The sequence below is a fragment of the Streptomyces sp. NBC_01803 genome (assembly GCF_035917415.1).
Classification (GTDB): domain Bacteria; phylum Actinomycetota; class Actinomycetes; order Streptomycetales; family Streptomycetaceae; genus Streptomyces.
This window is the reverse complement of record NZ_CP109073.1, coordinates 2,866,883-2,922,607: the sequence shown is the minus strand read 5'-3', so window position 1 is coordinate 2,922,607 and position 55,725 is coordinate 2,866,883. Positions and strand designations below refer to the sequence as shown.

57 protein-coding genes, 5 tRNA genes and 3 pseudogenes (2 of these 65 only partly in view) are annotated in these 55,725 nt (G+C 72.0%); 39 read left to right on the top strand and 26 right to left on the bottom strand.

Going from position 1 to position 55,725, the window contains the following annotated elements:
* Together OIE51_RS12950 and hrpA are read right to left on the bottom strand one after the other, a co-directional pair.
* Positions 1-20, bottom strand: a tRNA-Asp gene (locus OIE51_RS12950) (it extends 55 nt beyond the left edge of the window).
* A gap of 61 nt (positions 21-81) precedes the next feature.
* Positions 82-4,041 (bottom strand): ATP-dependent RNA helicase HrpA, encoded by a 3,960-nt coding sequence (hrpA, locus tag OIE51_RS12945; RefSeq protein ID WP_326597802.1) that lies wholly within the window; start codon positions 4,039-4,041, stop codon positions 82-84.
* Between the two features lie 92 nt (positions 4,042-4,133).
* On the opposite strand from hrpA, the gene OIE51_RS12940 reads away from it, so the two are divergent.
* The gene (locus OIE51_RS12940) at positions 4,134-5,135 is read left to right on the top strand and encodes an ABC transporter permease (RefSeq protein ID WP_326597801.1); all 1,002 of its coding nucleotides are present in this window, start codon (positions 4,134-4,136) and stop codon (positions 5,133-5,135) included.
* 16 nt (positions 5,136-5,151) lie between these two features.
* Here OIE51_RS12940 and OIE51_RS12935 read toward each other — a convergent pair.
* Positions 5,152-5,225 (bottom strand) — tRNA-Phe (locus OIE51_RS12935).
* Positions 5,226-5,229: 4 nt separating this feature from the next.
* Positions 5,230-5,304, bottom strand: a tRNA-Asp gene (locus OIE51_RS12930).
* Between the two features lie 314 nt (positions 5,305-5,618).
* Between OIE51_RS12930 and OIE51_RS12925 the strand changes: the two genes are divergently transcribed.
* Entirely contained in the window at positions 5,619-6,308 is a 690-nt protein-coding gene (locus OIE51_RS12925) for a TetR/AcrR family transcriptional regulator (protein ID WP_326597800.1), read from the top strand.
* On the opposite strand, the gene OIE51_RS12920 is transcribed toward OIE51_RS12925, so the two are convergent.
* Genes OIE51_RS12920 through OIE51_RS12905 form a run of 4 tightly spaced genes read right to left on the bottom strand, consistent with a single transcriptional unit; the run spans position 6,296 to position 9,684 of the window.
* A complete protein-coding gene (locus tag OIE51_RS12920; protein WP_326597799.1) occupies positions 6,296-7,048 on the bottom strand; it encodes a class II aldolase/adducin family protein in 753 nt (250 codons plus the stop codon). The genes OIE51_RS12925 and OIE51_RS12920 overlap by 13 nt on opposite strands.
* 11 nt (positions 7,049-7,059) lie before the next feature.
* Positions 7,060-7,401, bottom strand: coding sequence for an indolepyruvate ferredoxin oxidoreductase subunit alpha (locus OIE51_RS12915; RefSeq protein ID WP_326597798.1), 342 nt, complete (start codon positions 7,399-7,401; stop codon positions 7,060-7,062).
* Entirely contained in the window at positions 7,398-8,453 is a 1,056-nt protein-coding gene (locus OIE51_RS12910; protein ID WP_326597797.1) for an NAD(P)/FAD-dependent oxidoreductase, read from the bottom strand. The genes OIE51_RS12915 and OIE51_RS12910 overlap by 4 nt, the downstream gene beginning before the upstream one ends.
* The gene (locus tag OIE51_RS12905; RefSeq protein ID WP_326597796.1) at positions 8,446-9,684 is read right to left on the bottom strand and encodes an aromatic ring-hydroxylating oxygenase subunit alpha; all 1,239 of its coding nucleotides are present in this window, start codon (positions 9,682-9,684) and stop codon (positions 8,446-8,448) included. Before OIE51_RS12905 ends, OIE51_RS12910 begins: the two co-directional genes overlap by 8 nt.
* A gap of 86 nt (positions 9,685-9,770) precedes the next feature.
* On the opposite strand from OIE51_RS12905, the gene OIE51_RS12900 reads away from it, so the two are divergent.
* Positions 9,771-10,628: a hypothetical protein gene (locus OIE51_RS12900; protein WP_326597795.1), complete on the top strand. Its 858-nt coding sequence runs from the start codon at positions 9,771-9,773 to the stop codon at positions 10,626-10,628.
* 164 nt (positions 10,629-10,792) lie between these two features.
* On the opposite strand, the pseudogene OIE51_RS12895 reads toward OIE51_RS12900, so the two are convergent.
* The 7 genes and pseudogenes from OIE51_RS12895 to OIE51_RS12870 form a co-directional block, all read right to left on the bottom strand.
* Positions 10,793-11,422 (bottom strand): annotated as a pseudogene (locus tag OIE51_RS12895) (NAD(P)-dependent oxidoreductase); the annotation flags it as partial.
* A gap of 60 nt (positions 11,423-11,482) precedes the next feature.
* Complete coding sequence (locus OIE51_RS26945) at positions 11,483-11,737, bottom strand: hypothetical protein (protein ID WP_442811912.1); 255 nt, start codon at positions 11,735-11,737, stop codon at positions 11,483-11,485.
* The gene (speB, locus tag OIE51_RS12890; RefSeq protein WP_442811911.1) at positions 11,734-12,657 is read right to left on the bottom strand and encodes an agmatinase; all 924 of its coding nucleotides are present in this window, start codon (positions 12,655-12,657) and stop codon (positions 11,734-11,736) included. The genes OIE51_RS26945 and speB overlap by 4 nt, the downstream gene beginning before the upstream one ends.
* Positions 12,658-12,817: 160 nt before the next feature.
* A complete protein-coding gene (locus OIE51_RS12885) occupies positions 12,818-13,858 on the bottom strand; it encodes an ABC transporter ATP-binding protein (RefSeq protein ID WP_326597793.1) in 1,041 nt (346 codons plus the stop codon).
* Positions 13,855-14,727, bottom strand: coding sequence for an ABC transporter permease (locus OIE51_RS12880; RefSeq protein ID WP_326597792.1), 873 nt, complete (start codon positions 14,725-14,727; stop codon positions 13,855-13,857). The genes OIE51_RS12885 and OIE51_RS12880 overlap by 4 nt, the downstream gene beginning before the upstream one ends.
* Entirely contained in the window at positions 14,724-15,575 is an 852-nt protein-coding gene (locus tag OIE51_RS12875) for an ABC transporter permease (RefSeq protein ID WP_326597791.1), read from the bottom strand. The genes OIE51_RS12880 and OIE51_RS12875 overlap by 4 nt, the downstream gene beginning before the upstream one ends.
* Complete coding sequence (locus OIE51_RS12870) at positions 15,572-16,699, bottom strand: extracellular solute-binding protein (protein WP_326597790.1); 1,128 nt, start codon at positions 16,697-16,699, stop codon at positions 15,572-15,574. The genes OIE51_RS12875 and OIE51_RS12870 overlap by 4 nt, the downstream gene beginning before the upstream one ends.
* A gap of 192 nt (positions 16,700-16,891) precedes the next feature.
* Here OIE51_RS12870 and OIE51_RS12865 point away from each other — a divergent pair, with 192 nt between their 5' ends.
* Positions 16,892-17,842: an Lrp/AsnC family transcriptional regulator gene (locus tag OIE51_RS12865; RefSeq protein WP_326597789.1), complete on the top strand. Its 951-nt coding sequence runs from the start codon at positions 16,892-16,894 to the stop codon at positions 17,840-17,842.
* A 43-nt stretch (positions 17,843-17,885) separates the two neighbouring features.
* Here the strand turns inward: OIE51_RS12865 and OIE51_RS12860 are convergent, their stop codons facing one another.
* Complete coding sequence (locus OIE51_RS12860) at positions 17,886-18,338, bottom strand: helix-turn-helix domain-containing protein (RefSeq protein WP_326600612.1); 453 nt, start codon at positions 18,336-18,338, stop codon at positions 17,886-17,888.
* Between the two features lie 173 nt (positions 18,339-18,511).
* On the opposite strand from OIE51_RS12860, the pseudogene OIE51_RS12855 reads away from it, so the two are divergent.
* A pseudogene (locus OIE51_RS12855) lies at positions 18,512-18,835 on the top strand (STAS domain-containing protein); the annotation flags it as partial.
* A 91-nt stretch (positions 18,836-18,926) separates the two neighbouring features.
* Here OIE51_RS12855 and OIE51_RS12850 read toward each other — a convergent pair.
* Together OIE51_RS12850 and OIE51_RS12845 are read right to left on the bottom strand one after the other, a co-directional pair.
* Positions 18,927-20,609 carry an MFS transporter gene (locus OIE51_RS12850; RefSeq protein WP_326597788.1) on the bottom strand — a complete coding sequence of 561 codons (1,683 nt, stop codon included), beginning with the start codon at positions 20,607-20,609 and terminating at the stop codon, positions 18,927-18,929.
* A gap of 102 nt (positions 20,610-20,711) precedes the next feature.
* Positions 20,712-21,281: a PadR family transcriptional regulator gene (locus OIE51_RS12845; RefSeq protein WP_326597787.1), complete on the bottom strand. Its 570-nt coding sequence runs from the start codon at positions 21,279-21,281 to the stop codon at positions 20,712-20,714.
* Positions 21,282-21,444: 163 nt separating this feature from the next.
* Between OIE51_RS12845 and OIE51_RS12840 the strand changes: the two genes are divergently transcribed.
* Entirely contained in the window at positions 21,445-22,179 is a 735-nt protein-coding gene (locus tag OIE51_RS12840; RefSeq protein ID WP_326597786.1) for a hypothetical protein, read from the top strand.
* 33 nt (positions 22,180-22,212) lie between these two features.
* On the opposite strand, the gene OIE51_RS12835 is transcribed toward OIE51_RS12840, so the two are convergent.
* From OIE51_RS12835 to OIE51_RS12815, 5 genes and pseudogenes are all read right to left on the bottom strand, one after another.
* A complete protein-coding gene (locus OIE51_RS12835) occupies positions 22,213-23,454 on the bottom strand; it encodes a sugar ABC transporter permease (RefSeq protein WP_326597785.1) in 1,242 nt (413 codons plus the stop codon).
* The gene (locus OIE51_RS12830) at positions 23,451-24,233 is read right to left on the bottom strand and encodes an ATP-binding cassette domain-containing protein (RefSeq protein WP_326597784.1); all 783 of its coding nucleotides are present in this window, start codon (positions 24,231-24,233) and stop codon (positions 23,451-23,453) included. Before OIE51_RS12830 ends, OIE51_RS12835 begins: the two co-directional genes overlap by 4 nt.
* Before the next feature lie 26 nt (positions 24,234-24,259).
* Positions 24,260-24,736: a substrate-binding domain-containing protein gene (locus OIE51_RS12825; RefSeq protein ID WP_326597783.1), complete on the bottom strand. Its 477-nt coding sequence runs from the start codon at positions 24,734-24,736 to the stop codon at positions 24,260-24,262.
* Position 24,737: 1 nt separating this feature from the next.
* Positions 24,738-25,364 (bottom strand): annotated as a pseudogene (locus OIE51_RS12820) (substrate-binding domain-containing protein); the annotation flags it as partial.
* Positions 25,365-25,436: 72 nt separating this feature from the next.
* Positions 25,437-27,893: a SpoIIE family protein phosphatase gene (locus OIE51_RS12815; RefSeq protein WP_326597782.1), complete on the bottom strand. Its 2,457-nt coding sequence runs from the start codon at positions 27,891-27,893 to the stop codon at positions 25,437-25,439.
* 219 nt (positions 27,894-28,112) lie between these two features.
* Between OIE51_RS12815 and OIE51_RS12810 the strand changes: the two genes are divergently transcribed.
* Positions 28,113-28,958 carry a siderophore-interacting protein gene (locus OIE51_RS12810; RefSeq protein ID WP_326597781.1) on the top strand — a complete coding sequence of 282 codons (846 nt, stop codon included), beginning with the start codon at positions 28,113-28,115 and terminating at the stop codon, positions 28,956-28,958.
* 67 nt (positions 28,959-29,025) lie between these two features.
* A complete protein-coding gene (locus OIE51_RS12805) occupies positions 29,026-29,169 on the top strand; it encodes a hypothetical protein (RefSeq protein ID WP_326597780.1) in 144 nt (47 codons plus the stop codon).
* Between the two features lie 117 nt (positions 29,170-29,286).
* Here OIE51_RS12805 and OIE51_RS12800 read toward each other — a convergent pair.
* Positions 29,287-29,359 (bottom strand) — tRNA-Glu (locus tag OIE51_RS12800).
* Between the two features lie 126 nt (positions 29,360-29,485).
* Here OIE51_RS12800 and OIE51_RS12795 point away from each other — a divergent pair.
* The 4 genes from OIE51_RS12795 (at position 29,486) to OIE51_RS12780 (ending at position 32,741) form a co-directional block, all read left to right on the top strand.
* The gene (locus OIE51_RS12795; protein WP_326600611.1) at positions 29,486-29,866 is read left to right on the top strand and encodes a metallopeptidase family protein; all 381 of its coding nucleotides are present in this window, start codon (positions 29,486-29,488) and stop codon (positions 29,864-29,866) included.
* 88 nt (positions 29,867-29,954) lie between these two features.
* Positions 29,955-30,527, top strand: a complete 573-nt coding sequence (locus OIE51_RS12790) for a hypothetical protein (RefSeq protein WP_326597779.1) — start codon at positions 29,955-29,957, stop codon at positions 30,525-30,527.
* 193 nt (positions 30,528-30,720) lie between these two features.
* On the top strand, positions 30,721-32,592 hold the full coding sequence (locus OIE51_RS12785; protein ID WP_326597778.1) for a DEAD/DEAH box helicase: 1,872 nt from the start codon (positions 30,721-30,723) through the stop codon (positions 32,590-32,592).
* 76 nt (positions 32,593-32,668) lie between these two features.
* A tRNA-Lys gene (locus OIE51_RS12780) sits at positions 32,669-32,741 on the top strand.
* 76 nt (positions 32,742-32,817) lie between these two features.
* Here the strand turns inward: OIE51_RS12780 and OIE51_RS12775 are convergent.
* Positions 32,818-34,401: a site-specific integrase gene (locus OIE51_RS12775; RefSeq protein ID WP_326597777.1), complete on the bottom strand. Its 1,584-nt coding sequence runs from the start codon at positions 34,399-34,401 to the stop codon at positions 32,818-32,820.
* A 17-nt stretch (positions 34,402-34,418) separates the two neighbouring features.
* Positions 34,419-35,219 carry a hypothetical protein gene (locus tag OIE51_RS12770; RefSeq protein ID WP_326597776.1) on the bottom strand — a complete coding sequence of 267 codons (801 nt, stop codon included), beginning with the start codon at positions 35,217-35,219 and terminating at the stop codon, positions 34,419-34,421.
* 113 nt (positions 35,220-35,332) lie between these two features.
* Here OIE51_RS12770 and OIE51_RS12765 point away from each other — a divergent pair, with 113 nt between their 5' ends.
* The 27 genes from OIE51_RS12765 to OIE51_RS12635 form a co-directional block, all read left to right on the top strand.
* The gene (locus OIE51_RS12765) at positions 35,333-35,587 is read left to right on the top strand and encodes a helix-turn-helix domain-containing protein (RefSeq protein WP_326597775.1); all 255 of its coding nucleotides are present in this window, start codon (positions 35,333-35,335) and stop codon (positions 35,585-35,587) included.
* Positions 35,584-35,940, top strand: a complete 357-nt coding sequence (locus OIE51_RS12760; protein WP_326597774.1) for a DNA-binding protein — start codon at positions 35,584-35,586, stop codon at positions 35,938-35,940. The genes OIE51_RS12765 and OIE51_RS12760 overlap by 4 nt, the downstream gene beginning before the upstream one ends.
* A 14-nt stretch (positions 35,941-35,954) precedes the next feature.
* On the top strand, positions 35,955-36,770 hold the full coding sequence (locus OIE51_RS12755) for a BRO family protein (protein WP_326597773.1): 816 nt from the start codon (positions 35,955-35,957) through the stop codon (positions 36,768-36,770).
* The gene (locus OIE51_RS12750) at positions 36,767-37,030 is read left to right on the top strand and encodes a hypothetical protein (protein WP_326597772.1); all 264 of its coding nucleotides are present in this window, start codon (positions 36,767-36,769) and stop codon (positions 37,028-37,030) included. Before OIE51_RS12755 ends, OIE51_RS12750 begins: the two co-directional genes overlap by 4 nt.
* Complete coding sequence (locus OIE51_RS12745) at positions 37,027-37,773, top strand: DUF6907 domain-containing protein (RefSeq protein ID WP_326597771.1); 747 nt, start codon at positions 37,027-37,029, stop codon at positions 37,771-37,773. The genes OIE51_RS12750 and OIE51_RS12745 overlap by 4 nt, the downstream gene beginning before the upstream one ends.
* Entirely contained in the window at positions 37,770-38,480 is a 711-nt protein-coding gene (locus OIE51_RS12740; protein WP_326597770.1) for a hypothetical protein, read from the top strand. Before OIE51_RS12745 ends, OIE51_RS12740 begins: the two co-directional genes overlap by 4 nt.
* 86 nt (positions 38,481-38,566) lie before the next feature.
* Entirely contained in the window at positions 38,567-41,590 is a 3,024-nt protein-coding gene (locus tag OIE51_RS12735; RefSeq protein WP_326597769.1) for a DUF927 domain-containing protein, read from the top strand.
* A 339-nt stretch (positions 41,591-41,929) separates the two neighbouring features.
* Positions 41,930-43,528 (top strand): DEAD/DEAH box helicase, encoded by a 1,599-nt coding sequence (locus tag OIE51_RS12730; protein ID WP_326597768.1) that lies wholly within the window; start codon positions 41,930-41,932, stop codon positions 43,526-43,528.
* Positions 43,529-43,539: 11 nt separating this feature from the next.
* Positions 43,540-43,758, top strand: a complete 219-nt coding sequence (locus OIE51_RS12725) for a hypothetical protein (protein ID WP_326597767.1) — start codon at positions 43,540-43,542, stop codon at positions 43,756-43,758.
* Positions 43,755-44,369: a hypothetical protein gene (locus OIE51_RS12720; RefSeq protein ID WP_326597766.1), complete on the top strand. Its 615-nt coding sequence runs from the start codon at positions 43,755-43,757 to the stop codon at positions 44,367-44,369. The genes OIE51_RS12725 and OIE51_RS12720 overlap by 4 nt, the downstream gene beginning before the upstream one ends.
* On the top strand, positions 44,366-45,049 hold the full coding sequence (locus tag OIE51_RS12715; RefSeq protein ID WP_326597765.1) for a hypothetical protein: 684 nt from the start codon (positions 44,366-44,368) through the stop codon (positions 45,047-45,049). Before OIE51_RS12720 ends, OIE51_RS12715 begins: the two co-directional genes overlap by 4 nt.
* A gap of 181 nt (positions 45,050-45,230) precedes the next feature.
* Positions 45,231-45,965: a DNA-methyltransferase gene (locus OIE51_RS12710; protein ID WP_326597764.1), complete on the top strand. Its 735-nt coding sequence runs from the start codon at positions 45,231-45,233 to the stop codon at positions 45,963-45,965.
* A gap of 69 nt (positions 45,966-46,034) precedes the next feature.
* Positions 46,035-46,433, top strand: a complete 399-nt coding sequence (locus tag OIE51_RS12705) for a hypothetical protein (RefSeq protein ID WP_326597763.1) — start codon at positions 46,035-46,037, stop codon at positions 46,431-46,433.
* Positions 46,434-46,532: 99 nt separating this feature from the next.
* Entirely contained in the window at positions 46,533-46,820 is a 288-nt protein-coding gene (locus OIE51_RS12700) for a hypothetical protein (RefSeq protein WP_326597762.1), read from the top strand.
* A gap of 38 nt (positions 46,821-46,858) precedes the next feature.
* Positions 46,859-47,146: an HNH endonuclease gene (locus tag OIE51_RS12695; RefSeq protein WP_326597761.1), complete on the top strand. Its 288-nt coding sequence runs from the start codon at positions 46,859-46,861 to the stop codon at positions 47,144-47,146.
* A gap of 117 nt (positions 47,147-47,263) precedes the next feature.
* The gene (locus OIE51_RS12690; protein WP_326597760.1) at positions 47,264-47,509 is read left to right on the top strand and encodes a hypothetical protein; all 246 of its coding nucleotides are present in this window, start codon (positions 47,264-47,266) and stop codon (positions 47,507-47,509) included.
* Positions 47,472-49,013, top strand: coding sequence for a terminase large subunit domain-containing protein (locus OIE51_RS12685; RefSeq protein ID WP_326597759.1), 1,542 nt, complete (start codon positions 47,472-47,474; stop codon positions 49,011-49,013). Before OIE51_RS12690 ends, OIE51_RS12685 begins: the two co-directional genes overlap by 38 nt.
* A gap of 16 nt (positions 49,014-49,029) precedes the next feature.
* The gene (locus OIE51_RS12680; RefSeq protein ID WP_326597758.1) at positions 49,030-49,206 is read left to right on the top strand and encodes a hypothetical protein; all 177 of its coding nucleotides are present in this window, start codon (positions 49,030-49,032) and stop codon (positions 49,204-49,206) included.
* Positions 49,203-50,387: a phage portal protein gene (locus OIE51_RS12675; protein ID WP_326597757.1), complete on the top strand. Its 1,185-nt coding sequence runs from the start codon at positions 49,203-49,205 to the stop codon at positions 50,385-50,387. The genes OIE51_RS12680 and OIE51_RS12675 overlap by 4 nt, the downstream gene beginning before the upstream one ends.
* The gene (locus OIE51_RS12670; RefSeq protein WP_326597756.1) at positions 50,384-51,172 is read left to right on the top strand and encodes an HK97 family phage prohead protease; all 789 of its coding nucleotides are present in this window, start codon (positions 50,384-50,386) and stop codon (positions 51,170-51,172) included. The genes OIE51_RS12675 and OIE51_RS12670 overlap by 4 nt, the downstream gene beginning before the upstream one ends.
* Positions 51,173-51,313: 141 nt before the next feature.
* Positions 51,314-52,735 (top strand): phage major capsid family protein, encoded by a 1,422-nt coding sequence (locus OIE51_RS12665; RefSeq protein ID WP_326597755.1) that lies wholly within the window; start codon positions 51,314-51,316, stop codon positions 52,733-52,735.
* A 79-nt stretch (positions 52,736-52,814) separates the two neighbouring features.
* Positions 52,815-53,165, top strand: a complete 351-nt coding sequence (locus OIE51_RS12660) for a hypothetical protein (RefSeq protein ID WP_326597754.1) — start codon at positions 52,815-52,817, stop codon at positions 53,163-53,165.
* A gap of 80 nt (positions 53,166-53,245) precedes the next feature.
* Positions 53,246-53,560 carry a hypothetical protein gene (locus OIE51_RS12655; protein WP_326597753.1) on the top strand — a complete coding sequence of 105 codons (315 nt, stop codon included), beginning with the start codon at positions 53,246-53,248 and terminating at the stop codon, positions 53,558-53,560.
* A 3-nt stretch (positions 53,561-53,563) separates the two neighbouring features.
* Positions 53,564-54,166: a phage head-tail connector protein gene (locus OIE51_RS12650; protein WP_326597752.1), complete on the top strand. Its 603-nt coding sequence runs from the start codon at positions 53,564-53,566 to the stop codon at positions 54,164-54,166.
* Positions 54,167-54,174: 8 nt separating this feature from the next.
* On the top strand, positions 54,175-54,618 hold the full coding sequence (locus OIE51_RS12645) for a hypothetical protein (RefSeq protein WP_326597751.1): 444 nt from the start codon (positions 54,175-54,177) through the stop codon (positions 54,616-54,618).
* Between the two features lie 3 nt (positions 54,619-54,621).
* Positions 54,622-55,362: a hypothetical protein gene (locus OIE51_RS12640; RefSeq protein WP_326597750.1), complete on the top strand. Its 741-nt coding sequence runs from the start codon at positions 54,622-54,624 to the stop codon at positions 55,360-55,362.
* Between the two features lie 68 nt (positions 55,363-55,430).
* Positions 55,431-55,725, top strand: partial view of a phage tail tube protein gene (locus tag OIE51_RS12635; RefSeq protein WP_326597749.1) — the 5' portion only. It continues 116 nt past the right edge of the window; only the first 295 of its 411 coding nucleotides appear in the window; its start codon is at positions 55,431-55,433; the stop codon falls past the right edge of the window.

Below are 55,725 nucleotides of genomic sequence, written 5' to 3'. Positions count from 1 at the left end.
CCAAACTGCTCCACAGGACCTCGCTGCGGACGCGACTCTACCGCAGCGTAGGGGCGCGTAGCCAATCGCCCCGGCGCGGGCTCAGCGCGGAGGCGCCAGGGCGTCCACGGCCTTGATGATCCGCTTGTCGGAGATCGGATACGCGGTGCCCAGGGCGTGCGCGAAGTAGCTCACGCGCAGCTCCTCGATCATCCAACGAATCTCACCGGCCCGCGCCGGCACCGGCCGGCCCGGCGGGAACTGCTCCAGGAGCCACAGGTATTCGTCCCGCATCTCGTGGACCTTCGCCATTCTGGCGCGGTCCCGTTCGGCCTGGTGCGGAAGCTGCTGGAGCCGCCGGTCGGCCGCCATCAGATAGCGCAGCAGGTCCGGCAGCCGCCGCGCCCCGTGCTCGGTCACGAACCCGGGCCGCACCAGCGCGTTCAGCTGCTCCCGGACGTCCGCCAGCGGCGGCGCCAGCACCGGGCTGGTCAGCGAGGCCAGCCGCCGCTCGCACGCCTGCCACGCGGTCAGCACCTCCCGCACCTGCCGCACGATCTTCAGCGTCAGGTCCACGATGTCCGCGCGGACCGCGTCGAAGAGCTTGCGGAAGCCCTCCTCGTCCCACACGGGCCCGCCGTGCGTCGCGACGAGCTGATCGGCCGCGGCCGTCACACAGTCCTCGAACAGGGCGTGCACGCCGCCGTGCGGGGTGCTGGACAAGGCCAGCTTGCTCGCGTTGTCGAGCTGCCGCAGCGCGAACTTCGCGGGATCGGAGGGGAGGTTGAGCAGGAGCAGCCGGCGCGTGCCGCGCCGCATCGCCCGGTCCTGCTCGGCCTCCGTGTCGAACAGCCGCACCGCCACCGTCGCGCCCTCGTCCACCAGCGCCGGATACGCCTTCACCGGCTGCCCGCCGCGCCGCGTCTCGAACGTGCGCGGCAGCGTGCCGACCGTCCAGGAGGTGAGCCCGGTGCGCTGCTCCAGGGCCGGCTGGTCCCGGCTCGCGGCGGCCGTGAAGGCGCGGTCGAGGGCGGCCCGCGCGTTGGGCCGCAGCCGCACCTTCAGGGCGTCCAGGTCCTTGCTCTCGGCGTTCTCGCCCAGCTTTCCCCGGCGTTCGTCCACCACCCGGAACGTGATCCGCAGATGGCCGGGGATCCGCTCCTCGTCGAAGTCCTCGGGCGCGATCCGCACTCCGGTCATCCGGGTCAGCCCGCGTGCCAGGGCGCCGCGCAGTGACTCGGCGGTCGGCTCCGGCGTCTCGCGCAGGAAGCGCTGCGCGAAGTTCGGCGCGGGAACGCAGTGCCGGCGCAGTGGTTTGGGCAGCGAGCGGATCAGCTCCGTGACCAACTGCTCGCGCAGGCCCGGGATCTGCCAGTCGAAGCCGTCGGGGGTCGCCTGGTTGAGCACTTGGAGCGGCACGTGCACGGTCACGCCGTCGGCGTCCGCGCCCGGCTCGAACTGGTACGTGACGGGGAAGGTGAGCCGGCCCTGGCGCCACGTGTCGGGGTAGTCGGCCTTGGTGATGTCCTGCGCCCGCTCGTTGATCAGCATCGACTTCTCGAAGCTGAGCAGGTCGGGCTCCTCCTGGCGCTTCCGCTTCCACCAGGCGTCGAAGTGCGCGCCCGACACGACATCGGCCGGGACGCGCTGGTCGTAGAAGTCGTAAAGCGTCTCGTCGTCCACCAGGATGTCGCGGCGCCGGGCGCGGTGCTCCAGCTCCTCGACCTCCTCCAGCAGCTTCCGGTTGTCGTGAAAGAACTGATGGCGCGTCCGCCAGTCGCCCTCGACCAGCGCGTTGCGGAGGAAGAGGTCCCGGGACGCCTCCGGGTCGATCCGCCCGTAGCTGACCTTGCGCTGCGCCACGATCGGCACGCCGTACAGCGTCACCCGCTCGTACGCCATGACCGCCGCCTGCTTCTGCTCCCAGTGCGGCTCGCTGTAGGTCCGCTTCACCAGGTGCCCGGCGAGCGGCTCGATCCACTCCGGCTCGATCCTGGCGTTGATCCGCGCCCACAGCCGGGAGGTCTCCACCAGCTCGGCCGACATCACCCAGCGCGGGGGCTTCTTGAACAGCGCGGAGCCCGGGAACACCGCGAACTTCGCGCCCCGGGCGCCCAGATACTCGTGCTTCTCGGTGTCCTTCAGGCCGATGTGCGACAACAGCCCGGCCAGCAGCGACTGGTGGAGGAGCCGCGGATCGGCGTCCTCGCGCTCGTCGTTCAGCTCGATGTCCAACGACCGGCCCACCGTACGGAGCTGCGCGAAGATGTCCTGCCACTCGCGTATCCGCAGGTAGTTGAGGAACTCGGTCTTGCACATCCGGCGGAACGCCGAGGACGACAGCTCCCGTTGACGCTCGCGCACATAGCGCCACAGGGCCAGGAACGCCAGGAAGTCCGACTCCTCGGCCGGCCCCTCGCGGAACCGCGCGTGCTTGGCGTCCGCCTGCTGCTGCTTGTCCGCCGGGCGTTCGCGCGGGTCCTGGATCGACAGCGCGGCGGCGATCACCATGACCTCGCGGGCGCATCCGTTGCGGTCCGCCTCCAGCACCATCCGCGCCAGCCGCGGGTCCACCGGCAGCTGCGCCAGCTTGCGGCCCATCGGCGTCAGCTTCGCGCCGTCCAGCGCGCCCAGCTCCTCCAGGAGCTGCACGCCCGCCTTGATGGAGCGGTGGTCGGGGGGGTCGATGAAGGGAAAGCGCTCGATCTCGCCGAGCCCCGCCGCGTTCATCTGGAGGATGACGGAGGCCAGGTTGGTGCGCAGGATCTCGGCTTCGGTGAACTCGGGGCGGGAGAGGAAGTCCTCCTCCGTGTACAGCCGGACGCAGATGCCGTCGCTGGTCCGGCCGCAGCGGCCCTTGCGCTGGTTGGCACTGGCCTGCGAGACCGGCTCGATGGGCAGCCGCTGCACCTTCGTGCGGTGGCTGTAGCGCGAGACGCGGGCGGCGCCGGGGTCCACGACGTACTTGATGCCGGGGACGGTCAGCGACGTCTCGGCGACGTTGGTGGCCAGCACGACCCGGCGTCCCGGGTGCGGCTGGAACACGCGCTGCTGCTCGCCGTGCGACAGGCGGGCGAAGAGCGGCAGCACCTCGGTGTGCCGCGGGTTCCGTTTCTCCAGCGCGTCGGCCGTGTCCCGGATCTCGCGCTCGCCGGAGAGGAAGACGAGGATGTCGCCGGGGCCCTCGGCCTGGAGCTCGTCCACCGCGTCGCAGATCGCGGTGATCTGGTCGCGATCGGGTGCCTCGCTGTCCTCCTCCAGCAGCGGCCGGTACCGGACTTCGACGGGATACGTCCGCCCGGACACCTCGACGATCGGGGCGGGGCGCCCCTCGGCGTCCCGGAAGTGGCGGGCGAAGCGCTCGGGGTCGATGGTGGCCGAGGTGATGACGACCTTGAGGTCGGGGCGGCGGGGGAGGAGCTGGGCGAGATAGCCCAGCAGGAAATCGATGTTGAGGCTGCGCTCGTGGGCCTCGTCGATGATGATCGTGTCGTAGTGGCGCAGCTCGCGGTCGTGCTGGACCTCCGCCAGCAGGATGCCGTCCGTCATCAGCTTGACCAGAGTGTTGTCGCTCGCCTGGTCGGTGAACCGGATCTTGAAGCCGACCGCCTCGCCCAGCGGCGTCCTCAGCTCATCGGCGACCCGCTGCGCGACGGTGCGGGCGGCGATCCGGCGCGGCTGGGTGTGGCCGATCAGCCCGCGCACACCGCGGCCGAGCTCCAGGCAGATCTTGGGGATCTGCGTCGTCTTGCCCGAGCCGGTCTCCCCGGCCACGATCACCACTTGGTGGTCGCGTATCGCCGCCAGGATCTCGTCCTTCTTCTGGCTGACCGGGAGCTGCTCGGGATAGGTGATCGCGGGCACGGCGGCGCGACGGCGCTCGATGTGCAGCTCGGCTGCGTCGATCGCCTCGGCGATCTGGGAGAGCGCCGCCTGCTGGGCGGCCGGCTTGCGGATGCGGCGCGCTCCGTCGAGGCGGCGGCCGAGCCGCCGCTGGTCGCGCGCCATCAGTCCGGGCAGCCGCTCGGCCAGGGCTGATACGGGGGAGGGATCGGTAGACATACGCACTCAAGCGTCTCACCTCGACGTGGCCGGCGGCGAGCCGTTATCGCACTGGGCGTGTTGGGGGTGATTTAACCCCTTATCGTGGTGATGTGACTGGAATCCGGGAGAGGCTGCGGCACTCGCCGTACCTCCCCGCCGCCGTGGTGGCGCTGATCGTCGCCGCCTCGGCCGGGCTCTTCGCCGGCTCGTACACCTATGCGATCACCAATCCGACGCCGAGCGAGGTTCCGGTGGCCGTTGTCGGGGAGGCGGCGGAGCGGCGGCTCAGCGACACGTTCATCAGCGCGCTGGAGCGCCGCCTCGACACCACGCTGGAAACGCACTCCTACGCACGCTATCCACAGGCTGTGGACGCCGTGGAGGCGCAGCGCGTCTTCGCCATCGTCCGCGACAGCGACCCCGGTGGCGACGGCGTGGCGCTCGACACCGCGAGCGCGGCCGGCGCCTCGGTGGCCGAGCTGCTGGCCGCCGAGGCGCGCCCCGCCGCCCGCTCGGCCGGTGTCGATCTCACCATCGAGGACATCAAGCCGCTCTCACCGGGGGATCCGAGGGGCCTCGCCCTCTTCTACGTCTCCATCGCGGCCGTGATCGTCGGCTTCCTGGGCACGGTGCAGCTCAGCGTGCAAGCCGGCGCCCTCAGGCCGGGCGAGCGGATCGCCTTCACGGGGGGCTACGCGGTGCTCGGCGGCCTGGCGATCGCGGCGGCGGTGGACTGGGCCCTGGACGCGGTGCGGCTGCCGTTCGCGCAGTCGTGGGGGATCCTCACGCTGACCATGTTCGCCTCGGGCATGGTCTTCACGATGTTCAACACCCTGGTCGGACGCTGGGCGATCCTGCCGACCTGGGTCCTGATGGTGATGCTCGGCAACCCCTCGTCGGGTGGCGCGGTCTCCTGGCCCCTGCTGCCGTCGGTCCTCGGCGCGATCGGCCGCTGGCTGATCCCGGGCGCCAGCGTGAACGCCCAGCACACGGCGGTCTACTTCAACGATCACCAGCACCCGCAGCCCTACCTGGTCCTGACCGGCTGGGCGGCACTGTCCTGCACGGTCTTCTGGGTGTGGCGACACCGCCACCCGGGGGGCAGGGAATGAGAGGAGAAAGAAGAGGTGGCTGGGGCCGGGGTCGAACCGGCGACCTTCCGCTTTTCAGGCGGACGCTCGTACCAACTGAGCTACCCAGCCGGAGCGGTCCTGACGGGATTTGAACCCGCGGCCTCCACCTTGACAGGGTGGCGAGCACTCCAAACTGCTCCACAGGACCCGGCTTGTCGCGATCGCCCGGATGCCGGGCCGATGTCGCTGAAGCAGCCTATCACGGTCGGACAGGCCCCGTTTCGGGGTCGTGCGGGGCCTGCCCGGGAGGGGGGACGGGGTGTCGGACCGGACGGCCTCGCGGATCAGGTCCATGCCGTCGGCGGGCGTGAAATATCCCGTTCGCCGCTTCTTCGCGGCTGTCGGGCGGCGTGGAACGTAGCATTGCCGACCCATGTTCGGCATTGTCGAATGCGAAGGGGGTGTTCCGTCGAACGGGCGGGCGCCGCTCGGGCCTCGGCGCGCTCGGGCGATGATGGGGGCATGAGTGACCAGGTGCCGATGCGGGAGCGGATCCTCGTGGAGGCCGCGCGGTTGTTCGCGCGGGTGGGGTACCGGGCGGCGTCGACGCGGGACATCGCGGCGGCGGTCGGGGTCCGGCAGCCGTCGCTGTTCCACCACTTCCCGTCCAAGGCGTCGATCCTCAGCGAGCTGCTGGCCTACAGCTATGGGCCGACCGTCCGCACCTGCGAGCATCTGGCCGCGCTGCCGGGGCCGGCCGCGCCCCGGCTGTACGCCTACGTCTCCTGGGACTTGACCTACATCCACCGCTCGCCCTACGACCTGCACGGGCTGCACACCGACGAGGTGCTCGGCGACCCCGCGTTCGCCGCCTCGGAGACGCTCGCCGAGCGGCTGCACGCGGGACTGCGGCGCATCGTCGCGCAGGGGGCGGAGTCCGGCGAGTTCGTCGTGGTGGAGCCGAGGCTCGCGCAGGAGATGATCACCGGCGTGCTCCTCGCCAACATCCGCGTGCGCCAAGAGGGCTGGGCCGGCGGCCCGGAGCGCGCCGGTGAACTGGCCGAGGCGGGCGCCTCGTTCGTGCTGCGCGGGCTGCTGCCCGGCGGCGACCGGGCGTACGCGGCGGTGCGGGACGCCGGCCGCGCGCTGTGGCCGGCGCTGGAGTGGCCGGCCGGCGCGCCGCGGTCCGGGCGGCCCGTTCAGTCCGCGTAGTCGGGTGCGACCCGTTCGACCAGGCGGAGCAGCGCGGCCCAGGCGAGGTCGTAGGCGTCGTCGTCGGTGTAGTCCGAGTCGGCCTCGCCTTCGCCGGTGAGCTGCCGCGCGGCGTACTCGCAGACGTCGGGCGGCGGAACGGTCAGCGCGGCGCCGCCGGCCTGGGCGGCCAGCTGGATCTCGCACGCCTTGTCCAGGTAGTACATGCGGAGGAACGCCTGGGCCGCCGTGGCGCCCACGGTCAACAGGCCGTGGTTGCGGAGGATCAGCGCCGGGTGGTCGGTCAAGTCCGCCACCAGCCTCTCCTGTTCGGCGAGGTTGAGCGCGACGCCCTCGTAGTCGTGGTAGCCGACACGGTCGTAGAACTCCAGGGAGATCTGGTTGAGCGGCAGCAGGCCCCTCTCCTGAGCGGCCACCGCGCAGCCGGCCCGGCTGTGGGTGTGCAGAACGCAGTGGGCGTCGGGGCGGGCGGCGTGGACGGCGCCGTGGATGACGAAGCCGGCCGGGTTGACGCGGTGTCGGGTGGCCTCGACGGGCCGGCCGTCGAGGCCGATCTTGACCAGGTTGGAGGCGGTGATCTCCTCGAAGAGCAGGCCGTAGGGGTTGATCAGGAAGTGGTGGTCGGGCCCGGGCAGCCGCAGGGAGATATGGGTGAAGATCAGGTCCGTGAGCCGGAAGTGGGCCACCAGCCGGTAGACGGCGGCGAGTTCGCGGCGCAGTCGCTCTTCTTCCTTTTCCATGGGGAGTCCCATCAGGCGTTCGGCGGGAGGACGGTGACGAGCGCCGTGTCGACGCCCGCCGGACCGGTGTGCTGAGCGCCCTCCGGGCTGCCGAGGGGCTCGGCGCGGCCGGGCAGCGGCTCGTAGAAGAAGCGGCGGGCGTCGGCGACATGGGGCAGGTCCTGGTCGGGAACGGCGTGGGCGTCGCTGATCGCGCCGACCGGGCAGGCGGACTGGCACAGGCCGCAGTCGATGCACTCGTCGGGCTGGATGTAGAGCTTGCGGTCGCCTCGGTAGATGGCGTCGACCGGGCACTCCTCGACGCAGCTCATGTCGTGGACGTCGACGCAGGCGCCGCCGATGACGTAGCTCATGCCGGGATCTCCTGGAGGTGGGGCCGGGGTGGGGGCTGGGGGCGATCGCTGCTGTGGCCGGGGGCGAGTGGCTGGGCCGGATCGAGGGCGATGGCGGCGTTGTTGACGGCGGTGGCGACCTCGCCGAAGCCGACGCTGATCAGCCGGACTTTCCCCGGGTAGGTGGCGATGTCGCCGGCCGCGTACACGCCGGGTCTGCTGGTGCGCATCCTGCTGTCCGTGACGACTCGGCGTTCCCGCAGCTCCACCCAGGTGCGCAGCGGACCCGGGTCGGCGAGGAAGCCGAGCGCGGCGACGACGGCCTGCGCGGGGAGGCGGGTGACAGTGCCGTCCACAACCGAGCGGACCTCGACGGCACGCAGCGTGCCGCCGTCGTATCCGCCGCGCAGCGCGGTGAGTTCGCTGTTGAGCAGCAGCGGGAGCGCCTCGTCGGCGTGGAGTTGGACGACGGTGGCGGCGTGCGCGCGGAACGTGTCGCGCCGGTGGACCAGCGTGACCGACCGGGCGATGGGCCGCAGCGCGAGGCACCAGTCGAGCGCGCTGTCGCCGCCCCCGACCACGACGACGTCCTGGTCGCGGTGGGCGCCGGGGTCGGGCACGAAGTAGTGCACGCCGTCGCCCGCCCAGTCGGCCGCGGCGGGCAGCGGCCGGGGTTGGAAACGGCCGACGCCGGCCGTGATCACCAGGGCGCGGCAGCGGACGGCGGTGCCGTCGGAGCAGCCGATCCGCAGCCCGCCGTCCGGTTCGTCGTGGAGGGTGACGGCCTGGCGGCCGAGCAGGTAGGCCGGGTCGTACGCGGCGGCTTGCTCCAGGAGCCGGTCGACCAGCACTCGGCCGCGGACGCGGGGCAGACCGGCGATGTCGTAGATCCACTTCTCCGGGAAGAGCGCGGCGATCTGGCCGCCCGGCTGCGGCAGGCTGTCGAGCACGGCGGCCCGCAGGCCGCGGAAGCCCGCGCAGTACGCGCCGTACAGGCCGGTGGGGCCGGCGCCGACGAACAGCAGGTCGTAGAAGGGGACTTCGGGGTGGGAGTCGGGATGGGAGTCAGCCACGGTCGGCTCCTTCCGTCCCAGCCGCCCTGACGTCGGTGAGGGCCTCGGCCACCAGGAGCTGGAAGCGGGCGGTGACCTGGTCCCAGTGCGGCACGAGGTGGCTGCGGTCGGCGGCGGGGGAGTGCCGGCCGCGCTGCATCCGTTCGAGGATGGGCACGTCCTGGTCGTTGACCTCGAACAGCACCTGGCACAGCGCGGCGCGGGCGTCGGCGTACGTGTCGGTCGCGGCGGCGGCGTCCACGAACACCGCCAGGTGCTCAACGGTCTGGCCGGGGGCGACGGGCTCGTAGCCGATGACCTGGAACCAGTCGGCCTCCAGGAAGACCAGGGCGTTGGGGAAGACACAGAAGATGTCCTGCCGGTCGGCCATCTCCTGCGGCAGGTCGTCGGCGAACAGCGGCAGCGGCGTCTCGGTCTTGCGCGCCTTGCCCATGGCGCCGCGCGGGTAACAGCCGCCGAGGATCCGGTCGGACAGGACGACGTCGTCGATGTCGAGCGCGGCGGTGGCCGGGCCGACCTGGGGGTGGACGAACGGCAGGTGGTAGTAGTCCAGGAAGTTCTCCACCACCAGCTTCCAGTTCGCGGCGATGTCGTAGCGGCGCTCGGCGGCCAGGTGCAGGCGGTCCAAGCCGACGGGCTGCCAGCGGCGGCGCAGCGGCGCGAGCAGCTCATCGGCCGACGTGCTGTCGTGCTCGTCCAGGTTGACCAGGATCATGCCCGCCCACTCGGTGTGCCGCACCGGAAGCAGGCCGAGGGCCGCGCGGGTCTCGTCGTCCGGGGCCGAGTTCTTGGTGCGGGCGAAGTAGGGCGTGCCGCACAGGGATCCGTCGAGCTCGAAGGTCCAGGAGTGGTACGGGCAGCGCAGCCGGGAGCGGGTGCTCGGCTCCTCGGACAGGACCAGGCCCCGGTGCCGGCAGACGTTGTGGAAGACGCGCAGCGTGCCGTCCTTGTCGCGGGCCAGCAGCAGGGGGCGGCCGGCGACCGTGATGGGCCGGGAGCTGCCGGGGGTCGCCACCCAGTGCTCGAACCCGGCCCAGACCCAGCGGCGTTCGAAGATGGCGCGGGTCTCGGCGGCGAACACGGCGGGGTCCGTGTAGGCGTCGGCCGGCAGGATGCCGCGGCCCACCGGACGGCCGTCGAGGGGGCCGGGGAACGGGGGCGCGGGCTGGGCGGACGCCCGCGGGGACGGGTCCGTCTGGGCCGTCCGGGTGGGCTGGGTGGGTGCTGCCATGGGCTCCTCCTGAGCTCCCTATCGATTGATAGGCTACGGTGACTTTAATCGGCCGGTCCGGATTTGTCGACAGGAGACTCAGCGTCATGACGCAGTCGCAGCAACAGACCCTCGCCGTCTTCCAGTCGTTGTGGGCCATGGAGGGGCTGCCCTGGCGGACGGCCGAGCCCTGGCCGCTGCGGGAGCGCGTGGCCCGGGTCGCGGGCGCCGGATTCGCCGGCGCGGCCGTCGATCTGGGCGCGCGGGAGGCGCCCGCCGCCGCCGAGATCGGACCGCTGCTGCGTGAAGCCGGGCTGCGCTGCCAGGTGTTCGCGTTCGTGGGAGAGGGGCGTCCGCTGGAGGCCGCGCTCGCGTACGCGGCGGAGGCGGGCGCCGAGCGGGTGGTGGTCTGCGGACAGGTCTTCCCGGCGACGGTGGCGGAGGCGGCGGTCATGGTGCGGGAGTGGCTGGCGCGGGCCGGGGACGCCGGGATCGCGGTCCAACTGGAGACCCACCGCTACACGGTGACCAACGATCTCGGCTTCACGGCGCGGTTGCTCGCGGAGGTGCCCGAGGTGGAGCTGTCCGTGGACCTCTCGCACTACGTGGTGGGCAACGAGCTGCCGGACGGCCCCGATTCGCGCGTCGAGGAGCTGGTCGGCCTGCTGCTGGACCGGGCCGGCTCGCTCCAGGGCCGGGTCGCCACCCGGGGCCAGGTGCAGGTGCCGCTCGGGTTCGCACAGCACCGGGCGGCGGTTGAGCGCTTCCGCGCCTGGTGGGCCCGGGGCTTCGCGTCCTGGCGGGCGCGGGCGGGCGCGGGCGACGAGTGCGTGTTCCACTGCGAACTGGGCGCGGTGCCCTACGCGATCACCGGTGCGGACGGTGCCGAGCTCTCCGACCGCTGGGCGGAGGCGCTGCTGTTGAAGGAGTGGGCGGAGGAACTGTTCGCCGCCGCCGGGTCGTAGCCGCGCGCCGCCCGGGGGCGCGAACGGTCGGCCGTCTCGGTCCGGCGGGTCGGCGGGGGCCTGGTCGGGTGGTCGGCGCGGCGCTGCCGGGCGGGCGGCGTGCGCGGTCGCCCGGCTGGGCTCGCTGTCGCTCGCCGGGCGGTCCGGGGCCGGAGGCTCGGCCGTCATGGTGTCGGGGAGGCGACCGCGGCGGGGGGCTTCCGGCCCCGCAGCGCGGCGGCCACGTTCCGGGCGGCTTCGGTGAACGGGCGGGTGGTCGCCTCGGGGGAGTACCAGGCGGCGTGCGGGGTGATCACGACGCCGTCCAGAGTCGGCAACGGGTCAGTGGGGAGCGGGGGTTCGACGCGGAGGACGTCCAGGGCCGCGCCCGACAGATGGCCGGTGCGGAGGGCGGCGGCCAGGGCCTCGTCGTCCACCAGATCGCCACGGGCCACGTTCACCAGGCAGGCGCCCCGTTTCATCGTGGCGAAGGCCCGTGCGTCGAACAGGCCGCGCGTCTCCGGCGTAAGGGGCAGGTGCAGGCTCACCACATCGGCCTCCGCGAGGACTTGAGGCAGCGTGTCGCGCCGCTCCACGCCGCAGGCGTCGAACGTCCGCGCCGGGCGGCCCGGGTCGTAGGCCGTCACCCGCATGCCGAGCGCCGTCGCCCGCCGGGCGACCGCCTGGCCGATCCGGCCGAGGCCGGCCAGGCCCAGCACCGTGCCCGCGATCCGGCGTGGGGACGCCCGGCGGACGTCCCAACTCCCAACCCGCACCGAGCGGTCGAGCGCAGTGATGCCTCGGACCAGGTCGAGGACGAAGGCGAGGGTGTGGTCGGCGACCTCCTCGGTGCAGTACCCCGCGCTGGCCGTGACCTACGCGCCCGCCGCCGTCACCGCCGCGACCGGGACGTGGTCGTACCCGGTGGAGGTGACCGCGACGATGCGCAGGTCGGGCAGGGCGCGGACCTGGGCGGCGGTCAGCGGGGTCTCGGGGCCGAGCAGCAGGGCCACGATCCCGGGGCCGGACGGAACAGCGTCGGCCGTGAGCACCTCGACCGGGAGACCGGCCAGTTCAGCGGCGACGTCCTCGGCCCTGCCCCAGGCGTCGAGCAGCACGACGCGGTTCATGAGGCGCGCGGCGCCATCGCGCTCAGCAGCTCGTAGCCGACGTGCGCGGCGGCGATGCCGGTGAGCTGGGCGTGGTCGTAGGCGGGCGAGACCTCGACCACGTCCGCCGACACCAGGTTGAGTTCCCCGAAGACCCGCAGCACGGTGAGCAGTTCGCGGCTGGTCAGGCCACCCGCCTCGGGGGTTCCGGTGCCCGGGGCGTGCGCCGGGTCGAGGACGTCGATGTCGACCGAGACATAGACCGGGCGGTCCCCGACGCGGGCGCGGACCCGTTCGATGACACCCGTGATCCCGTCCGCCTCGATCTCCGGGCAGCTCACCGCCGCGAAGCCGAACCCCCGGTCGTCCACGAGGTCCTGCGGGGAGTACAGCGGGCCGCGCAGTCCGACGTGCATGCTGGCTTCGCCGTCGATCAGCCCCTCCTCCCAGGCCCGGCGGAACGGCGTGCCGTGCGTGTACGCGGTGCCGAAGTAGGTGTCCCAGGTGTCCAGATGGGCGTCGAAGTGGACGACCGCGACCGGCCCGTGCCGTCCGGCGACGGCCCGCAGCAGGGGCAGCGCGATGGTGTGGTCGCCGCCGATGGTCAGCAGCCTGGTGCCCGTGCCGATCAGGTCGCGGGCGCCGCGTTCGATCGTGCCGACGGCCTCCTCGATGTCGAACGGATTGCAGGCGATGTCGCCCGCGTCGGCCACCTGCATGGCGGCGAACGGGGAGATGTCGACGGCCGGGTTGTAGGGCCGCAGCAGCCGGGACGCCTCCCGGACGTGCGCCGGGCCGAACCTGGCGCCGGGCCGGTAGCTGACGCCGGTGTCGAACGGGACGCCGACGACGGCGACATCGGCCCGCGTCACCTCGTCCACACGGGGCAGCCGGGCGAACGTCGCCGGGCCGACGAAGCGCGGGACACGGGAGGCGTCCACGGGGCCGATCGGGACGGTGGCGGGGACAAGGGGAACGGGGGGAACCGTGGGCTCAACGGGCAAGGCGGGGCTCTCTCTTCGGCGCGGCTCGGTGCGGCTCGGTGCGGCTCGGCGGGGGGCGGCGGGGGGCGGCGGGGGTTGGCGGGGCGGGCAGGGGGGCTCAGGCGGCGATGGCCGCGCCCGGCTCGGGGCACAGGGTGTGGAGGACCCGGCCGCGGTAGGACACGTGGACGCGGTCGCCGGGGACGGGCGTCGCGGGCAGCTCGCTCGGCACCACCGTGGCGAGGAGGTCGAGAGGGCCGGCGGTGACCGTGAGCCGCAGGCGCGGGCCCTGGTAGACGACTTCGGTGACCGTTCCCGCCAACCCCTCGCCCGGCTCGGGCGATACGCGCAGGTCCTCGGGGCGGATCACCGTGGTGCCGTCGCGGTCCCCCTCCACGGGCGCGCCGAGGGCCTCGACGCGGCCGTCGCGCACGGCCAGCAGGTTGGCCTCGCCGAGGAAGCGCGCCACGAAGGCGGTGGCGGGCCGGTGGTACACCTCATCCGGGGTGCCGACCTGCTCGATCCGGCCACCGTTCATGATCGCGACGCGGTCGGACATGGACAGCGCCTCGGTCTGGTCGTGGGTGACGGCCACGGTCGTGACGCCGGTCTCGCGCTGGATTCGCTTCAGCTCGATCTGCATCGCCTCGCGCAACTGCTTGTCCAGCGCGGCCAGTGGCTCGTCGAGCAGCAGCAGGGCGGGCGAGAAGACGAGGGCGCGGGCGAGCGCGACGCGCTGCTGCTGGCCGCCGCTGAGCGAGCGGATGGGCCGTGGCCCGGCCTGCGGGAGATGGACCAGCTCCAGCGCCCGTGCGACGAGCTCCGCGCGCCGCCGGGCGGGGATCTTGCGGGCCAGCAGCGGGAATTCGACGTTCTTCGCGACGGACAGGTGCGGGAAGAGCGCGTAGTTCTGGAAGACGAAGCCGATGTCGCGCTGGTGGGCGGGCACCGCGTCGATCGGGCGGTCGCCCAGCAGCACATGGCCGGAGACCGCGGCGGCGAAGCCGGCCAGCACGTTGAGGGTGGTCGTCTTGCCGCTGCCGCTCGGGCCGAGCAGGGTGACAAACGCCCCGGCCGGGACATCGAGGCTGACGCCGTCGAGAATCCGGTTGCCTGACAGGTCGACGGTGAGCCGGTCGATGGCGACGGCGACGCTCATGAGGTCTTCCCTTTCTTTTGATGCGACGCGGCCTTTTGATGCGACGCGGCCTTGCGGCTCGGCGCGGACTTCCGGGTCCCCGCGGCGCCGACCGCCAGGGCGCCGCCGAGGAGGGCGAGGGCGAGGCCCATGATCAGCGTGCTCACGGCGGCGATGTCGGGGGACGCGCTCTGCCCGGCCGCCAGCCAGATGTGGGTGGGCAGGGTCTCCTGGCCCGGCGGGCTCAGGTAGTAGGAGAGGACGGACTCGTCGAAGCACAGACCGAAGGCGAGGATCGCCGAGCCGATCACGCTCCGCGCCACCAGCGGCAGTTCGACGCGCAGCAGGACGGAGGGCCAGCGATGCCCGAGGCTGAACGCGGCGCGGGAGAGCGCCGGATCGACGCCCGCCAGGCCCGCGGTCACGGTGAGGTAGACCATCGGCGTGGCGAGCGCCGCCTGGCCGAGCATCAGCGTCCGGATGCCCGCCTGACCGCCCAGGTCCTCGACGGCGAGGTAGAGGCCGAGGGCGAGGACGAGTTGGGGCACGACCATCGGCGCGATCAGGGCGGTGCGCAGCAGCCGCCGGCCGCGCGTCATCCGGCGCAGCGCGAACGCGGCGGCGGTGCCGGCGACGGACGCCAGCAGCGTGGCGACGGCGGCGACGCGCAGCGACAGCGTGAACGAGTCCTGCCAGGCCGGGTCGTTGAACACGTCGGTGAACCAGCGGGTCGACCATGTCTCGGGGGGGAAGGTCAGATAGGCGCTGCCGCTGAACGCGATCGGCACGATGACGAGCAGCGGCGCGAGCAGGAAGCCCCCGGCCAGACAGCCGACCGCCACGAACAACGCCCGGGAGCGCGGCAGGGATTGGCGGAGTTCGTCGCTCACAGCCGCTCCCACTGTTCGCCGATGCGCAGATACCGGTCCGCGATCAGGTAGATGGCGAGGATGGCCAGCAGCAGCACCACGCCCATCGCGGCGGCGCCGCCGAGGTTCTGGAGCCGGCCGAACTCGGTGCCGATGACGATGGACACGACCTGGTCGCCGGGGCCGCCGAGGAACGCGGGGGTGACGTAGAAACCGAGGCTGAGCACGAAGACCAGCACCGCGCCGGCCAGCGAGCCCGAACGCAGCGCGGGCAGCACGACCTTGCGCAGCACCAGCAGGTCGCCGCCGCCCAGGCTGCGGGCGGCCCGCAGCTGGGCCGGGTCGATGGCGCGCAGGCCCGCGTAGATGGGCAGCACCATGTACGGCAGCATCACGTGGACCATGGCGGGCAGGAGGCCGGGCGTCGTCTGGTACAGGCCGAGACTCTCGCCGTCGGCCGACAGGCCCAATCGCTGGACCAGCTCGTCCAGGGCGCCGCCGGGCTGGAGGGTGAGCACCCAGCCGTAGGTGCGCACCAACAGGGAGACCCAGAAGGTCAGGAAGAGCACGGCGGTGAGCAGCCGCCCGAGCCAGGCGGGGGCGAGCGCGAGGGCCAGCGCGTAGCCGGTGCCGACCAGCCAGCAGACCGCGGTGACCACCGCCGACAGCCACAGGGTGCGGGCGGTGGCGCCGATGAACAGGTCGCTCTCGAAGGGCTCGGTGAGGACGCCGGCCGGTCCGTGCGTGGACCAGGCGGCGGCGATCAGCGCGACCAGCGGGCCGGCGAGGCCGACGGCGAGGAGGAGCGTGGGCGGCAGCAGCAGCCACCGCGCGCCCGTTCCCGTGCGAGCCGTCGCCGTCCGGCTCATTCGGCTATCCAGGAGAAGAACCGCTCGACGTACTCGGTGTCCTGGCGCGCGGCGGCGGGCACGTCGACGGTGACCTGGACCTCGACGTTCTCCGGCGCGCTGGGCTGGAGGGCGCGCTCCTCGTCGGTGAGCGAGTCGAACGCGGCGGAGACGGTCGGTCCGAGGTACAGCGTTCTGGCCGTCCACGCCTGGGACTCGGGCGTGGAGAGGTAGTCGATGAGGGCGTTGGCCGCGTCGGCGTGCTGCGGCTGCTGCGGCATCGCGAAGCCGCCCCAGGGGTAGAGGATCGCGTCCTGGTAGGTCCAGTCGACCGGCTGTCCGTCGTTCTTCAGCTGGATCATGCGGCTGTTGGCGGTGGCGATCATCGACGCGCTGCCCTGGGTCATGTACTGCTGGCCCTGGGCGTAGGAGTCGTAGTAGACGAGGTCGTCCTTGATGGTGTCCAGCTTGGCGAACGCCCGGTCCAGGTCCAGGGGATAGAGCTGGTCGGCGGGCACGCCGTCGGCGAGCAGGGCTATCTCGGCGGTGCCCGCGTAGATCGACTTGGGGAACGCCCGCTTGCCGGGGAAGCGGCGGGTGTCGAAGTAATCGGCCCAGGTGCGGGGGGTGGCGTCCAGATCCGTGGACCAGCCGAGGACGACGCTGTAGGCGTAGCTGCCCGCCGCGTAGTCGCGGTACCGCTCGTCCACCAGGTCGCAGCGGCGCACCCAGGGGGCCAACTCGCCGGGCGGCGTGCCCTGTTCGATCAGTGCGGCGATGGAGTACCCGTCGAAGTCGATCATGTCCCACTCGGGGGTGCCCGATTCGACCATCGAGACGAACTTGCCGTAGTCCCACGCGGCCTGGACGACACGCGCGCCCGACACCTCGGTGAACGGGCGGAACTGCTCGCTGTCGCGCAGCTCGTAGGTCTCGCCGCCGAAGCCCGCGACGACCACTTGGCGGGAGGTGAGCCGCGGCCACTCGGCGTCGACGCCCTCGGGCGCGGCCGACGAACCGCCGGACCCGCCGGAGGAGTCGGACGAGCCACAGGCGGTCAGCAGCGCCGGTCCCGCCGCGGCGCCGCCGAGGACCAGCGACATGCGCGACAGGAACTCGCGGCGGGAGGATCTGGAACGGTTCACGGGGCGTCTCCTCGCAGGTGGACGAATCTGCTTCAAATGAGCGCTTGTCACTGCCGATTCAGAAGAAAACTAACCACACGTCTCACATATGGACAGCAAAAAGGGCGTTAGTGATGCAGTTTTTACCGCAGTGAAACAGCGAGGCCACGGGCCGTCGCCGGGCCGGTACGCCGGGCGTGCACAATGCGGTTCATGACTCCGCTCGCGCCTCAACCGGACGTCGATCCGGTCGACATGGCGCTCCTCGAAGAGATGCGGCGCGACGGCCGCGCCACGTACGAGACGCTCGGCCGTCTCCTCGGCCTGTCCCGCGCCGCCGCCCGCACGCGGCTGCGCCGGCTGTTGGACTCCGGTCTGGTGCGGATCGTCGGTGTCGTGCACCCGTCCGTCTTCGGCCTGACCGCGTACGCGCACGCGGCCATCGCGGTGGACGGGCCGGTCGGCCCGGTGGCCGAGCGGGTGGTGGCGCTGGACACCGCGCCGTTCGTCTCCGCGGTGACCGGCCGGTGGGCGCTGGTGGCCGAGCTGCGCTGCCCGGACCGGGCGGCGCTCGCGGAGGACATACGGCGCATCGCCGCGCTGCCGGGCGTGCGCCGCGTCGACACCACGGTCTACACGGAGATCCTCAAGGACGCTTACTTCCCGCCGCAGGACTCCGCGCACACGCCGATGCCCATCGATGACACCGACCGGGTGCTGCTGGCGGAGCTGCAACGGGACGGCCGCGCGCCGTTCGCCACCCTCGGCGAGGCGGTGGGTCTGTCGCCCGGCGCCGCCCGCACGCGGGTGCTGCGCCTGCTGGAGGCGGGCGCGGTGCACGTCGGCGCCCGCGTCTACCCGCAGGCGCTGGGGCTGGCGCACCACACGGGCTTCGAGCTGACCTTCGGCGACGGCGCCGAGACGGCCGTCGAGCGCATCCGCACGCTGGACCGCGTGCAGTACCTCGCGACGGCGATAGGGCGCTGCGACGCGGTCGGCACCCTCACCGGATACTCGGCGGAGGATGTCTTCCGCTCCCTGGAGGAGCTGCGTGCGACGCCCGGAGTCCGCACGGTGGAGTCGTGGACGCACCTGTGGGTGGTGAAGGAGTCCTACGACCGCTCGCCGCTGACCGCGAACGGGCGGGCGGGAGAGGAAAACTGAGACCGCCGCCGGGGCGGGGCGCGACGGCCGGCGGGGGAGGGGCTCAGACGGCGGTGGGACCGGCCACCTGCTCGGCGACGCGGCCGATCTTGGCGAGCCGGGCCAGGGTGGGCCGCGACAGCACCTCTCCTATGTCGTGCAGCGCCACGATCAGCTCCTCGACGCCGTCCAGCGGAGCGTCCTTGGCGTCGTGCAGGAGGATCCCCCGGTACTCCTCCGGGGTGACCCTGCCGCCGGGGAGGTCGATCCCGGCGGACGCGCCGGACTCCGGCTCGGCGAGGAAGAGGGCGGGCACCGAGGTGTCGAGGACCAGGGCGATCGCGGCCAGCTCGGCGGCGGTGAAGGCCCGCCGCCCGCGCTCGGCCTGGTGGACGGCCTGGCGGCTCCACGGCCTCTCCAGATACCGGCCCAGCGCCTCACCCAGCTGCGACAGTGACATCCGCCGTGACTCGCGGAGGCGTGCGATCTGCGATCCGATGGCCTCTTCCACCCGCATCCTGATTCCCTTCGTGTCAGTCGCTGTCATCTTCCATGATGACGGTGATGCTCGGACATTGACAACTGCTGGCGAGTCGCAGTAGTGTAACTCCAAGGCATGCGCTGTCATTGTATGGAATGACAAGGGGGTGGCCCGTGGGACGCAGGGAGACGGACGTGCGGGATTTCCAGGTGGAGCCGATCGCGGCGGGGGACGATCGCGCGGTGCTCCGGATCGTGGGCGAGATCGATGTGTACACCGCGCCGAGGCTGCGCGAGCAGGTCTTCGACCTGGCCGGGCGGGGGACCGTGCACATCATCGCGGACATGCGGGGGGTGGAGTTCATAGATTCGACGGGCCTGGGCGCCCTGGTCGGCGGCCTCAAGCGGCTGCGCACCAGCCAGGGGACGCTCTCGCTCGTCATCGACGCCGACCGGATTCTCCGGGTTTTCCAGGTCACCGGTCTGACGCGGGTCTTCCCCTATCACTCGTCGCTGCCCGAGGCCATCGCGGCGGACGGGTGCTGGCGCGGTGCCGTCGAGGACGGGGGCCGCAGCGTCGAGGAGTGGTGCCGGGAGCACAGCCTGTTCTGAGCCGGCCCCGCTCTCACGGGCGGCCCGGTCCGGCGGGCGTGGTCTCGTGCGGGGCGTCGGGGGCGCCGGGGGCGTCGGGGGCGTCGGGGGCGTCGGGGGCGTCGGGGGCGTCGGGGGCGTCGGGGGCGTCGGGGGCGTCGGGGGCGTCGGGGGCGTCGGGGCCCGGGGCGGTCCGGGTGGCCTGCGGTGTGGAGCGGGTGAGGCCCAGCGCGGCGAGGGTCGCGAGGGCCAGCATGACGACGCCCGCGGTGAGGAAGGCCACGTTGAGCGCGTCGGTGAACGCGCCGCCGACGACGAGGCGTTGGGCGGCGGTGGACAGCCCGGGCACGGATTCCGCGGGCGCGAGTCCGCCACCGGAGGACAGCGCCTCGATGGCGGCGGCCCGCGCCTCCGGCGCCAGTCCCAGGCCGTTGAGCCGGTCCGCGATGCCATCGGCCTGCCGGGCGTGCACGAGGGCGCCCAGCACGGCGACGCCGAGCACGGCTCCGAGCTGGCGGCCGGTGTTGCTGGTGCCGGAAGCCAGACCACTGCGCTCCCGGGGCACGGACGCGACCGCGGCGGCGGTGAGCGGCGACAGCGCCAGCCCGAATCCGAGGCCGACCAGGGCCAGCCGCCACCACACCGCGCCGTACGCGCTGTCGCCGTGCACGGCACCGAGGGCGGTCAGGCCGGCCCCGGCGGACAGCAGGCCGGCGGTCACCGGCAGCCGGTAGCCGTACCGGGCGGCCAGGCGCCCGGCCAGGGGGCCGCACACCAGGATCCCGGCCGTGGTGGGCAGCGTCCGCACCCCGGCGTCGAACGCCGAGCAGCCCTGCACCATTTGGAAGAACTGCGAGAAGAAGAAGGTGGTGCCCAGCAGACCGAACCCGACGCCGAGGATGGCGGTGTGGGACACGGTGAACAGCCGCTCTCCGAACAGCCCGAGCGGCAGCATCGGCTCCGGCGAGCGGGCCTGCGCGATCACGAACGCGGCCAGCAGCACCGCCGCCGCGCCCAGGCAGCCCGTGGTCGTGCCCGAGGACCAGCCCTCGTCGCCCGCGTTGATCAGCCCGAAGGTCAGCGTCCCGACACAGGCCGTCGCCAGGAGCATGCCCGGCGGGTCCAGCCCGCGCCGGCGGGGGGCGCGGGACTCGTCCAACACCCTCAGTCCGAGCACCAGCGTGAGGAGGCCGACCGGCAGGTTCACCAGGAAGACCGCCTGCCAGCCGAAGGAGTCGACCAGCGCCCCGCCGAGCAGCGGTCCGGCCGAGAGACCGAAGCCGCTGATCCCCGCCCACAGCCCGATCGCGCGGGCCCGCTCGCGCGGCTCGGTGTAGGCGGAGGCGAGCAGCGACAGGCTGCCCGGGCTGAGCGCGGCGGCCCCGGCGCCCTGGAGTGCGCGCGCGGCGATAAGCCAGCCCGTGCCGCCGGCCAGCCCGCACAGCACGGAGGCGCAGGTGAAGACTGCCAGTCCGGCGAGGAACAGCCGCTTCCTGCCGTAGCGATCGCCGATCGCTCCGCCGGTCAGCAGCAGGACGGCCAGCGCCAGGACGTAGGAGTCGACGATCCACTGCAGGCCGGTCAGGGGGGTGGAGAGGTCCCGCTGCATGTCCGGGAGCGCGGTCATGACGATGGTGTTGTCCAGCAGCACCATGAACTGGCCGAGACACGTCACGGCCAGCACGGATGCCCTCTTCCGGCGTCCGGCGTCGGACACGGGAACCCTCCTGTCGGCAGGGTGAGGCCACGGTCCGGATCAGACGGTCCGGACTCAACAGTTCAGACTAGACCGTCCGTTGTGGAGCGTTGAAGGGCGCGTTCAATCCAGCAGGCTCCGCCAGAAGGCGAGATGCGCCTCTTCGATGCACACCGCGATGGTCAGCACCCGCCGCCGGGCGGTGTCCTCCGGGGTGTCGGTCAGCTCCTCGGCCCGCCGCCGGTAGTCTGCCAGGCGTGCCCGGTGCGCCTCCCCCTGCCGCTCGGCCAGGCGGCGCACGCCCTCCTCGTCGCCGAGGTCGGCGAAGGAGAGCTTGAGCAGCGCCGGGTCGCGCAGTTGCGCGGGCTCGGTCCCCGGGTCGCCGAGCCACTCGTCGAGCACCCTGCGCCCGGCGGGCCGCAGATGGAATGTGCGGCGGCGTCGGCCGCCCGGTTCCCGCTCCTCGCTCAGCAGCCCGCCGCGCGCCAGCCGGTCCGGCTCGCTGTAGAGCTGGGCGTGCGGGAACGACCAGAAGGGCCCGACCGACTCCCCGGACCTGATCTTCAGGGCGTACGGAGTCATCGGTCCGTGCCGGGCGATGAGGCCGAGGACCAGATAGGAGGAAGGGCTCAGGGACAGCGGCTCCGCGCTTCCCTCCGGGGAGGGACCGCGACCGGCAGCCGGTGAACTCATACGACGCATCCTAGAACGTGTGGCCGGTGCGGGCCGAAGTCCATGTTCGCCGCGGGTCCTTCGTCGCGCGACGGAGACCTTTCCCGAAGGGGGCGCCCACCTTCCCTTGTGCCGCTAAGGTGTTCGCTACCCCACGGGTCCGTCGCACAATGGATCGGGAGTCATGGACGACTGCAGCACCTGCCGCCGAGCGCTCGATGGCGCCGCGATATGCCCCGATTGCGGTGCGGCGCCCTCCCCGGCCGGGGAGGTGGAGGCGCCCGCTCTCCCCGCGTTCCCAGGGTTCCCGGCTCTCCCGCCGGACGGCACGGCGACGCACATCGTTCCCCTCGATCCCGACGAGTCCCCGTGGGCCGCGGGCCCCGCGCTGTTCGACGAGGGCACCGGCCGGAAGGCCGGGGACGCCGACGAGCCCCGCCCCGCCAGAACCCGCCTCCTCTACGTCGGCCTGCTGTGCGGCGTCCTGCTCGGCATCGTGTTGGCCCGGGCTGACGAGATGCCGATCCCGCTCAACGACTCGGCCAGCAGCGCCGAGACGCAGTCGTTGCCCACGTCGGCCCCCACCCCCACCCCCACCCCCACGCCCACCCCCACGCCGACCCCCTCGCCGTCGACCAGCAGCCCCGAGCCGTCACCGTCGCCCTCGCCGGCCGAGACCACGCCCGAGGAGACCGAGGAGCCCTCGGAGAGCCCCGCGCCGCCGCCGCCCCCACCCCCGCCCCCGCCGACCGAGGCGGTGGCCGAGGAGCCCACCGAGCGGCCCGACCCCCCGGAGCCGGAGCGGACCACCCCGCCGCCCGAGCCGGAGCCCTCGCCCACGCCGACCGGGCCGGAGGATTTCCGGTGGCCCAACAACGAGGGTGACTGCCTCGTCCAGGTTTTCTTCGTCTGTTTCTGATCCGGTCCGCCTCCGACGCTGGGCCGCGCCGTCTCAGGCCCGGCCGCGGGCCTTCCGCAGGTGTCGGGACAGCGAGTCGACGACCACGGCGGCGAGCAGTACCCCGCCGGTGATCATGAACTGGACGGCCACCTGGATGCCCAGGAGCGCCATGCCGGAGGCGATCGACTGGATCACCAGCACGCCCAGCAGCGCCGACCAGGTCGAGCCCCGCCCGCCGAACAGGCTGGTGCCGCCGATGACGGCGGCGGCGATGACGTTGATCAGCAGGCTGCCGCTGCCCGAGGTCTGGCTCACCGAGGCGATGCGCGAGGCCAGGAACAGCCCGCCGATCGCGGCCATCACCCCGGCGATCATGAAGACGGACAGGCGCACGCCCGGCACGTTCAGCCCCGCGCGGCGGGCCGCTTCCATACCGCCGCCAAGGGCCAGGATCGCCCGCCCGTAGGACGTGCGGCGCAGCACGAAGTCGAGGCCGACGACCACGGCCAGGAAGATCATCAGCGCCAGCGGCAGCCCCTGGAACGCCGTGAGCACCCAGGCCGCCGCGCAGACCAGCACCGCCAGCACGCCCGTGCGCGCCACGATCTCGCCGAACGGCCGGTTCGGCAGACCGGCGGACGCGCCGCGCCGCGCCTGCCGCCAGGAGACGAGGAAGTACCCGGCCACCGCGACCGCCGCGACCCCGAAGGCGGGGGCGGCACCGCCGAAGTAGTGGTTGGTCAGCATGGCGACCAGCCCCTCGTCGTCGATGTTGATGGTGCCGCTGGGGCCCAGGATCTGGAGCATCAGACCGTTCCAGGCCAGCAGACCCGCCAGGGTGACGACGAACGCGGGCACGCCGACCCGCGCCACGAAGAATCCGTGGACGGCCCCGACCGCCGCCCCGAAGAGCACCGCGAGGACGGCGGCAAGCCACTCCGCCATGCCGTTGTTCACGTTCAGCACGGCGAACACGGCCCCGCACAGGCCGCTGACCGCGCCGACCGACAGGTCGATGTCCCCGACCAGCAGGACGAAGACGATGCCCACGGCGATCAGGCCCATTCCGGCGATGTCGACGCTGAGGTTGGACAGGTTGCGCGGCGACAGAAAGGCGGTGTCCAGGGCCTGGAAGGTGATCCAGAGCGCGGCGAGGCCGGCCACGACCGGCGCCGAGCTGAGGTCGCCGTCGCGCGCCCTGCCTCCGAGCTCCCGGAAATAACCCCGCACGCCGCGTTCGCGCGTGATCAGGCGCGGATCGCTGGCGGTGTCGGCGGAGGCGGCGGTCTTCACGGCCACGTCCGTACGGCGCGCATCGCGGTGTTGTCGGTGGCGCCGGTGATCGATGAGGTGATCTGCTCCTGGGAGGTGGTGTTCACGTCGAAGAAGCCGTTGTTGCGACCCAGCCGCAGCACCATGACCTGGTCCGCGACGGCCTTCACGTTGGCCAGGTTGTGGGTGATGAGCAGCACCGCGAGCCCCCGGTCGCGCAGTCGCTCGATGAGGTCGAGGGCCTGGACGGTCTGCTCGACACCCAGGGCCGCGGTCGGCTCGTCCAGCAGCACGGCCTCGGGCTCGCCGAGCAGGGCCCGCGCCAAGGCGACCGTCTGCCGCTGCCCGCCGGACAGCGCGGAGACCGGCACCCGCAGGCTGGGGATGCGGATGACCAGCGTGGCCAGCAGCTCACGGGCGCGGCGCTCCATCTCGACCTCGTCCAGGACGCCGATCCGGCGGATCTCGCGGCCGAGGAAGAGGTTGCCGACGACATCGAGGCTCTCGCACAGCGCGAGATCCTGGTACACGGTCGCGATGCCCAGCTCGCGGGCGTCGTACGGGCGGCCGACGCCGACCGGACGGCCCTTCCACTCGATGACGCCCTCGTCGGCCGGGTCCGCGCCCGCGATCACCTTGACCAGCGTGGACTTGCCGGCGCCGGTGTCGCCCACCAGGGCCGTCACCTCGCCCGCGCGCAGCTCCAGATCGACGCCGGCGAGCGCCTGGACGGCGCCGAACCGCTTGGAGACCTGGCGCACCCTCAGCAGGGGCTCGGGGGCTGGTGACACATGAACCACCTTTCGGCGCGGCGTCCGGCTCCCGGTCAGAGGAGCCCGGCCCGCTCACACGCGGTCTCGTACTTCGGGGTGCAGATCTGGCCGACCGTGAGGGCCCCGTCCCGCACCACGGTGTCGCGGATGTCGTCGACGGTCACGGGGATCGGGGAGAGCAGGACGGCCGGGATGGTCTCGAACGTTCCGTTGGCGACCTCCTCCTCGGCCACCCTGTCCAGCGGCTCGCCCCGGCCCAGCGCGACGGCCATCTCGGCGGCGGCCTCCGCCTCCTCGGTGAAGGGCTTGTAGACGGTCATGTACTGGCCGCCCGCGACGATGCGCTGCACGGCCCCGAGATCGGCGTCCTGGCCGGTGACCGGCGGCAGCGGCTCGACGCTGGCCGCCTTGAGGGCGGCGATGACCCCGGACGCGAGGCCGTCGTTCGCGGCCGTAGAAGCCGTAGAAGCCGTAGAAGCCGTTGATCCGGTCGGGGCCGAGGGCGGCGACGGCCCCGGCGCCGTTGGCATAGGCGTTCTGCGGGGTCCAGCCCGCCGTGTCGTACGTCGCGCCGATTCGCACCCGGTCCCGGAGGACGGCGAGCGCGCCCTCCTTCAGCTGGGCGGAGTTCGGGTCGGTCGAGGCGCCGTTCATCATGACGATCTGGCCACCGTCCGCCTCGTCCCCCATGGCCCGCAGCAGCGCCTCGGCCTGAAGCGCGCCGACCCGTTCGTTGTCGAAGGAGACATATCCCGAGACCGGGCCCTCGACGAGCCGGTCGTAGGCGACGACCGGGATGCCCGCCTCGTCCGCGTGCTCGACGGCGGAGCGCGTCGCCTTGGCGTCGAGCGGGTTGAGGATCAGCACCTCGGCCCCGCTGGTGATCGTGGAGTCCATCTGCTGTTGTTGCGTGGCCACGTCGTTCTGCGCGTTCACGGTCTCCACGGCGCACTCGCCGCACAGCTCGCGGACGCCGCGCTCGATCAGGGGCTTGTCGTAGTGCCGCCAGCGGGGGATCAGAGTGTCCGGGAGCAGCACGCCGATCCTGAGGCCGTCGTCGTCCGCCGCTCCGTCGTGCCGCTCGCCGCGGGCGGCGAGGCAGGAGGTCAGGAGCACCGCGGCGGCGATGACGGCGGCACCGCAGGTCACCGTTGCCATCCCTGCCTCCTTCCCCGGCGTGCGTGGCTCACCGACTTCACATGTAAGGCTAAACGGGCAAACACCGCAATCTCACCGTCCGGATCCGGCCCCCGGCTCCGGCCCGGCCACCCCCGGCTCCGGCCCGGCCACCGCGGGCTCCGGCTCGTCGGACGGCACGGTGATCTCGCTCCACACCTGCTTGCCGCCGCTGAGCGGCACCGAGCCCCAGGACGCCGACACGGCCTCGACCAGCAGCAGGCCCCGGCCGCCCGTCGCCTCCCAGTCCGTGTGCGCCGACTTCACAGGCGTGCGCGGCGACGAGTCGCTGACCGCCACCCGCAGGCGGTCACCCGTCAGGGTGAGGTCGAGCCGCGTCTGGCCCTGCGTGTGCGTCAGGGCGTTCGTCACCAGCTCCGAGACGACCAGCAGCACGGTGTCCACCGCGTCCGCCACGTCCCACGTCCGCAGCGTCCGCGCGGTGAAACGGCGCGCGTGCCCGACGGCGTCCGGCAGCCGCCACAGTGTCCAGCTCGCTCGACGCGGTTTGATTCTCATCCCGTCGTAGCGCAGCAGCAGCAGCGCCACGTCGTCGTCCCTCCGGTCCGCCTCACCGAGCAGGGCGTCCGCGATCCGCCCGAGGTCGGCCGGCCCGGTGGCGGAGAGGGCGTCGCGGACCCGGCGCAGGCCGTCCTCCAGGCTCAGGCTCGCCGATTCGACCAGGCCGTCCGTGAGCAGGGTGAGCACGCTGCCCGGGGCGAGGCCGATCACGGTCATCGGGTACTCCGGGTCCGCGACGACGCCCAGCGGAGGGCCGCCCTCGACCTGGATCTCCCGGGTGCCGCCGTCCGGATCGCGGATCACCGGCGGCAGGTGCCCCGCCCGGACGAACCAGGTGTCGCCCTCCTCCATGTCCATGGCGACATAGCAGCAGGTGGCGAAGAGGTCGGTCTCCATGCCCATCAGCAGCCGGTTGGCGTGCGAGATGACCACGTCCGGCGAGTGGCCCTCCACGGCGTAGGCCCGGATCGCCGTGCGGATCTGGCCCATGATCGTCGCGGCCCCGGCGCTGTGCCCCTGGACATCGCCGATGACCAGCGCCACATGGCGGTCGGTGAGCGGGATCACGTCGTACCAGTCCCCGCCCACGCCGAGCCCGACGGTCGCGGGCAGATAGCGGGCGATGGCCACTCCGCCCGGCAGCGTCGGGAGCGTGCGCGGCAGCAGGCTGCGCTGGAGCATCGCGGCCAACTCGTGCTGGGCGTCGGACGCGCGGGCGCGCATCACGGCCTGCCCCACCAGCCCTGTGGCGGCCGTCAGCAGGACCCGCTCCTCCGGGCCGAACTCGTGCGGCTCCTCCCACCCGATCAGGCACACCCCGGCCAGCCGGCCGTCGGCCGGGAGCGGCAGCACGGCCAGTCCGCCGGGGCCGACGCCCGCCAGCCCCGGGTCGAGCGCGGTGTCCGCGGACCACACGCTCATCCGGCCCAGCCGCAGCACGGCCTCCAGGGCCGGCAGGACGCGCGTCGGCACATGGGGCCATTCGGCGTGCCAGCTCTCCGGCCAAGCGCCGGTCCCCGGCGGATCGAGCGCGGTGATCAGCAGCCGGTCGGCCTCGGACTCGGCCAGCGCCACCCGGTCGGCCCCCAGCTCGCGCATGGCGGCCACCGCCACCTCACTCACGTCCTGGACGGTCACCGCGGTGGCCAGGGTCGCCGACAGCCGCTGTACCCGGGACACCTCGTCGGCGCTCGGCCGTCGGCGCGCGGCGTCACCGAGCACGCCCAGCACCCGGCCCGGAGCGCCGGTGACGTCGTCCGCGAGCACCCGGCAGCGCAGGTGCAGCCAGCGCAGCTCCCCGGTGCGGCGCCGGACGCGGAACTCCAGTGCCCGGCCGTCGGTGCCCGCCGCGCCGGGCGCGGCCCCCGGTTCCGCGCCTGGCGCGATGAGGGACATCACCGGTGGCCGGTCCTCGGGAACGACGTGGGCCAGGAAGGTGTCGACCCGGCCGTCGAACTCCTCCGGGGGGAGGTCCATCAGCTCCAGCGTCTGCGCGTCCGCCTCGACCCGCCCGCCGCGCGGCTCCATCGCGAACGAGCCGAACCAGCCCTCCTCCACGGCGTGGCCCAGCACCGATCCCTGGCCCGGCTCGCCACCGGCTTCGAGGCCCTCGCCGACGTGCCGCGCGTACAGCTCCAGCAGGCCGCGCCGATCGGTGCCGAATCCCTCCCCGGACTCGTCCACGGCGACCAGGCACCCCAGCGGGCCGCTGTCGCCGTTCCCGCCGAGCGGCAGCGCGGCCAGCGAGATGCCGGCCGGCGGCGCGCCGCTGTACGCGGCGAGCCCCGCGGCATCCAGCCACAGGGGCCGGCCGGTGCGGCAGGCGTCGGCGGCGGGGGAACGGGCGGACACCGGGTACGCGAACCGCAGCCCGTACCGGGAGAGCGAGCCGCCCGACGTCTCGACCAGGCGCAGCTCGTCGGTCTCCCGGCGCAGCGCGTAGACGGCGACCAGCGTCACCCCGCCGAACGCCCGGCCCCGCGCCGTCACAGCGGACCGTGCCCCATCGGATGTCGCATGATTCCGTCGCCTCCGACTCTCCCGGGTACGCCTGTCTCCAGCGTAGGAAGAAGAGCGCCGACCGGCGACCGGCCACCGCGACAGGACCGGCCACCGCGACAGGACCGGCCACCGCGACCGGGGGAAGCGCTCACACCAAGGTTAGGCTCGCCTAATAAATAACTCGCTTCCCTCGATCGAGGAGCACAGATGACCGATCGTCCCGTTCGCGACGCGCCCCGCCTCAACCGGGGCCGGGTGCTGCGCACCGAACGCCTCACCCCGCACATGATCAGGGTGGTCCTTGGCGGCGACGGGCTGCGCTCGTTCGCCGCCCGCCCGGACACCGACCAGTACGTGAAGCTGCTGTTCCCGGCGGAGGGGGCGGTCTACCCGGAGCCGTTCGACATCGCGGCCATCCGGCGCGACCTCCCCCGGGACCAGTGGCCCCGGACGCGGACCTACACCGTGCGCGCCTGGGACCCGGCGGCGGCCGAGCTGACCCTCGACTTCGTCTTCCACGGGGACGAGGGCCTGGCCGGCCCCTGGGCCGCCGCCGCGCGGCCCGGCGACGAGCTGCTCTTCCTCGGCCCCGGCGGCGGATACGCGCCCGAGGAGACCGCCGACTGGCACCTGCTCGCCGGGGACGAGAGCGCGCTGCCCGCCATCGCGGCGGCCCTGGCCGCGATGCCGGCCTCGGCGGTGGCCCTGGCCTTCATCGAGGTGGCCGGGCCGGCGGAGGAACAGAAGCTGGAGGCCCCGGCCGGCGCGGAGATCCGCTGGCTCCACCGGGGAGCGGGCCGACCCGGCGACGCGCTGGTGACGGCGGTCACCACGGCGCGGATCCCGCCCGGTACGCCGCAGGTGTTCGTCCACGGTGAGGCCCACTTCGTGAAGGAGCTGCGCCGCCACCTCCGGCACGAACGCGGCCTGCCGCGCGAGCGGCTGTCCGTCTCCGGCTACTGGCGCCTCGGCGCCGACGAGGACGGCTGGCAGGCCGGCAAGGCCGAGTGGAACCGCCGGATCGAGCGGGAACAGGAACGGAAGGAGCCGTAACCCGGCCCGCGCGACGGTCCCTTGTGCCCGTCCCGACGCGCTGCCCACCGGCCCGGCGGTGTTCCGGGTGCCGGAGTTCCCCGGCGGCGTCCACGGGAACGGCTGGGCGGCCGACCGGCTCACCGGTCTGCTGGGCGACGACCTGGCAGCCCGCCTCCGCTGGTCCGAGGACAGGACCCGCACCCCGCACCCCGACCCCTGGGCCTTCTGACGGACGGCGGGACGGACGGCCGAACAGACGACGGACGGCCGAACAGACAGGGTGAAAACCGAACGCCCAGGCGCCGCGCCCGCGAGGGGCGGCCACCTGGGCGGTCCTTGATCCGGGTACCCCCAACGGGATTCGAACCCGCGCTACCGCCTTGAAAGGGCGGCGTCCTGGGCCACTAGACGATGGGGGCCGGTGGGGGACGCGAGAAGCATATGGGATACCCAGAGCGATCGGCAAAACGGTTCCCCTGCCGTTTCCGCCACCGCCACCGTTCCCCCGGAGGTCGTCCCGGGCGGACAATGGGGACGTGCTGGAAATGACGCGCGAGGAGTTCGAGGGGCTGGTCAGCGAGGCGCTGGACCGGATTCCCGCCGAGCTGACGCGGCTGATGGACAACGTGGCCATCTTCGTCGAGGACGAGCCTCCCCCGGACCTCGACCGGGGGGACCTCCACCCCGAGGAGCCCGAGTTGCTCGGGCTGTACGAGGGCACGCCGCTCACCGACCGGGGCGAGTGGTACGCGGGCGTGCTGCCCGACCGGATCTCCGTCTATATGGGCCCGACCCTGCGGCTGTGCGAACGGGAGGGTGGCGGCCGGGAGTTGGTGATCGAAGAGGTGGAGATCACGGTGGTCCACGAGATCGCGCACCACTTCGGGATCGACGACGAACGGTTGCACGCGCTCGGTTACGGCTGAGGTTCTCCGTGTCCTCCGTCCGGGTGCGGGAGTTGAGGTGAGCGGAAGCCGACCGACGACCCCGTCCTCTCCCGGAGGTGGCCTCACCGTGCGCCGTGCCAGCCGTTCCGCCCCTGTTCTTCTGCTCCTGCTGGCCTCCGCTGTGGCCGTCGCGCTCGGCGGGTGCGTCAGCGTGGAGCCGGACCCGACCGACGAGCCCGCCTCCGAGATGGGCGGCCAGGTGCCGGGGGAGGACCGGTCGCAGGGGGACCGGGGCGTCCCGGCGGCCTCGGGCGGGGCGGCCGGGGCCGGGAGCGGGGAGAACGGCGAGCGGTCCGGGGAGGCGGCGTCGTCCGGCTCGCCCTCACCCGACGCGGGCGGGAGCTCCGAGCGGGGCGAGAACGACGACCACGGCGACGAGGGCGGCCACGGGCAGGCGGCCGAGCCCGATCCGGCGCCCGCCGCGGGGGCCGGCGAACTCGGTGGCGCGGGTGGTTCCGGGGACGGCGGAGGTGGCGGCGGAGGTGGCGGCGGAGGTGGCGGCGACGGGGGCGGCTCCGGCGAGGACGCGCCGCATCCGCTGCCCGAGCCGGAGCCCGAGCCCCAGCCCGAGCCCGAGCCGGAGCCCACCGAGGAGCCGGCCGCGTCCCCGTCCGAGCCCGCGTCCGAAGGGGGCGGCTGACGCCGTTTGCGCCCGGGGCCGCACCGTGCGTATGCTTGTAGATCGTTTGATCCCACTTGCCCGGCGCCCCGAAGTAGCGCGCCGTGTGGCGCGTTCCTCGTCTAGCCGTGGCTGACCGCATCCAGGCGGTCCAGAGCACCTACGGAGCTAAGGCGCGTGCCCGCATGAAGACTCCGGAAGGTTCTCACCACGCATGTCCGTAACGACTGCTGAAGCACTACTCCCGCTCGACGAGCCCACCACCACCTTCGCCGACCTGGGCCTGCCCCAGAACGTGGTCCGCAAGCTGGCCGAGAACGGCGTCACCTCGCCGTTCCCGATCCAGGCCGCGACCATCCCCGACGCGCTCGCCGGCATGGACATCCTCGGCCGTGGCCGCACCGGCTCCGGCAAGACCCTGAGCTTCGGTCTGCCCCTGCTGACCCGGCTCACCGGCCGCCGCACCACCCCCAAGCGCCCGCGCGCCATCATCCTCACACCGACCCGCGAGCTGGCCATGCAGGTCTCCGACGCGCTGGAGCCGTACGGCGACGTGCTCGGGCTGCGGCTGAAGGTCGTCTGCGGCGGCACCTCCATGGGCAACCAGATCTACGCCCTGGAGCGCGGCGTCGACATCCTCGTCGCCACCCCCGGCCGTCTGCGCGACCTCATCGGTCGCCGGGCGTGCTCGCTGGAGGACGTCGAGGTGGCGGTGCTGGACGAGGCCGACCAGATGGCCGACCTCGGCTTCCTGCCCGAGGTCACCGAGCTGCTGGACCAGGTGCCGCCGGGCGGGCAGCGGATGCTGTTCTCGGCGACGCTGGAGCACGAGATCGACACGCTCGTCAAGCGCTACCTGGTGGACCCGGTCAGCCACGAGGTCGACGCGGCCCAGGGCGCGGTCACCACGATGACCCACCACGTGCTGATCGTGAAGCCGCGCGACAAGGCACCGCTGACGGCTGCCATCGCCGCTCGCGAGGGCACCCGCGCGATCGTCTTCGTGCGCACCCAGCTCGGCGCCGACCGCGTCGCGGCGCAGCTCCGCGAGGCGGGCATCCGCGCGGACGCGCTGCACGGCGGCATGACGCAGGGCGCCCGCACGCGCACGCTGTCGGAGTTCAAGGACGGCCGCGTCGCCGTCCTGGTCGCCACCGACGTCGCGGCGCGCGGCATCCACGTGGACAACGTCGACCTGGTGCTGAACGTCGACCCGGCCGCCGACCACAAGGACTACCTGCACCGCTCCGGCCGCACGGCGCGGGCCGGGCGTTCGGGCACGGTCGTCTCGCTGGCGCTCCCGCACCAGCGGCGGACGATCTTCCGGCTGATGGAGGACGCGGGCGTGGACGCCGGGCGCCACATCATCGGCCGGGGCGATCTCTTCGACGACGACATCGCCGAGGTCATCGGCGCCCGTTCGCTGACCGAGGTGCAGGCCGAGGCGGCGATGGGCGCGGTGCGGCACGCCGAGCGCGAGGTGGCCAGGCTCACGCGCGAGCTGGAGCGGGCCGCGGCGCGGTCGGAGGAGCTGCGCGAGGAGGCCGAGCGCCTGACCGCGCGCGCGGCGCGCGAGCGCGGCGACGACCCGGCCGAGGCGATCGCGGCGGCGGCCGAGGCGCGGCAGCTCGCGCTGGCCGAGGACGACCGCGAGGCGCGCCGGATCGAGAAGGCGGCGGCCCGCGCCGAGGCGGCCCGCCAGGACCAGCGTGAGGAGCGCGGCGACCGGGGCGACCGGGGCGGATTCCGCAACGGTGACCGTGACCGTCGTCCGCAGGGCGGCGGCTTCCGCCGGGACGACCGGCGTGGTGGCGGCAGCGGCAGCGGCGGCGGCTCCGGGTTCCGTCGTGACGACCGGCGTGGTGGCGGCAGTGGCAGCGGCGGCGGCTCGTCGTTCCGCCGTGACGACCGCCGTGACGACCGCCGTCCGAGCGGCGGCTTCCGCCGGGACGACCGCCCGGCCACCGGCGGTTACGACCGCCGGGACGACCGCCCGGCCACCGGCGGTTACGACCGCCGGGACGACCGTCCGGCCGCCGGCTTCGACCGGCGCGCCGACAAGCCCCGCTGGAAGCGCGACAGCTGACCTTCCGACGACCGGCCTCGAAGCGAGATATCTCGCTTCGAGGCCGGACCCGTGCGGAGGCTATGCTGCTCGGTGCGGGCCGTTAGCTCAATTGGCAGAGCAGAGGACTTTTAATCCTTTGGTTGTGGGTTCGAGTCCCACACGGCCTACCGAATCGCGGTCATCTCATCTGCCCGGTGACCTGCACCGGAGGGCCTTACGCCGACCCGGGTCGGCGTAAGGCCCTCAGCTGTTTCCGGGCTCCTGCGTGAGCGATGCGTGAGCGCCGGTCCCAGCGGGCGCCCTCCTGGCCCGTGGAACCACCGCCGCCGCCTTCTCCGTCAGCTCCTCCGTCGCCTCCTCGAACAGCGCCATGTAGGTGTCCGACGTCAGCGTGATCGAGGAGTGCCGGAGCTTCTCCTTCGCGTCGTGCAGATCGCCTCCGCCCGCCTTCACGAGCGCCGCAGCCCCGTGCCGCAGGTCCCTCAGGTTGATCGGCGGCAGATCCTCCTCCGCAACGATCCGGCGGAACTCGTCACTGACCGTCTCCGGGTGCAGCCAGGCGCCATCCTCGGCCGTGAAGACCTTGCCCGTGTCCGTCCACGGCAGGCCCGCCTCCAGGCGCTTCTCCCGCTGTGCCTGCTGCCGCAGCCGGTGCGCCTGGAGCACCGCCACGGTGCCGCTGTCGATGCGCACGGCGCCGGCCGAGCCGTCCGTCTTTGGTGCGGACTCATACGGCGTCCACCCGTCGACGGTGATCTCCTTCGCGACGGTCAGCACCTTGCGCTGGAAGTCGATGTCCCCCCACTCCTGTCCGACGGCCTCGCCGCGCCGCAGGCCGTGATAGGCGATCAGGTGGAAGCAGGCGTACAGCGGCTCATCCTCGGCGGCGTCCAGGAACGCGCCGAGCTGTACCGGGGTCCACACCATCACCGGGCTCGGCTTCTCGCCGGTCTCCCGCCAGCGCTCGACCCGTTCGGCGGTCCACAGAAGGCCCTTCGGGCGGCGCGCGGTGGCCAGTTCAACGAACCGGGCAGGATTGTTCGACGTGTAGTACTCGCGTCCGATGGCGTAGTTCAGCGCCGTGCGGAGCGTGCGCCGTATGGCCTGCTTGGTCGCCGGCCCGGTCAGCTTGCGGAACGGCGGCATCCCCGCCAGCTGCTCCCGCTCGGCGTCCAGCTTCGCCCGCTCAGCGGCCGGCGGACGGCCCTTCTTCTTGGTCCACTTGCAGCGCGCGGCCTGCTCCCGGCGGGCCCGGTTCTCGGCGGCTATGACGTCGTTGCGGTCGTCGATCGCGTCGAACATCGCCTGGCAGTGCCCGACGGTGAGCCGGTCCAGGCGCACGTCGCCGATGCCCGGGATCAGGTGGACCCGCACATGGCTGGCGTAGCCGTTGAGGGTCGTCTTCCGGCGCTCGGCCTTGCGTTTCGCCTCCAGCCATTCCTCCAGCAGATCCGCCACGGTCATGGTGGAGGTGAGCTTCTGCCCGCGGCGCAGTCGGCGGCGTGTTTCCGAGGGGTCCGGCAGGGGTGCCTTCTTGTCCTTGCTGACCTCTTCAAGACGGTCACCGAGCCGGGTCAGCGCCTCAAGGTCGTCGTGATCGGGCAGAGCCAGGAGCGCCCGGACTTGGTCGAGCACTTCCTGGGCCTTGGCCGCCGACGTGTAGCCGGAGCGGGAGAACGAGCGGCGGCCGCCGTCCTCACGCGGCGGCAGCTCCTGCCGGACCGCCCACGTGCCGTGCCGCTTGCTCGTCAGCTGCGGGCACGTCTTACCCAGCGGCCTGCCATCCTCACCGCGGCAGTAACAGCGCCTGTACGTCGAACCCTTCATCGGTTACCCGCCATCTGTCACGTCCCCAACCTCTCCTGAAGATCCTTGATCTCTTCCTCAGTTGCTAGCCGGACCGAGGGGCGTACCGCCGCGCGGGCTGCATCGTTCCTGGCTGATTCAGCTGGCGGGAGGAGTCCCTTTCGCCGAGCTGTTGCCACCCACTTCGCGGCCGTCGAGTGAGGGGTCTTGAAGTAGTCGGCGACCCATCGCGTTGGGGGTTGGTCGGAGTCCTCGGCGAATGTGTACTGCTCGGCCACCTGCCGTAGGAACTCCACCGTCATCCGATTCCGGCGGCGTCGGGGGGTGGGCTGGTCACGAGCGATCGCGTAGGCGTCCGCTGCATGCGTCTGCAGGCGTTCGATCCACTGCACCGCAGCTGTCGGGCGCCGATAGTCCGCATGGTGCCTCCACGCCCGGCGCTCAGCCATCGGATCTTCTTCGGGCAGCCCTTCATCTTCCATGAAGGTCACCAGGTATCTCGTCATGTAGTGGATACCCAGACTCTTCCACTTGCTTGCCGGTACGACCTTCTGCACCTTCGCACAAACGAGCCCGACATCGAACGGAACCGACCGCGCCTCCGCCATCTCGATCGACCCGTCGAACACCTGAAAGTTCAAAAACAGCATGACGTCGTCCGGCTTCTCATCACGCGCCGGCCCCCACATGCGCTCATTGCCGATCGCCAGGTGGAAGAACTCCGGGAGCAGCGTGGCCCCCACCTGCACCAAGCGTGGCAGTTCTTCCATGTCGTCCCAGGCGAACCACGGAAGCGCCTCGTATCGCCAGTCTGGCGGTGGGGTCAGGTAGTCGCTCATGGCATCCATCCTGCACATAGCGGCAAGGGTGCGGCAAGAGCCTGTCCGCGTTTCGGACGATCACAACCCCTCGCCCCTTGAGAATGGTCAGGGTTCTGGCTAGGGTACGGCCTATGCTTCAACCACAATCAGCCTTGCGGCTCGCCGAGATCCGCGCCGCCGTGAGCAACGGCGAAGCGCGGCGGCTGCGAGTCGCCGCAGATCTGTCCATCGGAGAGGTCGCTCGCGCCTGTGGGGTCGATCAGTCCACCGTCTGGCGGTGGGAGAAGGGAACGAGACGCCCCTGCGGGCACGGTGCTCTGCAGTACGCCAAGCTCATCGCCGAGCTGCGCAGACAGATCCTGGCTACCCGGCAGGAGTCGGCGTGACCCGGCTCGATAGCGCCACCGACGTGGCCGCCCGCGACCGCATTACCTCCACGGCTCAGCAGCCCAGCGACACGGTCCTGACCATCGGCGACCTGTGCCGGCAGCCGCCGCTCATGCCGCTGTGGCCCGACTTCGGGCGTGGCGTCCTCCGACTCGCCGAATCCACGACCTACAAGCTCCTTGCCGAGGGGCGCCTGCCCGTCGAGCCCGTCCAGGTTGCCCGGAAGCACTACGTGCGCACCGCGCACGTCTTCGCCTTCCTCGGGCTGGCCGAGATCACCGAAAACGACGACAGCGCCGGGGTCGAGCCGGCGCCGTCTGTCGAGCGCAACACCACACCTACCGGTAAGTAGAAGAGAGCGCACTCATGACCATCGTGACACAGCCACCTCCCATCGAGCAGTCCGGACCGGGTATCGACGCCCTTCAGCTCTTCGACATCTCCGGAGAGCAGATCAGATTCGGCATCACCGACGACGGCACCGCCTACGCCGTGGCCGCCGACTTCGCCAAGACCCTCGACTACTCCACGACCCAGAAAGCCCTACAGATCGTCGACGCCGACGAGAAGGGGCGGGAGTACGTCTCTACCTGGGTACCCCAGGAGGTTAACCACGCAGGTCAGAGCGTTGGCGAATGGCAGAAGCGCAAGCAGTGGGTCATCTTCGAGGACGGCCTGTGGGAGCTGATCTTCCGCAGCACCCTCCCCGGCGCCAAGGCCATCAAGAAGCAGGTCAAGGCGATCCTCCGCGAGATCCGCGAGACCGGCCGCTACCAGGCCGCAGCGGTACCCCAGACCTTCGCTGAGGCGCTGGAACTCGCCGCCGCCCAGCAGCGCGAACTCGAAGCCGCCCAAGCGCAGGTCGCTGCCCTGGAACCCAAGGCCGCCAAGTACGACCGGCTCCTCGACGCCGACGGCCTCGTCGGGATGACCGCCATCGCCGACATGCTCGACGTCTACGTCGGGGACCTCACCGACTGGCTTGTCGAGCAGGGCCTGTTCCGCAAACAGGTCTCCGAGGGCCAGTCCGGGCCCAAGACCCGCAACATGCCCCGCCGTGAATGGCAGCGCTCCGGCCACTTCGAGGTCATCCCCGAACGGCGCGGACGGGCGAAGTTCCCCGTCGCCTACGCCACCAGCACCGGCCTGGACCTGGTCATCACGAAGTGGAGCGCCCGATGAGCCTGATCAACCCCGACGAGGGGCTGCTGGCCCGCCTCATGCGCGGCGCCTCCACCACCGACCTGTACGACATCGCCGCCACCGCCTTGACGGAGATGAAGGCACGCGAGGACGCCGACGGCCTGCACGAAGTCCGCATCCAAGCGGAGTTCGGCGAGATCCGCTACGAGGCCGACGAGAACCGGTTCACGGTCGTGTTCTGGGACGAAGGCACCGCGGCGCTCGCCGCCGAGCAGACCGGGACGGAGGCCGCCCGATGAGCATCGAGACCACCGCGCCCGCGCCGGTGCCCACCCCCCAGGCCGGACGCCCCGCGACCACCGCCGCGACCACCGCGACCGATGCCGCCGCCCGTTCCACCGCCTCGGCGCTGTTCCGCACCCCCTGCTACTCGTGGTGCATCGAGCCCGGCGACGACGACGAGCCGACCGCCCACGAGTCCGCCCGCGTCGACCTGGCCCCGCCGCCCGGCATGGAGGGCATCACCGGTCCCCTCATGCACGCCGTGCTGTACGGCAACGACAACTGCACCAACCCCACGCCCAACGTGCACCTGACCGTCGGCACCGAGGACGACCCGTACACCATCCTCACGCCGCAGCAGGCCGACGAGTACGCCGACCGGCTCGACGCCTTCGCCGCCCAGGTACGGCACCTCGCCCGCCAGGCCCACGAGCCCCGGCCGGAGTTCTGCCCGGAGTTCCCCTGGTGCAAGGAGACCGGCGAGCACAACGTCCACACCTCCCGCGAGCTGGCCCTGCCCGACCCGGACGGCACCGGCAACTACCTCGGCGCCTCCCTGATGGCCGAGGAGACCGAAGGCAACCAGGTCTCCCTCGGCTTCGAGGCGGGGGGCGGCTGGACGGGCCTGGACTCAGCCGGGCTGCGGGCCGAGGCCAAGCGGATCCGCGACCACTGCGGCGAACTGGAGAAGCTCGCCGAGTTCCTCTCCTGCGAAGAGGCCAACAACCGCCTGCACGACACCGAGGCGGCCACCCGGTGACCGCGGACAGCACGCCGACGGCCGGCGACACCCCCGGCCGCCCCGGCCCCGCCGACCCCAAGACGTACCGGGCCACCATCCGCCGCGACCGCAAAGCCGGACGCCTGCGCCGGTACCGCGCCCGGACCCTGCTGTCCGTATGCGACCTCGCCGAACGGCAGGGACGCCTGATCCCCCAACTCCCAGATCCCATCGGCTTCATGGGGCTGGGCAGCCTCCGGTGCGTCCTCGCCGACACGGGCCGAGACGCGGACTGGTTCTTCGTCCACGAAGTCCTGTCCATCACCGGCGCCACCCCGGAGCAGTGGCACCGCATGCGGGACGACGAGATCGCCGAGGCCAGCCAGGACCCGCCCGTCGCGCCGCGCATCGACGAGTACACCGTCCACATGCCCGACGGCCGCACCTATCCGGTACCGGTCTGCAACTGGCAGATGGCGCTGCTCCTCGCCCTCGAAGGCCCCTGGGGCAACGAGCTGATGGACAACATCCAGCCCGCGCTGCGCCGCTCCGTGATCGCCTCCGGCCTCGGCGACCGCTTCAAGGTCGCCCGTCTCGCCGGGGACGGAACCGCCACCTACACCGGCGAGACGCTCACGGACGTGATCCTCGCCGACGGCCCGCTTCCCTCGGCCGAGGTGGCCAAGCACCAGATCGCGCAAGGCCCGTTCGGCGCGCTCCGGCGGGGAGACGGAGGCACCGGGTAGCAGGCCGCGGGCCGGGGCGGACCCCACACCGCCCCGGCCCGCACCACACGAACACCCGTCGGCACCACAGAAGCGAGCCACCGTTCGTGAACACCACCCCCGAGCCGCTGACCGCAGACCCGGAGATCGTCCGGGCCTGGCTCACCTCGCACTTCGGCACCGCCCCGGGTCTCATCGCGCTCTGCTCCACCCGGAACTGGACGGGCATCCAGACCGACAACCTCGATACCGCCGTCCAGTGGGCGATGACCGAGGACCGCGCGGGCGTCGAAGGCATCTACACCCGCGTCACCACCGTCAAGGAGCGGCTCGCCGCCGGGTCCCGCGGCGCCGCCCGCGACTCCCACGCCCTGCTCGACATGTGGTCGGACCTCGACTTCGGCGACGACGGCCACAAGACGGCCGGCCTGCCCAAGGACGAGCGCGAGGCCATCGATATCGCCAAGTTCGCGCGCCTCCCCTCGCCGAGCCGCGTGGAGCACTCCGGCGGCGGGCTCTACGCCCGCTGGATCCTCTCCGCGCCCGTCGTCATCGGCGAGGACATCGACTTCGACGCTGCCGTCCAGCTGGCTGCCGACTGGCAGAACATCCTGGCTGCGGGCGCCAAGAAGATGGGCGTCGGCTACGGCACCGGCGTGAAGGACCTGGCGCGCGTCCTGCGCCTGCCCGGGACCATCAACCGGAAGGTCGGCCGCATGCCGGTCATGGCCCGCGTCGTCACCGAGACGGCCGGGCCGCGGTACCCCCTGGACGAGCTGCTGCGCCTGGCGGCCGAGCTGAAGCCCGCCCCGCCCAAGCGCACGCCGCCGCCGAAGTCCGACCGGCCCCAGCGCGCCGCCGCCAGCGGCCGGACTCACGACGGCCCCGGGCCGTTGCAGATCCTCGGCGATCACGCCTGCTGCGGCGAGATCCTGGAGTTCGCCGGCGCGACCTACCGCGAGCAATACCCCGGAAGCTGCTCTCTGCCCGGTTGCGGCGGCGACTGCCAGCGCTGGCTGCGGCCCGGTTGGGGCGAGGGCAACTCGGTCGACGGCATCGCCGTGCACAAGGGCGGCTTCGCCGCCACCGTGCGCACCGACAACTTCCCCGGCTTCGACCCCGGGTCGCTCAACCACGTGCTCTCGCCCGGCCAGTTGTTCGCCGCGATCCACCACCGCGGCGACCAGTCCGCCGCTGCCCGTGACATCCGCCGTGCGGCGGACGGCCACCCCGAGGCCACCCCGGCCGCGCGCGCCCTGCCCGCCGCCGCCCTCGCGGAGATCAAGACGGCACGCGGTGTGGGGCGGGGGCAGCACCTTCGATCCGTCCCGCCGGTCGAGGGCACGGCCGCGCTCGACCCGGCCGCCGATCCCGAGCCCCAGCCCCAGCCCGAGAGTGGGGAGGACGCGCCGCCGGACGCGGCCAAGCCGTTCGACTACGCCAAGGTCTTCGGCCTGCCCGCCAAGACGAAGACCCCACGGGGCTACCGCATCAAGGACACCGGCGTCGCGATCCTGCGGCCGGTCGGCAAGGAAGAGGTCTGGGTCCGTTTCGCGTTCGCCCCCCTCGTCATCACGGCCACCTTCGAGGACCCCGAAGGGGAGCAGTACATCGAGCTGTCGTGGATCGACCGTACGATGCCGTTCGAGCGGAAGATCTCCCGCATCGTCTCCCGCGAGACGGCCAAGCGCGGCCGGAAGCTGATCGAGCAGCTCGGCGGTGGCGGCCTGCCCGCCGTCGAGGGCGACGCCCGCGTCCTGGAACGCTGGCTCGCCGAGTTCGAGGCCGCCAACGCCGACGGCAAGAACATCCCGAGCGAGAAGCTCGCCCGCTGGCTCGGCTGGCAGGACGACGGGAGTTTCGTCTCCTCACCGGAGGACGGCACCAAGGTCGACGTCGTCTACGAAGAGATGCGCGGCCCGGCCAAGGCCCACGGCCGCAAGGGCACCCTGGAAGGCTGGAAGGAGACCGTCGCCCTCCTCGAACCGTTCCCCGTGCCGCGTATAGCCATCGCCGCCGCCCTGGCCGCGCCGCTCCTTCGCCCCCTCGGCCTGCCTTCCTTCACCCTCGACATCTCCTCGCGCAGTACCAAGGGCAAGACCACCTCGTTGCAGTGCTCTTTGAGCTGCTGGGCCAACCCCAGCGAGCACGCCAACGCCATGTCGAACTGGCGCACCACCCTGTACGCGATCGAGAAGCGGCTCAACCTGGTGCGCGGCATCGTCACCGTCTTCGACGAGACCATGGCCGTCACGGACGAGGCCATCATCGACGAGGTCCTCTACCAGCTGCCGATGAACCACGGCAAGGCACGCTCGGGCGGCGCGTTCGGCACCATGCTGCCCTGGGAGACGATCCTCCTGTCCTCCGGCGAGCGGCCCGCGCTGTCCTTCACCACCGCCCAGGGCGCCGCCGCCCGCATCCTCGGCACGACCATCCCGCCCTTCGGAGAGAACGGCGGCCGGGTCGCCGTCCAAGCCCGCGAAGGCGTCTTCGAGAACTACGGCCACGCCGGACCGGCGTTCGTCGAGTTCATCATCCCCAGGCTCGCCGCACCCGGCGGCCGGGACGCCCTGAAGCAGCGCCACCAGGACCTCGCCGAGACGTTCCGCGGCGAGAGCGACATGACCGGCCGCCGCGCCCCGATGGTCGCCATCCTCGCCCTCGCCGAGATCCTCGCGTGCGGCATGGGCCTGCTGCCCTACGAGCCGCTGCCCGCCGCACGCTGGCAGGCGATGTTCGCCGCGCACAGCCCCACCGACAACCGGCCCGAGATGGCCATGGACGTGGTCCGCGAGTACGTCGCCGCCCACAGCTGGGAACTGTGGACCCCGCAGCGGGACGCCGACGACCGGCCGCCGTTCCAGGGCTGGCTCGGCGTCATCACCGAGGCGGAGAAGGGCCGGAAGGTCGCCCTCCTCCCCGAGCGCGTGCGGAAGATCCTCGCCGACTCCGGTTACTCCCTGGATGCCGTGGTCGGCAGCTGGATCGACGCCGGGTACCTCGACGTCCTGCCCTCACAGCGTCCCCCGCACCTGATCCCCAAGCGCTTCGACGGCACCCGCGCGAAGTGCCTGTCCTTCACCCCGGAGGGCATCACCTTCGGCTACGACCGGGTGGGGGCGGCGTGAACCTCACCCCGGGCGCAGGTGGTACGCAGTCGGCGCGTACCACCCTTCGGAGAGCGTTTCAGCAGGTCACACCCCCTGTAGAGGGGGGCCGGTACGCGGTACGCACTGGCACCGAACAGACACCCCTCGGGCGTGCGTGTGTGGGCGTGCGCGTGCGCGTGTGCGCACACGTATCTAGGGGTCTGTTTCTGCGTACCTTGCGTACCACCCCTCTATTTCTAAGAGAAATAGCAGGTCAAAGCCTTTATGGCCCCTGGTACGCACCCGGTACGCAGCGGTACGCACCGCGTACCGCCCCGCCCAGCCACCAAATCCCCGCCTCCGGATCGAGGTAGAGCCATGCCCGCATTCACCCCGCGCCCCTACCAGACCGAGGCCATCAACGCGCTCACCAACGGCTGGAAGGGCCCCCACAACCGCCTGGCAGTCGTCCTGCCCACCGGCGCCGGCAAGACCGTCGTCTTCGCCAACCTGATCCTCGCGATCCTCGCCGCGCTCAACGGCCGCCGCGCCCTCGTCATCGCCCACCGCGAGGAACTCATCCAGCAGGCCGCCGACAAGATCCGCGCCGTCGCCCCCGGACTCCGCGTCGGCATCGTCAAAGCCGAACGCGACGAGCACCACGACGCCGACGTCATCGTCGCCAGCATCCAGACCCTCGCCGTCCGCAAGCGCCGTGAAGCCATCCGCGACATCGGCCTGATCATCGTCGACGAGTGCCACCACGCCGCCGCCCCCACCTACATGACCGTCCTGGAGCACTTCGGCGCCTGGCGCGGCATCCCCACCGCCGGCTTCACCGCCACCATGACCCGGCAGGACGGCGGCCTCGCCGACGTCTGGGAAGAGGTCGTCTTCACCCTCGACATCCTCGACATGATCCCCGAGTACCTCGTCGACGTCCGCGGCAAGCGCGTCGTCGTCCAGGGCCTCAACCTCGACAAGGTCAAGACCCGCGCGGGCGATCTCCAGGACGGGCAGCTCGCCCAGGCCCTCGACGACTCCGGAGCCGCCGGCGTCGTCGCCGGCGCCTACAAGCAGTACGCCGCCGACCGGCCCGGTGTCGTCTTCACCCCCACCGTGGCCACGGCCCAGTCCATGGCCGACGCCCTGAACGACGCCGGGATACGCGCGGCCACTGTCTGGGGCGACATGCCGAAGGAGAGCCGCGCCACCGTCCTGAAGTGGTACGAGGCCGGGGACATCCAGGTCCTCACGAACTGCGCGGTGCTCACCGAAGGGTTCGACGCCCCCTGGACGTCGTGCGTCGTCATAGCCCGGCCGACGAAGTCCCCGGGCCTGTACTGCCAGATGGCCGGCCGCGGGCTGCGGATGTGGGAGGGCAAGAAGGACGCGCTGATCCTCGACGTCATGGGCGCCTCCACCCGCCACAAGCTCGCCTCGATCGTCGACCTGACCGGGCGGGAGATCGCCGACGTCGAGGAAGGGCGGACCCTCGGCGAGGCAGCCGACGCCGAAGCCTCCGACCAGCCGCTCGGCGAGGTCGACTGGGAGGACGTCGACCTCTTCCACAACTCGCCCGTGCGCTGGCTGCGCACCGACAGCGGCACCTGGTTCGTCCCGCTCACCAACGAGCTGTTCCTCTTCCTGATCCGCGGCGCCACCCCCGGGATGTACCGGGTGCGGAGGTGGGACGTCGGCCAAGGCGTCCGGGCCCCGAACCCCGATCTGGAGACGTCGCTCCAGTTCGCCATGCAGTGGACGGAGAAGCAGGCCCGGCAGCTCGCGCCGCCCGCGTTCGTCCAGCGCTCGGCGAACTGGAGGGAGAGGCCGCCGAGCGGCAAGCAACGGGCCTGGTGCCGGTACCACCGCATCGCCGTCCCGCCCGACGCCACCGCCGGCGAAGTCGCTGACCTCCAGGCGCTGAAGCGCGTCTCCAGCGTTCTCGAACGCATCCCCTCCGCCCTCGCCGCCTGAAGGAGCCCGCCGTGACCCCACCCGACGACTTCGACCCCGCCGCCTTCAAGGCCACCCCGGCCGCGCTCGGCATCAACACCCGCGCGTACACCGACGCCTTCGGACGGACGGAGATCCTGATCGACCGCGCAGGCATGGAGAAGCTGCGCGACGTCCTGAGGGAGACCGGCGACGACCGCGGCGCCTCGCTCATCCAGAACGCCCTCGACAAGGGAGGGAAGTCCCTGTGACCGCCACACCCGCCCGCGCCGCGGACCTCCTCGACCGCGCCGAGCGCGGCGTGATCCTCCCCGGCGGGAACACTGTCGCCCCCGCGCCCCCTCTGGTCATCGGTGCCGATCTTTCCCTGACCTGTACGGGCCTCGCGGGCGCCGGGTGGACCGACTTCGTCCGGCCGAAGAACCTGAAGGGCCACCCCCGCCTCGCCCACCTCGTCGACCACATCGGCGACTTCATCCGCAACGCCGACCTCGTCGTCTTCGAAGGGCCCTCCTACGGCAACGGCGTCCGCCACCGCCATGAAGACCTCGCCGGCCTCCGCGTCATGCTCCGCCACTGGTGCTGGAAACGCGGCATCCCCTACGCCGTCGTCCCCCCGTCCAACCGCGCCATGTACGCCACCGGCCGCGGCAACGCCTCCAAAGGCGAAGTCCGCACCGCCATCACCGACCGGTACGGCATCGAACTCGACGGCCCCGCCCGCTACGACCGCGCCGACGCCTACGCCCTCCTCGCCGCCGGCCTGCACCACCTCGGCCACCCCCTCGCCCCCGTCCCCGAACGCAACGCCACCGCCCTGGCCGGCTGCCAGTGGCCCGACACGGAAGGACTCGCAGCATGAACGCCCGCACCGACACCCGGCAGGCCGCCGACAACCTCCGGCTCATCCTTCGCCACTGGCCCGATCTCGGCGACGCCGTCGCCCTCCGGCAGAACACCGACTGGCCCCCCGCTATGGGCATCCAGCGCCTCCGCGAGCCCGACGAGTTCGGCGACGGCCGGCCCGGAGACGTCCGCCAGCTCCCCATCGCCCCCGAAGTCCTCGACGCCATGCGCGAGATCACCGACACCCTGACCGAGCTGACCGACCACACCGCCAGCCAGATCCAGCGCCAGCCCATCTACGCCTCAACACGGCAGGGGTGGACCGACGACCTCCACCGCCAGGCCGTCCTCCTCGCCGCCCGCGACGCCGCAGACCCCCGCCGCTGGCGCATCGGCCACACCACCAACACCGCCGTGCAGGCCGCCACCTGGCTCCTTGCCCGCCTCGACGGCCCTACCGACGGCCCGTTCCGCCCCCTCAACACCGCGCAGAGCCGCCTCATCGCCGACGTGGCCGCTGCCTGCGCCATCACCACCAACCGCATCCTCCACATCGCGAGACGGCGCGCATCAACCGGGCGTCAGCACGACGGCTGCGGCGGCGACATCACCATCGAAGGCGGCGATGGCGGCGAACCCGGAGCGGTCTGCGGACGCTGCGGACGCACCTGGCATCTCACCACCGCAGCAGCGTGACGCCCCGTAGTTGCGTCCCGGGCGATCATGCCGCACACTGGGCCGCAAGTCCGGCGTGCCCGGACACAGAACCTCCCGAAGGCCCCGCCGCACCCGGCAGGGGCCTTCGCCTGTTCTCCCGCCGCACACTGGCTAGCTCGCTGCCCACCGGCCGCGCAGGCGACTTGCCCGGAGGCTGCCCATGACCTGGACCCTGCATCACGGAGACGCCCTCCTGATCCTGCCCACCCTCAACACCCCCATCGACGCCGTCATCGCCGACCCCCCGTACAACTCCGGCGGACGCACGATGACCGAACGCACCAGCCGTACCGCCCGCGAGAAGTACCTCACCAACGACGGACGCCACCACGGCCACGACCTCGGCGACTTCACCGGCGAGAACCGCGACCAACGCGCCTACGGCTACTGGCTCTCTCTGCTCCTGGCCGAGTGCTTCCGCCTCACCCGCCCCGGCGGTGCCGCCCTCGTCTTCACCGACTGGCGCCAGCTCCCCGCCACCACCGACGCCCTCCAGGCCGGAGGATGGACCTGGCGCGGCATCGCCGTCTGGCACAAACCCACCGCACGCCCCCAGCCCGGACGCATGCGGCAGGACTGTGAATTCATCGTCTGGGGCAGCAACGGCGCCATGATCCCGGGCAACGACCCGGTATACCTGCCCGGACACTTCACCGGAAGCCAGCCCCGCGGCAGCCAGCGGCAGCACATCACCCAAAAGCCCGAGGACGTCATGCGGCAGCTCGTGCGCATCGTCCCCGAGGACGGCACCGTGCTCGACCCCTTCGCCGGCAGCGGGACAACCGGCGCCGCCGCCCTCAGGGGGGGCAGGAACTTCATCGGCATCGAGCAATCCGCCCACTACGCCGAAACCGCCCGTACCCGGCTCCGAGCGATCACCCCCGCACTCACCTGACCCGGCCGGCGCGGTCACATCTCCGTCACGACGCCAACGGGCCCGGCGCCCGGCCGACATGCTGACCGCATGACACACACCCGCACCGCCTTAGCGCTCGCCGCCGCAGCTCTCGCTGCCCTCGCCACCGGGTGCAGCAGCTCCGACAGCGATGACACGGAGGCGAACCAGGACGTCGCATACACCGTCACGGGTGACGACAACCGCGGCGCCCAGACCTACCTCGACGTCGAGGTAGAGACCGCCGACGACCTCGAGGCCGTCTTTGACGCGGTGATCGCCGACCTGGACGAGGACGGCGGCTACTTCGTGGACATCAACTGCTCAACCGGCGCCACTGAGGCGGCGGACAACCGCCTCGCCAACGGCCGTTACGCCCGCGGCGACTCCGGCGCCGCCGCCACCGGCCTGCCTGCCGGGGAGAGCGAGTTCGAACCGGTCGCTGCCGCGACCTGCCCGGCCGAATAGCCGAGTATCACAGACCACCTGGTGCGGTGGACGGGGAGCAGCGGCCCCGGGAGCGTGCGGCTCCCGGGGCCGTGGCACACCGCGAGAGGAGCAGGACCCATGTCCGTCGTCCACGAGCTGCGCTTGACGCGCGAGGCCATCCTGATCCCGCCCAGCGAGACGGACGCCAACCCCTGGGCCGAGTACGTGGCGGGCCCGGTTACGGCGAGTTGTACCTGCGGCCTTACCCTCACCGGGCTGGACGCCGCACGCGAGCACTGCCCGCACCCGGAGACCACCGACATCGGCACCCACCGGGACGGCCCTGACGCACTCCACTGCTGCACGGCCTGCGGCGGGCGCCTTCGCCGTACCGCCGACGGCGACCTGGTTCCCGTCGGCGGGTAGCCCCCACCCCCCTGCCGCCCCGGAGGGAGGCGCCGCCGATGGCCAAGCGCACCGAGCTGACCAGCTACGCCTACCGCAAGATGCGCGCCCGGGTCCTGGCCGAATCCGACGTGTGCATCATCTGCGGCCACCCCGACTCAGACGCCGTCGACCACGTCACTCCCGTCGCTCGCGGCGGTGCGCGGCTGGACCCGGACAACATGGCCCCGATCCACGGCGTGACCGGCTGCCCGACGTGCGGGCGCAAATGCAACAACGAGAAGTCGGACCGGCCGTTGTCGCAGGTCACGAGGCTGAAGACGTCTCGTGACTGGTACGCGGAGTGATCTGATCGGCCGTCGGCCCTGGGATTTTTAGAAATCGGACATTTCTCAGCCCCGTGCCCAGCTTTTTCTTTTCTCTCTCCCAGCCGATCACCACGGGAACGATCTTGAGGGGGCGCCATGGCGGGGCCGGTTGAGGCTGCGGTGCGCGACGACGTGGCGCAGCTCGGGGACCTGGTCGGCGTGGAGCCGTCGCTGGCCGAGATGGCGTACACGCTGGCGCGGGAGATCGACGCAGGTGGCGGGGAGGAGGGCAAGCAGCTGCCCGCGCTGAACCGGGAGTTGCGGCAGACGCTCGCGCAGTTGCTGGAAGGGCGGGCCGCCGAAGATGACGATGACCTCGGAGACCTGGACACCCCCGAGTGAGTTCGCCGCCCAGTGCCGGGAGTTGTGGGAGCTGAGCTGCCCGCCCCGGTGGGGAACTCCCCGTCGCCCGGAGCGGAAGACGCTGGGGCCGCGGGTCGCGAAGGTCATGACCAAGCTCGGATACCCGCCGATGCCATGGCAGCAGTACGTCTTGGACGTGGCGCTGGAGATCGACCCGGAGACGGGCCGGTTCGCCTACCGCGAGGTGGGGCTGTCGGTGCCACGGCAGCAGGGGAAGACGCAGCAGATTCTCGGGGTGATGACGCATCGCATCGCGGCGTGGACGCGGCAGAACGTGGTGTACGCGGCGCAGACGCGCGGTATGGCGCGCACCCGGTGGGAAGACGAGTTCATCGAGACGCTGGACGCGAGCTCGCTGGCGGGGAAGTACCGCACGCGGAAGAACAACGGCAACGAGGCGATCATCTGGACCTCTACCCGGTCGAAGCTGGGGATCACCTCGAACACGGAGAAGGCCGGCCACGGGCCGCCGCTCGATCTCGGTGTGATCGATGAGGCGTTCGCGCACGAGGACGACCGGCTGGAGCAGGCGATGTCCCCGGCGATGCTGACCCGTCCGAAGGCTCAACTGTGGTGGGCGTCCGCAGGTGGCACGGAGAAGTCCGCGTACCTGAACCGCAAGCGGCAGCGTGGCCGGGAGCTGATCGAGGAGCTGTGGAAGAGCGGCGAGTTCCCGGCCGTGGCGTACTTCGAGTGGTTCGCGCCGGACGACATGGACCGCACCAGCCCGGCGACGTGGCGGGCGTGCATGCCGGCGCTGGGGCACACGGTGGACGAGGCGACGGTGCGCGCCGAGCTGGACAAGCTCGAGGCCCCGGAGTTCGACCGCGCGTATCTGAACCGCACGAGGAAGGCGACGCCGCCGCAGGATCCGAACATCCCGGTGAAGCTGTGGCCGCAGCGCGCCGAGCCGACCTCGAAGGCGAGTACGGATGTGGCGCTGGCGCTGGATGTCTCGGCGGACCGCACGCACTCGTCAATCGGCCTGGCCTCGGTGCGGGCGGACGGCCGTGAGCACTGGGAGCTGGTGGACCGGCGCGCGGGGACGGACTGGGTGGTGCCGGCGCTGGTGAAGCTCAAGCGGCTGCACCACCCCGTCGCGATCGCGGTAGCGGCGACGGGTTCGCCGGCCGCTTCGCTGATCGACGACCTGGTGGCGGCGGGGATCGACGCCCCGGAGGATCCGGAGCATCCGCAGCGTGGGGACCTGGCGGTCCTGCGCAGCGGGGACCAGGTCGAGGCGTGCGGGCAGTGGGCCGACGCGGTCGCGCAGGGCACGGCGGTGCACATCGAGCAGGCGCCGCTCACGGCGGCGGTGACCGGCGCGCGCACGCGGTCCGTGGGGGATGCGTGGGTGCTTCACCGTAAGTCGTCGCTGACGGACGTCTCGCCGCTGTGCGCGGTGGTGTGGGCGCGGTGGGCGCTGCTGACGCGGCTGCCTGCGGTGAGCGAGGACTACGACGTTTTGGAGTCGGTCTACTGAGGGGCGGTGGTGGGTGATGCGCGAGGTGTTCACGTCGCTGCTCGATGTGCTGGGGCTGCTGCTGGTGGCCGCGGGCGCGGGTGTCGCCTTGGTCCCGGTGGTCGGTGGCGGTGCGCTGGCGGTCAGTGGCGGTGTGGTGCTGGCCGGGTCGTGGTGGGCTGCCAGGGTGCCGCGGTCGGGTGGCAGCGGATGAGCCTGTTCTCCCGGCGTGCGTATCCGGGGCAGACGGCGGACCAGTTGATCCCGCAGCGTCCGCAGCAGCGCAGCGGTACGGCGGTGGTGACGAACGAGACCGCGATGCGGCACAGCGCGGTGTGGGCGTGCCTGCGGCTGCGGGCCAACCTGATCTCCACGATGCCGGTGGATGTGTACCGGCGGGTCGACGGAATCCAGGTGGAGGTGCCCAAGCCGCCGGTGCTGGTGGCCCCGGGCGGTGAGCGGGTCGGGATTCAGGAGTGGCTGTACTCGACGCAGGTCGACTTGGACCGGGCGGGTAATGCCTTCGGCCTGATCACCGCGCGGGACGGTCTTGGCCTTCCGGCGCGGATCGACCTGGTGCCGCTGGCCGACGTGACGGTGGTAGTCCGCAAGGGGGTGCTGACGTACCGCATCGCTGGCACGCAGTACGAGCCGCGTGAGGTGTGGCACGAGCGGCAGTACACCCTGTCCGGTCTGCATCTCGGGCTGTCCCCGGTGGCCTACGCCGCGTGGTCGATCGGGGAGTACCTCAGCATTCAGCAGTTCGCGCTGGACTGGTTCGGCAACGGCGCTGTGCCCTCGGCGCATCTGAAGAACACCGCGAAGACGATCAGCCCGGGGCAGGCGACCGAGACGAAGCAGCGGTTCAAGGCGGCGGTGGCCAACCGGGATCTGTTCGTGACGGGCGCGGACTGGGAGTACAAGATGATCGGGGCCGAGTCCGCCGGCGGCGACTGGATCGAGGCGAAGCGGTTCGGGATCGGGGACATCGCCCGGTACTTCGACTGTCCCGGTGATCTGATCGACGCTGCCGTCTCGGGCAGCTCCATCACCTACGCCAGCATCACGCAGCGCAACTTGCAGTTCCTGATCATGAGCCTGGGGCCGGCGGTGAGCCGCCGCGAAACGGCACTGGGCACCCTGACATCCCGGCCCAGGTTCGTGAAGCTCAACGCGGCGGCGCTGCTGCGGATGGACCCGGCTGCGCGTGCCGCGATGCTCAAGACGCAGATCGACTCCCGCACGCTGACGCCGGACGAGGCTCGCGAGCTGGAGGACCGGCCGCCGCTGACCGATGCGCAGATGGCGCAGTTCGACCGGCTGTTCGGCCAGAAGAACACCACCCCGACGACCGCCGTGAGCGGTGGCACGGCACCGACAGGAGCGATGACATGAGCGACATGGCCAGCCTGCGGGCGCAGGCCGCCACGGCGCGGTCCGCCGCCGCAGGCTCGACGACGATGGCCGTCCCCCGCGACCGGCCGGAGTCGCCCGAGGTGCGGTTCACCTCCGAGCTCCGTGCGAAGAAGGTGATGCGCGACGAGATGGAGTGGTACCAGGTCGAGGGCTACGCCTCGGCGTTCGAACGGGGCTACGAGATGTGGGACATGTTCGGCCCGTACACCGAGGTCGTCTCCGCCGGTGCCGCCGACGCGACGCTCGCCGCCGACCCCGAGGTGGTGTTCCGTTTCAATCACGCCGGCACCCCGATGGCCTCGACGCGCAACGGCCGTCTGGAGCTATGGGCGGACGGCGCCGGCCTGGGGCAGCGCGCCTATCTCAACCCCAAACGCAGCGACGTGCAGCTCCTCGTCCAGGCCATCGACGACGCGGACGTGCGCGAGCAGTCGTTCATGTTCCGCATCACCTCGGGCCAGTGGTCCCCGGACTACACCGAGTACCGCATCAATACGTTCGACCTGGAGCGCGGAGACGTCGGCCCGGTGACCTACGGCGCCAACCCGCACACCTCCGTGGCCGCGCGGTCCGGGGAGTTCCTGGCCGCGATTGACACGCTCCCGCCCCTGGTGGCGCGGGAGGCGTACAGCAGGCTCGCCCAGCGCGGCGACCTGACCGTGAAGCCGGTGGTGCCCGCGACGGCGCCAACTCCGGTACCGGCCGCGCAGGGCCGCTCGATCTCCATGCTGCGCACCCAGCTCCTCATCGCCGAAGAGGACTGACCGAACCACACTCCCAGCACGCCGTCCGGCAGATCGCCCGGAGGCGGGATCCCAGACCGGCGCCCGGCAGATGCCCCGGGTCGCGACGAAGGGTCGCGCTGACCACCTCTCCTGACCGATCTACCGGAAGGACATCCGGCCATGCCCGGAACCATTGACGACCTGGTCGCCTCGATCGAGGTCGAACTGGAGGCCGCGCACAAGCGGCTCAAGAAGTGCGGGGCCGAGGTCAAGCTGATCCTTGACAAGGCCCAGCAGGACGGCCGCTCGGCGCTGACCGCCGAGGAGGACGAGCGGGTCACCGAGCTGTTCGCCGCCCGCGACCAGGCCCGCGGCGACATCGACGGCATCGAGCGGAAGCTCGCCAACGCCAACAAGATCAAGACCGAGGAGATGGAACGGGCCGAGCAGGCCAAGAAGGTCACCCCGACGGAGACCCGCCGCCCCTCCTACGACCAGGTCGCCCGGGTCGGCACCGAGGAGCGCACCTACCGCAAGGACGCGGACCCGCTCGGCAAGGGCTTCCTGATGGACATCGCCCGCCAGTTCTCCTACCAGGACGTCGAGGCCGCCTCCCGGCTCGCGCGGCACATGCAGGAGGAGCGCGTCGAGCGCGCCGAGTACATGCAGCGCGCGGTCGGTACCAGCGCCTTCACGGGCCTGACGGTGCCGCAGTACCTGACCGACATGTACGCCCCGGCCACCGCGGCGCTGCGGCCGTTCGCCGACATCTGCAACCGGCACCCGCTGCCGGACCAGGGCATGTCCATCGAGATCTCCCGCATCACCACAGGCTCCGACGCCGGCCTCCAGGCGACGCAGAACACTGCGGTGACGGAGCAGAACATGGACGACACCCTGCTGTCGGTGCCGGTCAAGACGGCGTCCGGGCAGCAGACCGTCTCCCGGCAGGCGATCGACCGCGGCACGGGCATCGAGGACGTCGCGTTCCAGGATCTGTTCAACCGGGTCGCCACCCGGCTGGATGCCACGCTCCTGAACGAGGCCGCCACCGGCCTGACCAACGTGGCCCAGGCCAACGCGTACACCGACGCCTCGCCGACGGGCGCCGAGTTGTACCCGAAGATCCTGGGCGCGGCTGCGGGTGTCGAGGCCAACCTGCTGGCGATGGGCGCTCCGACGCACGCGGTCATGCACTCCCGCCGCTGGTACTGGCTGTCCAGCCAGATGTCCAACAGCTGGCCAATGGTCAACTTCCAGAACATTCCGGTGCAGGCGTCCGCGACGGCCGACCCCAGCAGCTCGTATGCCTCGGGGCCGCGCGGTGTCCTGCCGAACGGCATGATCGTGGTCGTCGACAACAACATCGGCACCGCCTACGGCGCGGGCACCAACGAGGACGAGTTGTACGTCGTGCCGTCCACGGAGTGCCACCTGTGGGAGGACGACAACGCGCCGCTGTTCATCCGCGCCGAGCAGCCGCACGCCGCGTCCCTGGGCGTGCTGCTGGTCGCCTACTCGTACTTCGCCTACACCTTCGGCCGCTACACCAACGGCATGCAGAAGGTCGGCGGTACGGGCCTGGTCACCCCGACGTTCTGACCCCGCACCGGCACGGTGCCGGGCGGGCCCTCGCCGCCCCCCGGCACCTGCCGGCAGGCCCATACAGAAGGGACAGATCGTGGGACTCAGGAGCGTTCAAGCCGAACTCGCCCTGCCGTCGGCTGCGCGCGGCGCGGGCACCCACACATCCGGCCCGCTCGCGCCCGCGGGCGTGGCGGCCGATGTGATCCTCACGGTGCACTGCACCGCTACGTCCGGCACCCCGACGCTGGACGCCTCCCTGGAGGAGTCCGCGGACGGCGCCAGCTGGACGGCCGTGCCCGGCAGTTCGGTCACACAGCTGACCGCCGCAGGCAACCGCGTCGCCGCAGCCGCCATCACGAAGAACTTCGTCCGCGTGACCAGCACGGTCGCGGGCACCACCCCCAGCGTCACCTACCGGGCGGCGCTATGGATCAGGTCGGAGTAGCCGACGCCTACGACTCAGGAGCTGGGCGGCAACGGGCTGCCCGGCAGCGCCGAGCTCCGGACCGTTTTGAGGAGATACGCATGGCACCCGATGAGCGGATGATCGCCGCGTTGCAGCGGGAACGCGCCGGGTACGCGGCGCGCGGCCTGGACGACCGGGTCCGCCAGGTTGACGAGCAGCTCGCCCACTACGGCTACGAACCGGACCCGGAGGACGGGCCGCAGGGACGGACCGCCCCGCCGCAGGACACGGCGGACGCCACGGCGGTGGCGGCGCAGCCGCAGGAGACTGCGGAGGCAAGCGCCCCCGCGCAGGTGAAGCGCGGCCGTGGCCGGCCGCGCAAGCCGCAGACTGAGGCGGGCCCGGCCGATGCGGGCAGCGCCACTGGGGACTGACCGGTGGCCAACGAGTACGCCGACCTGGCCACCATGAAGAACAGCCTGAATATCCAGACGTCGGATACGACGTCGGACGCGCTGCTCAACCGGGCGCTCACCTCGGCCTCGCGCAGCATCGACGCGACGTGCGGGCGCCGGTTCTGGCTCGATCCGGCGCCGGTCGCGCGCACGTACCGGCTGCGCGGACGTGTGGTGTGCGAGGACGACGGCGAGGTGCTGCTGACCGACGACATCGGCACCGCGGCTGGCCTGACCGTGGAGACCGGGGCTGCCGGGAACTGGACGGCGACCACCAACTACGAGACCAGCCCGGACAACGCGCTGGCCGACGGCCGTCCGGTGACCGGGCTGCTGCGCGCGAACGGCATGTGGGGCACCGGGCTGAGCACGGCGCGGGTGCGGGTCACCGCGCGCTGGGGCTGGCCTACGGTTCCGGACGACATCGCGCAAGCGGCGCTCATCCAGGCGCTGCGCCTGTACCGCCGCAAGGACTCCCCGGAGGGCGTGACCGGCTCGGCGGAGTGGGGCGTTGTGCGCCTGTCCCGCCGGGACCCGGACGTGTGGGCGCTCATCGAGAGCTACATCGCGCACGGCTTCGGATAGGAGGCACTGTGCAGATCTCCGCCATCCGCGACGCCCTCGCCGACGCCGCCCGCGACGTGGTCCTGCCGGCCGGACTGCGGGCTCTGACGTGCACCGGCTACGTCCCCGACGCCATCACCGAGCCGCATTTCTTCGTCGCCGATTACGAACAGACCTTCGACCGCGCCATGCGCCGGGCGCTGGACGAGCTGGAGTTCACCACGCGGGTCCTGGTCGGCCGCCAAGACGACCGCGCCTCCCAGCAGCTCCTCGACTCCATGCTGTCCGGCTCCGGCCCCGCCAGCCTTAAGGCCGCGATCGAGGCCGCGCGCGGCGCCCCCGGCGAGTACGCCCTCGGCGGCCTGGCGCACGATCTCCACGTCATGCGGGTGCAGGGCTACCGCTGGTACGAGCACCAGGGCACCGAGTACGTCGGCGCCGAACTCATCATCAAAGTCATCGGGGAGGGCTGAGCCATGCCGAAGCGGATCCTGCTGGACTGCCGGCTGTTCACCGGCGGCGCCGACCTCTCCGGCGCGAGCAACAAGGTCGAAGTGAGTGCCGAGACGGAGGACAAGGACGTCACGAACTACCGCTCCCCGCAGGGCTGGAAAGAGATCCTCGGCGGTCTCTCCTCGGCCGTGATCACGGGGGAGGGCCAGTGGGAGGCCGGCGACCCGGGCAAGGTCGACAACGTGTCCTGGGCGGAGCTCGGCGCCGTCGGCGCCTGGACGGTCTGCCCCACCGACAGCATCGTGGGGGCGCTGGCGTACTTCACCCGGGCCCTGCGCGCGGACTACACCCTGGGCGAGGCCGTCGGCGAGGTCGCCCCCTGGAAGGGCACCGCCAAGTCCTCCTGGCCCCTGGTGCGCGGGCAGATCGGCCACCCCCCGGGCACCGCCCGCACCGCCTCCGGTACCGGCACCGGGTTGCAGATCGGCGCCGTCGCCGCGGGGCGCAGGTTGTACGCCGCGCTGCACGTCCTGTCCGTGGCCGGCACCGGCACGCCTACTCTGACCGTCGCCATTGAGTCTGACGACGCCTCCGGGTTCGCCTCGGCCACGACACGGCTGACGTTCGACGCGGCGACTGCCGCCGGCGGCCAGATCCTGCGCACCGACGGCACCGCCATCACCGACACCTGGTACCGCGCGAACTGGACGATCAGCGGCACCTCGCCCAGCTTCCTGTTCGCCCTCGCACTCGGCGTGGCCTGAGCCCGCCGCTCCCCACTATCCCGGCCGCGGGCGGTCCGGGCCCCGACATGCCCTGAAGGGGGTTGATCATGGCCAAGATGGTCCTGCTCGCCGAGTACGTGAGCCTGAACGGCACCGATCTGACCGAGTACACCCGCAAGGCCGAGCTGACCACCGAGGTGGAGGACAAGGACGTCACCACCTACGCCTCCGGCGGGTGGAAGGAACTCCTGGGCGGCCTGAAGTCCGGCGAACTGTCCCTGGAGTTCCTCCAGGACGTCGCCGCGACGGAGCTGGACAGCATCATGTGGCCCTTGCTCGGCACCGTCGTCACCTTCGAGGTCCGCCTGTCCCAGGCCGTCGTCGGCACGTCGAACCCCAAGT

Coding starts and splice junctions, on each gene's coding strand:
- OIE51_RS12810 (WP_326597781.1), top strand. CDS start 28,113: ATGACCGATCGTCCCGTTCGCGACGCGCCCCGCCTCAACCGGGGCCGG.
- OIE51_RS12680 (WP_326597758.1), top strand. CDS start 49,030: ATGCGCGAGGTGTTCACGTCGCTGCTCGATGTGCTGGGGCTGCTGCTG.
- OIE51_RS12900 (WP_326597795.1), top strand. CDS start 9,771: ATGACGCAGTCGCAGCAACAGACCCTCGCCGTCTTCCAGTCGTTGTGG.
- OIE51_RS26945 (WP_442811912.1), bottom strand. CDS start 11,737: ATGAACCGCGTCGTGCTGCTCGACGCCTGGGGCAGGGCCGAGGACGTC.
- OIE51_RS12715 (WP_326597765.1), top strand. CDS start 44,366: ATGAACGCCCGCACCGACACCCGGCAGGCCGCCGACAACCTCCGGCTC.
- OIE51_RS12640 (WP_326597750.1), top strand. CDS start 54,622: ATGCCGAAGCGGATCCTGCTGGACTGCCGGCTGTTCACCGGCGGCGCC.
- OIE51_RS12655 (WP_326597753.1), top strand. CDS start 53,246: ATGGCACCCGATGAGCGGATGATCGCCGCGTTGCAGCGGGAACGCGCC.
- OIE51_RS12670 (WP_326597756.1), top strand. CDS start 50,384: ATGAGCGACATGGCCAGCCTGCGGGCGCAGGCCGCCACGGCGCGGTCC.
- OIE51_RS12825 (WP_326597783.1), bottom strand. CDS start 24,736: ATGCCAACGGCGCCGGGGCCGTCGCCGCCCTCGGCCCCGACCGGATCA.
- OIE51_RS12770 (WP_326597776.1), bottom strand. CDS start 35,219: ATGAGCGACTACCTGACCCCACCGCCAGACTGGCGATACGAGGCGCTT.
- OIE51_RS12905 (WP_326597796.1), bottom strand. CDS start 9,684: ATGGCAGCACCCACCCAGCCCACCCGGACGGCCCAGACGGACCCGTCC.
- OIE51_RS12915 (WP_326597798.1), bottom strand. CDS start 7,401: ATGAGCTACGTCATCGGCGGCGCCTGCGTCGACGTCCACGACATGAGC.
- OIE51_RS12845 (WP_326597787.1), bottom strand. CDS start 21,281: ATGAGTTCACCGGCTGCCGGTCGCGGTCCCTCCCCGGAGGGAAGCGCG.
- OIE51_RS12775 (WP_326597777.1), bottom strand. CDS start 34,401: ATGAAGGGTTCGACGTACAGGCGCTGTTACTGCCGCGGTGAGGATGGC.
- OIE51_RS12665 (WP_326597755.1), top strand. CDS start 51,314: ATGCCCGGAACCATTGACGACCTGGTCGCCTCGATCGAGGTCGAACTG.
- OIE51_RS12750 (WP_326597772.1), top strand. CDS start 36,767: ATGAGCCTGATCAACCCCGACGAGGGGCTGCTGGCCCGCCTCATGCGC.
- OIE51_RS12785 (WP_326597778.1), top strand. CDS start 30,721: ATGTCCGTAACGACTGCTGAAGCACTACTCCCGCTCGACGAGCCCACC.
- OIE51_RS12710 (WP_326597764.1), top strand. CDS start 45,231: ATGACCTGGACCCTGCATCACGGAGACGCCCTCCTGATCCTGCCCACC.
- OIE51_RS12705 (WP_326597763.1), top strand. CDS start 46,035: ATGACACACACCCGCACCGCCTTAGCGCTCGCCGCCGCAGCTCTCGCT.
- OIE51_RS12885 (WP_326597793.1), bottom strand. CDS start 13,858: ATGAGCGTCGCCGTCGCCATCGACCGGCTCACCGTCGACCTGTCAGGC.
- hrpA (WP_326597802.1), bottom strand. CDS start 4,041: ATGTCTACCGATCCCTCCCCCGTATCAGCCCTGGCCGAGCGGCTGCCC.
- OIE51_RS12700 (WP_326597762.1), top strand. CDS start 46,533: ATGTCCGTCGTCCACGAGCTGCGCTTGACGCGCGAGGCCATCCTGATC.
- OIE51_RS12730 (WP_326597768.1), top strand. CDS start 41,930: ATGCCCGCATTCACCCCGCGCCCCTACCAGACCGAGGCCATCAACGCG.
- OIE51_RS12795 (WP_326600611.1), top strand. CDS start 29,486: ATGACGCGCGAGGAGTTCGAGGGGCTGGTCAGCGAGGCGCTGGACCGG.
- OIE51_RS12875 (WP_326597791.1), bottom strand. CDS start 15,575: ATGAGCCGGACGGCGACGGCTCGCACGGGAACGGGCGCGCGGTGGCTG.
- OIE51_RS12675 (WP_326597757.1), top strand. CDS start 49,203: ATGAGCCTGTTCTCCCGGCGTGCGTATCCGGGGCAGACGGCGGACCAG.
- OIE51_RS12865 (WP_326597789.1), top strand. CDS start 16,892: ATGACTCCGCTCGCGCCTCAACCGGACGTCGATCCGGTCGACATGGCG.
- OIE51_RS12745 (WP_326597771.1), top strand. CDS start 37,027: ATGAGCATCGAGACCACCGCGCCCGCGCCGGTGCCCACCCCCCAGGCC.
- OIE51_RS12840 (WP_326597786.1), top strand. CDS start 21,445: ATGGACGACTGCAGCACCTGCCGCCGAGCGCTCGATGGCGCCGCGATA.
- OIE51_RS12690 (WP_326597760.1), top strand. CDS start 47,264: ATGGCGGGGCCGGTTGAGGCTGCGGTGCGCGACGACGTGGCGCAGCTC.
- OIE51_RS12765 (WP_326597775.1), top strand. CDS start 35,333: ATGCTTCAACCACAATCAGCCTTGCGGCTCGCCGAGATCCGCGCCGCC.
- OIE51_RS12920 (WP_326597799.1), bottom strand. CDS start 7,048: ATGGAAAAGGAAGAAGAGCGACTGCGCCGCGAACTCGCCGCCGTCTAC.
- OIE51_RS12755 (WP_326597773.1), top strand. CDS start 35,955: ATGACCATCGTGACACAGCCACCTCCCATCGAGCAGTCCGGACCGGGT.
- OIE51_RS12695 (WP_326597761.1), top strand. CDS start 46,859: ATGGCCAAGCGCACCGAGCTGACCAGCTACGCCTACCGCAAGATGCGC.
- OIE51_RS12860 (WP_326600612.1), bottom strand. CDS start 18,338: ATGCGGGTGGAAGAGGCCATCGGATCGCAGATCGCACGCCTCCGCGAG.
- OIE51_RS12685 (WP_326597759.1), top strand. CDS start 47,472: ATGACGATGACCTCGGAGACCTGGACACCCCCGAGTGAGTTCGCCGCC.
- OIE51_RS12925 (WP_326597800.1), top strand. CDS start 5,619: ATGAGTGACCAGGTGCCGATGCGGGAGCGGATCCTCGTGGAGGCCGCG.